Here is a 53,271-nt window from a genome sequence, read left to right as displayed (position 1 = left end):
ATGGCCGCGTGTCGCTGGCCAGCCGTCTTCTGCTGTGGCCCTACCGGGTTGCCGCCAACGTCAATGTGTGGGCATGGACGCGAAAGCTTCCGGCGCAGATCGTCATTGCCGACGGTGTTTGCCTTGGCCGTTTTCCGACCGCCGCCGAGGCCGACGCCTTCGGCACGGTGATCGACCTTGCCGGCGAATTGGAAAGGCCGCGTCGCGCCTCGATCCACTGGTTGAGCCTGCCCATGGTCGACCTTTTGCCGCCGTCTCGCGAGGCGCGTGCGCAAGCGGTGGCGGCGATCGAGACGGCGCAGAGCCAGGGCACGGTGCTGGTCTGCTGTGCGCTCGGCTTCCAACGCAGCGCCGCCGTCGTCGCCGAATGGCTGGTCGCCAGCGGCCGGGCCGCCACGCCGGATCAGGCGCGAGGCCAGCTCGCCGCCGCGGGCCGGCCTGTGCATCTTGGCATGGACGCGGCGACATGACCGCCTTTCGAGACAAGGCCGAGACGTTCGCCGCCGGGCTGATTGTGCAGGTGGCATGGCCGCTGCTGTTGATTGCTGCTGCCTCGCTGGCGGCGCCGGTCATCGGCCTGGCGGCTGCGCCGCAAACATCGTCGCTGTCCGCGGCGGCCTGGCTGATCGCCGCCGCGGGTGCCATAGCCACAATTATTCTCTCGGCCCTGCTTTTGTTCGACGCGCTGCTGTTCCGGCTGATGGCCAGCCACGCCAGCGAAGCAGGCGGCGGTGCGGCGATCGACGACGTGCTGGCGCGCATGCGGCTGAAACCCACGGCGGCCGGCGGCCGCTCGCTCGACCAGCGGATGGCCGGCACGCGCCGTCTGCTCGCCAAGCAGCGTATCGCATTTGGCCTGTTCGCGGCGGCCTCGGTCGTCGCGGCATTCTTTTGAGCCCGTCCATGACAAAGCTTCGCGTCAGCACCTATACCCTGCTGCAGACGGTGACCTCGGTCGGCCTGTCGGCACTGGCCTGGGTGGTCACCGGAGTGCGGCCGATCTGGAACGGCAGCCAGCCATCGGACCGGCAGCGTATCTACTTCGCCAACCATGCCAGCCACGGCGATTTCATCCTGCTGTCGGCCTGCCTCAGCGAGAAGGAGCGCGCCCGTACCCATGCGGTGGCGGCCGCCGATTATTGGAGCAAGACGCGGCTGCGCCGTTTCATTGCCGAGGACATGCTGTCTTCCGTGCTGATCCACCGGCAGTGGACGGATGAAACGCAGCACCCGATCTCGATCATGCTGTCGGTGCTCGACCAGGGCCATTCGCTGATCCTGTTCCCCGAAGGCACGCGCAACATGACCGACGAACCGCTGCTGCCGTTCCGCTCCGGCCTCTACAATCTGTCGATGGCGCGGCCCGATGTCGAACTCATCCCGTGCTGGATCGAGAACATGTCGCGGGTGCTGCCCAAGGGCCAATTCGTGCCGGTGCCGCTGCTTTGCCGTGTCGTCTTCGGCGCGCCGATCGCCATTCAACCGGGTGAGGAACGCCGCGCCTTTCTCGACCGCGCCCGCGAAACGCTGCTGGCGCTGAACCCCCGGCCGCAGCGAGACGATTGAGGACCAAGGCAAAATGCTGCCGATGATGCACGAAACCCTCATTCTGATTGTCGGCCTGCTGGCGGTGCTGATCAGTGCCAGCGTCGTCGCCGGCGTCTTGTCATGGCGCGCGCCAAAGCCGTTGTCGCCGACGCTGGTCAACCTAACCCAGCGCATCAATGCCTGGTGGGTGATGGTGGTGGCGATCACCGTCGCCTTCTTCTTCGGCCGCCCCGGCATGACCATCCTGTTCGCGCTGATTTCGTTCGCCGCGTTGCGCGAATTCGTGACGCTGACGCACAGCCGCCGCAGCGACCACTGGGTGCTGCTCGGCATGTTCGGCATCGTCATCCCGTTCCAGTACTGGTTGGTGTGGACCGCCTGGTACGGCCTGTTCACCATCTTCATCCCGGTCTACTGCTTCCTGCTGATGCCGGCGATCACCGCGCTGCACGGCGACACCGAACGTTTTCTCGAGCGCGTCTCGGCGCAGCAATGGGCGGTGATGATTTCGGTCTACTGCGTCAGCCACGTGCCGGCGCTGCTGACGCTCGAGGTGCCAGGCTTCGAAGGCCGCAACCTGTTGCTGATCGCTTTCCTGATCATCACCGTGCAAGGCAGCGACGTGCTGCAATATATTTTCGGCAAGCTGTTCGGCCGGCATCTCCTGGCGCCGACGGTCTCGCCGTCGAAGACTTGGGAGGGGCTGGTCGGCGGGCTGGCGGCATCGAGCCTGCTCGGCGCGCTGCTGTCGTTCCTGACGCCGTTCTCGCCGCTGCAGGCAGCCGGCGTCGCCTTCATCGCCTGCCTGATGGGCTTCCTTGGCGGGCTGGTCGCCTCCGCCATCAAGCGCGATCAAGGCGTCAAGGACTGGGGCCATCTGATCGAAGGCCATGGCGGCATGATGGACCGTGCCGACAGCCTGGTCTTCGCCGCCCCGGTCTTCTTCCATACGGTGCGCTATTTCTGGACTGTATGAAGGTTGGCGCCGTTTGCCGCGGCGGACGGTTCAGCGCGACCTTGCGAAGATAACCTGATCCGTTTCGTTATTACCACTTTCGTGAAAGCTGTAATAACCCGACCTGCCGCAGTCTTCGCCGCGCTCATTTTGCCGCGGCGAGCGGCTCTTTCTTGCGTGCTGGCGTCAGGCGGCGCATGCGGCGTTTGGCGGTGGTCTTCAGCGCCACCGGCGGAGCGCTGGACAACGCACCGAGCACCGCGCCTACCATGCCATGTGCGACGAAATCGGCGTTGATCTCGTTGGCCAATCTGGCATCTGCCTCCTGGTTGTCGCTGTCGGCTTCCGACCACAACACGATGCCCACTCGCAACCTTGGTTTGGCTCGTTTCAGCCGACGGACCAGGAACCGCCCGTGCTTGACGGAATCCCGGTTCAAAAATCCGACGACGACAGTATCGACGGCGTCGAGCTCAAGGCGGCGAATGCTCCCCGGTTCCATCTCGGCGAAGCTCGCTCTCAACACCGTAGCGCCCTGGACTTCGAGCACCTGCGCCAGCATGGCGGCAGCCGCGTCGTCGAGTTCGCCGCGCCCTCCGCCGCACAGCACCGACATGCCCGTGCCACCCGGCAGTTCGGTGTCTTCCTCGCCCTGAACCTCCCCCGGAACGTGCTTGTCCTCGCGTGAGCCGTTGTCCTCGGCCGCGGCCGTGTCGTCCGCTTCCGCCTCCTCCTGCGCGCTGTCGTCGAGGTTCGCCACCATCGTCAGCGCGCTGCCCGCGACCTGCTGTCTTTGCTCATCGCTCAACACACCACGCACCCGGTCCTGCTCGCCGAGCAGAAGTGCGGGAATCGCGACCTTGTCGTAGAACTCGACCAGATATTCTTCCTCCAGCATCTCCTCGGCATGGTCCGTCGCTTCCTCGGGATCGCCGGCCAACAGCCGCTGGTAAAGCCGGGCGTGCGGTTCGAGCACGGGTTCGTTGCCGAACAGAACGTCGAGGAATTCGAACTGCGGCACATGCCGGCCGAGCACGACGAGGCAGACCGTGAGCGGCGTCGACAGAACCAGGCCCAATGGCCCCCAAAGCCAGGTCCAGAAGATCGCCGCAACGATGATGGCCAATGGCGACAGCCCAGTGCGCGAGCCGTAGAGCCAAGGTTCGATCACGTTGCCGGTGATCAGTTCCACCACGACGAAAAGCCCTGCGGTCCATAGCACGAGCGACCAGCCGGGCGCCACGGCCAGCGCCAGGAACAGAGGCAACAGCGTCGCGATGACCGGGCCGATATAGGGAACGAAGCGCAGCGCCAGCGCCAGCAAGCCCCACAGCAATGGATTGGGTATGCCCAGCAGCCAAAGTCCGATGGCAATCGGGACGGCATAGACGATGTTCACGACCAGTTGCATGAGCAGATAGCGGCCGACGCGCTTGCCGGCATCCTGCAGCGCCTCGGTGGTTCGGTGCAGATCGCCGTAGCCGACGAGGCGTATGAAACGATCGCGCAGGTCCTCCCGCTCGAGCAGCATGAATATGACGACCACGACGATCAGTCCGGCCGATGCCAGCGGGCTCAGCAGCGGGCCGATCAGATTCTGGAGAACCTCGAGCGGTCGTTCGCGCGCGACGATTTCGACCGGGATCGGTTCCCGCGGAGGCTGATCGGCGGCGGGTTGTGCGGGTTCGGGTCTGTCGAGCTCCTGGCCGACGCGTTCGATCACCCGGCTCAATCTGGAAACGATGCCGCCGCCGACGCCGGTTTCCTTGAGCGACCGGACCTTGGTCAGGATATTCGCCTGGTAAAGCGGAATGTTCTGCGCCAGTTCACTGACCTGCGTGGCGACGATGAAGGAGAACAGAGCCAGCACCGTGAATGCGCCGAGCACACTGGCGATCACGGCAGGAAGACGCGGAATGCCGGCTCGCTTGAGTGCCGACACCATGGGCACGAGCGCAAAGGTAAGCAGCAGCGCGATTGCGATCGGCAGAAAGACCTCGCGCCCGAAATAGAGCGCCGCGACGGCCGTCACGACCGACGCTACGCTGGGCAACGATGTGCGCGGAAGCGCCCTGGCCGCGGAAACAATGCCCGCCCGCCGGGGCTCCGACAGGTGCGCGTCGTTTCGACGATTTGCCGCCACTTGATACCTCCGCCCCGCCGTCGCCATGATCGGGCATATTGAGCCGGCGTGCAACTTCGCAGCGTCTCACCCAGCTGGACGCCGATTGCCCTGGTCGGCAGCGCCGCAAATTCAGTCATGGTAGAATTTTTTGCATTAATGACGTCACGGGCAATCCTGTTCCATGTCTGCGCCAGAACGTGGAACTTTTGGATCAAAACACCGTTCCTTCGTAGATCGCTGATGGACAACCTCAAAGCAGCAGCTCAGGAGGAATGATCATGAACATCAAGACGCTTTGCATGGGCGCGATGGCGCTTTCGATGATGACCGGCGCAGCGCTTGCCGCCGGTGCCACTGGCACTTCGGCGCTCGACGATCCGCAGAAAATGAACCCCTTCTTCACCGACGCCGGCATGAAGACCATGAAGTCGGAAGCCGAATTCAAGGCGGCATGGATGGCCATGTCCACGAGCGACCGGGCCATGATGTTGAAGGAATGCAGCGACGCAGGCATTGCCACGATGCATGCCGACTTCTGCAAGATGGCCAACCAGCTCGGTGGCGCCAACAAGTGATCGTTGCCAATTGAAATAACGCCCCAAGCGAAAGGGCGGGCAGGTCTGTCACTGTGCGACCTTCCTGTCCGCACGGGCGGGCGCTCATCTATTTGAACTCGTGCCGGAATATCCGCGTAAAAGGCCACGACTTCGATTGCCGTGGCGCCATTGGCATGGCTTGGCCGGAGCGCATGTCGCGAAGCGGCAATGCCACTACCGCCCAGGGGGTCCCAGTCTGCTCACAATCCGGGTTTTCCGGTCGGCCGTCCGCCTGGCATTAGCGGCCGGCACGCTTGATTACCGGCACGCTGCCCCCGGCACGCTTGACCTCGCTGCCAACCGTGGGATAGGCCGGGTAATGAGCCAACCACCTCCGCATCGGAGTCCCACGAAAGACCTGCCATGACCGACGCGATCATAAGAGACAGCAATGGCACGGCGCTGCACGAGGGCGACTCCGTGACCCTGATCAAGGATCTCAAGGTCAAAGGCACGTCGGAGACGATCAAGCGCGGCACGCTGGTGAAGAATATTCGCCTCACCGGCAATCCCGGCGAGATCGAATGCAGCACCAGGCAGGTGAAGGGCCTGGTGCTGAAGACCGAGTTTTTGAAAAAGGCGTGATCGCCTCGGCATCCTTCGCTTCGCTTCCATATCAGTCGCTCTCGAATCGCTCATGTGAGTGAATCGCCCACGCGAGGAACTTGAGGAGCCGCGCCCTCCCCCTATGTTGCACTGCGTTAGATTTGTTGCATTGCAATATCGTCGCATCGGGTCGAGCCTCTGCGAGGTGGGCATTCCTTGCATGAGGTGATTGTGTCGGCATCATTTCGGCCTGACATCGAAGGGCTGCGCGCGCTGGCGGTGGCGGGTGTTATCGCCTTCCATTTTGGTCTGTCCGGCCTGCCCGGCGGCTTTGCCGGCGTCGACATCTTCTTCGTCATCTCCGGCTATCTGATCACCCGTCACCTGGTTACGGAAATCACCGAGACCGGGCGGCTGAACCTCTGGCGCTTCTACGCCCGGCGCGCCCGGCGCCTGTTGCCGGCGGCACTGTTCGTCATCCTCGCCACGATGTTTGCTGGTTATTTCATCCTGTCGCCGGAGGAACAGGCGCTTTATTCGAAAGGCGCCATGTTCGCCTCCGCCTATATGATCAACCTTTGGCTGATCCGCTGGTCGTTCGACTATTTCGCCGCCGACGCCACCAACAACCCGTTCATCCACTTCTGGTCGCTCTCGGTCGAGGAACAGTTCTATTTGGCATGGCCGGCGCTGCTTCTTGCCGCCGCTTGGCTGCGTCCCGGCAAGCGCGCCGCTATAATCGTCATCGGCGTCGCCGGCGCGGCCTCCTTCGCCGCCTGCGCCTGGCTGACGGACGTGTCGCAGCCCTGGGCCTTCTATTTCTCGCCGCTCAGGGCCTGGGAATTCGCCGCCGGCGGCCTCGCGACCATGGCGCCGGCAAAGATCTGGCGCGACCGGCCGCTGCTGGCCACACTCCAGGCAGGCCTCGGTCTGGCGCTGATCGCCTGGGCCTATCTGATGCTGGACGAAGACTCGCCGTTTCCCGGGGTGAATGCGCTGGCGCCTGTTGCCGGCACCGTGCTGCTGCTGCTCAGCGGCAGCGGCGGCCGCAATCTGCCGAGCGCCGTGCTGGCGCTGCCGCCCATGCAATGGTTGGGCCGGCTGTCCTATTCGCTCTATCTCTGGCACTGGCCGGTCATCGTCTATGCGGCGATGGTGGTTCCCGGTCTGTCCATCCTGGACCGCCTTGCCTGCGCGGCGCTGACGCTGTTTCTGTCGATGTTCACCTATCATTTCATCGAGAATCCGATCCGCCGCAACGGCTGGCTGATGGCCGGAGCAGCGCGGGCGCTGGTGCCCGCCGTCGCGCTGACCGGCGCCGGCGTGGTCGCGGCCTATGGCAATGCGCGCTTTGCCGAGCACAATCTCAGCCCCGAACAGCACGTCATCGCCGACAGCGCCGCGCAGCTCTCCACCGTGCGCGCGAGCAATGGCGGCTGCGTGCTCGATTTCGAGACCGTCAAGCCGAAGCCCTGCATGTTCGGCCGCAAGGATGCCCAGCGCTCGGTCGTGCTGTTCGGCGACTCGCATGCCGACCATTGGTCGACGCCGCTGATCAAGGCGGCCGAGAAGAACGATTTTCGTGTCGTCACCTTTCTCAAATCCTCCTGCCGGGCTTCGCGGGTCACGACCTGGAACTGGCGGCTGAAGCGCGACTACACCGAATGCGACCAGTGGCGCGAGCAGTCGGTCAAGGACATCATCGCGCTCCATCCGCAACTGGTGGTGATCTCGGAATTCTCGATCGGCAATGTGATGAAGGAATCGCCCGAGGAGTTGAAGCACGCCGATTGGCAAGCGCAGTGGCGGACGGGCCTCACCTGGACGCTTCAAGCCTTCAGCCAGGCCGGCATCAAGGTCGCGGTCATCAGGGACGTTCCCTACAATGCAAGCTACGCCGACAAATGCGTGGCGCGGGCGCTGTGGCGGGGCCAGACGCCCGCGACATGCGACACGCCGCGGATCATGGCGGCAAACGACGACATCGCCACCATCGAGCGCGATATCGTGCGCTCGACACCGAACGCTGCTTACATCGACATGACCGACCGCTTTTGCGACCAGACCACCTGCCATGTCTTCATCGACGGCAAACTAGCCTTCCGCGACCGCCACCACTTGGCGACGCCCTTCGCCGAAACGCTGGAACCGGCAGTGGAGCGGGCGCTGTTTTCGGATGTGATGGCGGCGGCTGTAAAGTAACGGCTCCGGAACTTATCGGATCACGACCCAGCCCCTCGGCAGGCAACCATGCGGGGTCAGCTAAGGATGAGACCAGCCAGTAAAACGGTGAGGATAAGCGATAGCGGAACTGCAAGAAGGCAGCACAGCTCGAAAGTATTGGCTGGCCAAGAAGTCATTGGGCGCTTTTCCATGTTGGCCTCCTCCCTCAACGGCCAGACCGAGACGGCAGTTCCGCTTAGATAGTGCTCATCCCCACCACTCATCATGCAATTGGCGCAACTCGTTCCGCTTCCTGGTCATCCATCGTGCACGCGCCAGATGTGTCGCCCACGCCCGGAAAGCCCTCTCCGGCTCCTGCTCCGGATCAATGTGCAGAACGATGCGGGCGACCTCACGCCAGTCGGTTCCTTCCGCCGAAGCGTCGAGCAGCCGGATATAAGTAAGCATGCGATCTTCGTCATAACCGGTCGGCACCGAAGACGTCGGCGCTGCGTTCGCGATATGAGAGTTTGGCGGCTTTGGCATTGCGACCTACCAGCAATGGCGCACCGTAGCAGCCTATAAAGAAGCCCGCGCCGTTTGATCGGAGGATGCGCCGATCGAGATTCGCCCCGACGGTCGGCAAATGGGGGGCCTCAGACGGAGTTCACCGCCCAGCTGGACTCACGCCTCACCACGTCGTGATCAGGTCGAGGCAATCTATCTATTTTAGTGGAACCTAATTTAGTCAACGCAATTATGCGTGCGTGAGAAAGCGTGAAATCCAGACCGTCACTGAAAGCCGGCTATCGCGGGATCAGTTGGCCGATGATCCAGTGATTGCAGTCGATTTGACGGAACGGATATTGCAGGCGGCCGACAACGACAGGATTGTCTGCCTCGTCGTGGCAACGGAGGAGTTGGAAACCGACCGCATCGAGAAAGCAGAGCCTAAGGAGACCAGGATTGCCGCAAGCTTCGTCCGGGACTTTGAGGTAATGCTGCTTGTTCTTTATGCGGCCTACGCCCTCGCTGTGCTGGGTGCGACCGCGTTCGTTTTGCTGGAATTGGGCCATGTTCTGTAGGCAGACGTCGGCAAAAGACGGGACTGACGCGCGATTGCCGCTGTTTGATGAGAGGAGCGGCCACGCTGCGTCGACGATCCGACCCCGGCGCAGCCAGCGGCGTTTTCGCGCCAGCAGGCGCTAAACTTCGGGCTCGTCCGTTCGTTACATCTTGCCAATCTATGGAACGAGGCTGCCCCTCGGGGGTTTTTCTATTAGAGGGACGTTAAAGAAGGAGGTAGCTATGAAGAAGCTCCTGCTTGCCTCGGTGATCGCCATCGCATCGGCGGCTTCCGTGATCGGCCCGGCGAATGCCGGCGGCAGCGTCACGATCGGCATCGGCAACGGCTATGACGACGACTATTATTATCGCCACCATCGGTATTCCGATTACGACGATGAGTACGTCCCCCGTTACCGCTATGATGTCTACGACGAGGACTACAGGCCGCGCTACCGGTACCACCACCGGCGCTGCCACACCGAAGTCATCAGGCACTGGCGTCATCACCACCGGATCATCGAAAGAATCCGTGTCTGCCGTCGTTGACGGATCGATCCGGCCGGTAGTGCCGGCCGGATCGGCGGGGCTCCTCATCTCGGCTTGCGCATCAGCATCATGCCGTAATGCACGGCCAATATGTCGAGCCCGATCTTGAGTAATTTCACCACCACGTCGCGCGGCTCGCCGGCCTGTTCGGCCAGGCTCTTGACCGTTGCGTCGGCACAGCAGACCTTTTGCACGATGCCGGCGATCTCCCAATGGACAAGCGCCCTGGTGGCCTCGGCATGGTCGCGGCCGGCGGACAGGATGTGTTCGGCGACGCCGCTGCCGGTGCGGCCGCCGTCGACGCGCTCGGCCCAGGCCATCGGCTTGGCGGTTGCCTCGGACGAGTTGCGGAAATCCTGGCGGTAGCGCATGCCCGCCTCGCGCTGCTGGCGCGACAGTGAGGTGAGGCCGCTCAGCGGGTCGACGTTGCGCACCCGCACGATGCCGCCGGTCGCTGTGTGGCCGTCATTGGAGACCTCATAGAGGCGCGCTCCCTCCTGCGTCCCCTTCGCCAGCCGCTTGCGGCCGAACCGGTCGTCCTTCAGTGCGAAATCATGGCCGATCTCCTTGCGGATGCGCACCTGCTCGGCCTCGCCTTTCGGCAATCTCGGTGGCCTGGCTTTGGCCTTTTGGGCGGTTTTGGTGCTCATCGGCTCGGTCCTCCTGGGTTTTGGTCGTCGGGCTCTGGCGAACTTCCAGCCTCATTGCAGCGAGCTCAAATCGCTTCGGCCGGCAGCGTGCGCAAGAAGCGCGCAGCGTGATAGGCGCAGTAGCTTTTCGATGGGTTCGTGCGCATTCCGCAGCACAGCATGTCCAAACCTGGCCGGCTGCCGGGGGCGTCGTTTTCCGCATCCTCCTGCAGCGTCGTATCGAGCGGCGCGCGGCAGCGCTCGAACAGGCAATCGACGAAGCGCATGGCGGCGAAATGCGGCTGGCGACCGCCGGCGGCGATCGGGCGCGGTGCCGGCATTTCGAGCGGCGCGCCATCGGTCCCGGTGATCCGAGCCGGACCCGGCTGCCAGGCCGGCGGCGCCAGCCTGGCCGACAGCCTTGCCGGGCGGCAGCGTGGCTCGGCCTTCGGGGCCGACTGCGCTTGATCAGCAGTGCTTGATGGCTCAGGCGCCGAATTTCCGAGCCGGCCGCCATACCAGCCCTTGGATTTCGCAAGGCCGATGGTGCGCAAACGGGCGGTGCGGTGGACGATGCCGATGATGGCTGCACGCGAGGCCGGGCGGCCGCGCAGCGCGGTCAACCGGGTGGCGATCTTCGCGGCCGACAGTCCGCTCATCAGCCAGTTCTCGATTTGTTCCAGTTCCGAGGCGGAATAGCGGGCGGCCATGATGTTTCATTCCCTGCAAAAATGGTTGTGTGCGGCGCCGGCTTCGCCGGCCTCAGGCTCGAAAGCCGGTCAGCCTTCGCGTGGTCTGCTGCGATCGAGCTTCATCTCGGCCGCCTGCCTTTGTTGCGCCGGACACTGCCTTGCCCGTCCGCTCGTCGAAGGCGATGACCGTGCCGTCTTCGCTGCGGATGCAGGAAACCGCGGCATCCGCATTGCCGGCCGGCAGGTAATTCGTGGCCGGAGCCGTGAGGGGAACGGCTCCGGCCGTTCCGGCCGCTTGCGCTGCCGGATCCGAGGCGCGAGCCTCGGGCATCGTCCCGGCCGGGGAGGAGGACAGCCGCGACGAAGGGGACAGGGTTGGCACATGCATGGCCCCGGCGATCGGTTGCGCTACCACCTCCAGGCGAGCGCTGCCGGCGCGCTGAACGGCGGATTCAAGGACCGAAAGCTGGCGAAGCGACTTGTGCATGCCTACATAAGAGCATAACTCAAATCATAATGCAAGCGATTCTTGCATAGACTAAACCGAATCTTACGCCACAGATGGAGCCATGGCGAAAACTGCACTGTCGATCAAGGTCGGAGCGGCGATCCGCCGGGCGCGCAAGCAGCGCGGCCTGGTGATGCGTCACATTGCCGAGCACAACGACACCGACGTCGCTGCCGTCGGCAATTGGGAGACCGGGCGCAACCTGCCCAAGACCGAGAACCTTTTGAAGACCGCCGCTTTCCTGCGCGTCGACCCGGTGGCACTCGGCAAGGGCGAGGTCGTTTTCCTCGATGATGCCGGACCGGTCGCCGATGCCGAGATCGTCACCGATCCCGGCCCCCTGCCCGCCGGGCCGATGGACATCCAGCTTCTCGGTACCGCCGTCGGCGGCGACGATGGCGACTTTACCTTCAACGGCCAGCCGGCCGGCTATGTCCAGCGGCCGCCGGGGATCCGACATCTGCGCAATGTGTTTGCGCTGCACGTGCTGAGCGATTCGATGGTGCCGCGCTACGAGCCCGGCGAGATGATCTATTGCGGCGGCCGCGAAGCGTTGCCCGGCGACCATGTGGTGATCGAGACCCTGCCCGAGGAGAACGAGCAAAACGGCAAGGCCTTCATCAAGAAGCTGGTCAAGCGCACCGCCGCCGAGCTGATCGTCGAGCAGTACAACCCGCCCAAGACGCTGTCCTTCAACCGCTACGCCATCAAGAACGTCTTCCGCGTCATCCCGCTCAAGGAATTGCTGGGGTATTGAGGCTTGTTGCCTTCTCCCCTTGTGGGAGAAGGTGGATCGGCGCACAGCGCGAGCCGGATGAGGTGTGCTGGAAGGAACGCGGCGGAGGAAATGTAGAAGCGATTTTTAAGCACTTACGCCATCAAGGTAGCGATCCGTCCAACACCCCTCATCCGACCGAGCTTCGCTCGGCCACCTTCTCCCACAAGGGGAGAAGGGAAGAGCAGCACGCCCGCCCCCTCAAGCCCGCCTCGACTGCAGCTCTCGACCGTTGAGCAGGCGCGCCTCGGCGCGGGTCCGCTGCCGGTCGTCGATGAAGGCGGCCTGGATCGAGACGGCGGCGCCCGGCAGGCCGTCGGCCCGGCAGGCCTTGCAGATCAGGCGCCCCGAAAGTGCGGCCAGCGGTGTCTCCGGCCTCACCCCATGCCGCTTGAGTTCGGCCGGTTTCCACCACCTGTTGCGGCCGCAATCGATGCACTCGACGGCAATCGAGACAACATCCGCGATCGTCGCTTCCCTGCCCGCTAATGCCATAGCCATCCCCATCATTGTTCCTGCTTTGTTCACATCATTATCGGTTTTCGGGGCGGAGTCGAGTCGGTTCCGCTTGCACCAACGTGAAAGTTTCACTTGTTCAGGTACTTGAGTTATGCTTCTATCTCGTGCAGCGCTGGAAATCGGCGCGAGCAACAGAACCGCGGCCGCTCCGTCGGCCGGCAAGCAAGGGAGTGACGATGGACCTCGCCCAGTTCGCCCAGGCCTGCGGTTATGCCGGCGACAGCCCGGCCATGCTTGCTGCCTTCGCAGCCATCCGCCAGGACGGCATCCGCACGGCGCGCCAGGGCCATGGCCAGCGCAAGTCGGCGATCGACCGGATGAAGCCGAGCCGCGCTTTGTTCCTGGCGGCGATCCGCCCGGCGCAGTCGGCCGAGGAGGCGATCGAGGACGCCGCCCGCTTCCTGTCGATGTTCCGCAACATGCCGCGCTGGCGACAGGAAAGGCGCACCGCCGACTTCGCCCGCGCCAGGCAGCAACGCCTCTTCGCCCGCTTCTTCCGCCGCTACGGCCATCGCCTCTGGGCGCTCGAGGCGGCGTAAGCCCGAGCGGAGCGCCCAGCCAGCCGATCAAAGCTGCTGGCTGCGAGCGAAAATGCGGCCGTAGCTGGCATCGTCGATCTCTGCGAAGTGGTGGGAGCGCAGGAAACGCTGCAGCCGGGGATTCGGTGTGGCGCATGTGGCGGCATGGACATTCCAACGGATCAGCTTGAATTGCCGATCGATGGCATAGGCCCGGACAAGCCTCCATAAGACGAGCAGGACGCCTTCGCCACCGCCGTCGATATGGGCAAAATTGACCAGAAGCGTGCCGCCATTGCGATTGAATTCGGCCAGGACGGTGGCGCTGCCCATGGCGAAGGAGATCGGCCGGCCGAAGGCCAGCAACGCATCCTGGTCCGCGCGCGACAGCGCCCTCAACGTCTCCAGGGAGACACCCTCGATTTCGATCCGCATTGAAGGGTTGACCCTCGCTAAGTTGCTCGCCTCGCCCATTGCCCTAGTCTGCTTGCCAGAAAGACAGCTGATAATCCTCCAGGTCTCTGGAGTCTGAAGCGAAAAACTCGACGACAAACCTTCGGTTCGCAAACTGCCATTGCAGTTTTGCCTCATAAATCTCCTTGAGAACCGAGCCGAGAAACACGAGTTTGTCGCGAGAGATGTCGGCGGCGCCGAAGGCGTGAATGTCGGCAATGTGCAGGTGGTTCATAACCGCTTCCACGGACTGTCGTGTGGCGTTGGGGTCTCGTTCAAAGCTTCGCAGGCCTTCCTCGCTAAACCCTTCCAACAAAACGTAGCGTTCGAACGTCACGAATTTCGGCCAGAAAATGGTGCTGTATCCCACAGCAAGCGCAAATCGGCCCTCGCACCCGACCCAGCTTTGTAGATCGATGCCGGACCCATTGTTCCAGGCTGCCAATTCAGCCTTCATGCTGGCTGGAACATCCATTTCGTAGCCTCCCGATCTCGCCTGTCATAGGTCTTTCAACGGCTGCTTTCCAGTAGACCGGCAAAGTTGCATCCCTTCACGCTTGTCGTCCCCAAATCCGCGCCGTATGTCTCCACGCGATGAGCGAGATCAAATTCCGTCGCGCGCAAGCGCCCGACCTGCCGGCAATTGTTGCAATGCTTGCCGACGACGTGCTCGGCGCGAACCGGGAAGACCCGTCCACGCCGCTCGCGCCATCCTACCTCGATGCCTTCAGCGCAATCGATACCGATCCCAACCAGTTGCTGGCCGTCGCCGTCAACGCCGGGCAAGTGGTCGGAACGCTGCAGCTCAGCTTCCTTCCAGGCATTTCGAGAAAAGGCGCCTGGCGCGGCCAGATCGAAGGCGTTCGCGTCGCCCGGCAATGGCGCTCTCGCGGCGTCGGCAAGCTGATGATCGAATGGGCGATTGAAACATGCCGTTCGCGCAATTGCAGCTTCGTCCAGCTCACCACGGACAAAGGTCGACGGGAGGCGCACGCTTTTTACGAGCGCCTCGGCTTCACCGCCAGTCATCTCGGCTACAAGATGGCGCTGTAGATCAGCATTTCATCGCATTCAGCGCCGACCGCTCATCTTCGCTACCTACTCTGGATGGAGCATTGACAAGCCGGCCTTTCGCCCTGCTCCATCCGCCCATGATTTACGACCGAACCTGGCTTGAGAAAACCTTTCGCGCAAAACCCCGGCAGAAGTTCCTGTTCTTCTGGGGCCATCAGCCGTCTAAGGACGGCCGCATAACCACGTCGTGCTTCAGCCAGTGGTGGCATGCGCCCTTTACCGTCGATGGCCTGAGCTATCCGACTGCCGAACACTGGATGATGGCCGAGAAGGCACGACTGTTCGGTGATGCTCCGACGGCAACACAAATCCTCAGGGCGGCGAGCCCCAAGCAGGCAAAGCAGCTTGGCCGCCAGGTGAGCGGCTTCGATGGCACCAAATGGGATGCAGACAAATATCGCATCGTGACTGAAGGGAGCTTTCAGAAGTTCCGTCAGAACGCGGCGCTGCGCGAATATCTGTTGTCGACGCATGACCGGGTGCTGGTCGAGGCGAGCCCTGTCGACCGGGTGTGGGGTATCGGCCTTGCGGCGGATGACGAGAGGGCGATAAACCCGCTGCTGTGGCGCGGCGAGAACCTGTTGGGATTCGCGCTGATGCAGGCCCGCGATCGGCTGTGCGGCTGAACATTGCCGTGCGCTCGTCAGCTGCGGCGGCCTCCGCGCTGCTTGACAATCCACCCATAATGTTCTCTTTATGTTCTCATAACAACTCGAGACAATGCGGCGTTCGAACCGCCGCGGGCGAATGGGCCGGATGGAAGCCAACATCCTCCACGCGGATCTGGATGCCTTCTATGCCTCGGTCGAACAATTGCTCGACCCGGCCTTGCGCGGCAAGCCGATTGCCGTCGGCGGCGGGGTAGTGCTTGCCGCATCCTATGAAGCCAAGGCGTTCGGCGTGCGCGGCGGTATGCCGGGACGGCGGGCGCGGGAACTCTGCCCGCAACTCATCTTCGTCGGCGGCCATTTCAAGGACTATCAGCGGCTGGGCGATGCGGCAATCAAGGTGCTCGGCGATTTCACGCCGGTGGTCGAGCGGATTTCGATCGACGAGGCCTTTGCCGACGTCGCCGGCTGCATCCATTTGTTCGGCTCGCCGGCCGAGATCGCCGGCAAGATCCGCCGCCGCGTGCGGGCCGAGGTCGGCCTGCCGATCTCGGTCGGCGTAGCCCGCACCAAGCATCTGGCCAAGATCGCCTCACAGGTCGCAAAACCGGACGGGCTGGTGGTGGTCGATCCGCGCCACGAGCTGGAGTTCCTGCACCACCTGCCGGTCGAGCTGATGTGGGGCGTCGGCCCGGTCACCAGGCAGCGGCTGGCCGGCATCGGCGTCAACACCATCGGCGAGCTGGCGAAGACCAATGGTGCGGCGCTTGAGCGCCTGCTCGGGCCGGCGGCGGGAGAGAAACTCAACGCGCTGGCGTGGAACCGCGACCCGCGCAGGCTCGAGACGCAGCGCCGGGCGCGCTCGGCGGGTGCGCAGTCGGCGCTTGGCCGAAAACCGGCCGAGGAGCAGGTCTTCCTGCCGGCTTTGCTGCATCTGGCCGACAGGGTCGCCACAAGATTGCGGGCGAAATCCCGGCCCGGCCGCACGGTGACGGTTCGCGTCCGCTTTGCCGATTTGCGCTCGGTGACGCGCTCGATCACGCTCGATCAGCCGATTTCGGCGACCGCCATGCTGGCCGAGATCGCCGAGGCGCTGGTGCGCAAGGTGCTCATCGACCATCCGCACGAAAAGACAATCTCGCTGCTGGCGATCGCCGTATCGCATCTGGAGCAGCATGCCGGCCTGCAACTGGAACTGCCGCTTGGGCTTGACGACGACCGCCGCCGCCCCGGCACCAGCAAGGGCGCGGCGCGCTGGACCGCGGACCGCGCCGTCGACAAGATCCGCGACCGCTTCGGCTGGGAGGCGGTCGGCTACGCCTCGGTCGCGCTCGGGCTACAGCGGTCGGTTCCCGACGCATTTCGGGAGCTGGCCGAGAAGGAATTGTGAGCCTCGATTACACTTTGGTTGCCAAGTCGCCGGAATGACGTTGAAGGCTGCGGACTTGTGAATTTATCTTCGGTCCAGTTGGTCGTGCACCGGTTTGGGTATCAGCCAGACAGGGTAGCACCCGCCCGCAAATGCTTCCGCACCTTCATTTCGAACGACAGGAGATCGGCATGGGACAGAACGCCGGATATTTCGCACTCATCGTTGCCGGACTGGTGACCAATGCAACGACGCTGGCCAAGCCGCTCAACCCAGACCGGGCGATTCCATCCCTGGGCGATATCAACTCGCCGCTGGCCAGCCCGCTATTCAAGCAGGTCAAGGCTGGGCCGCTGGAGATAAAGCTTGAGGAAACCACGCTTGCCGATGTCGAAAAAGCCTTCGGCGGAGCGATGCACGATGAAGGTGACGCCGGAGATTCACGCCACTGGCTTTGCTATGCCGGCCCCGACGCCGGCGGATCGCCGTCGATCTTCTGGTTCGTATCCGGCGAGATGGGTGGCTCCGACCACGGTGTCCTGTCCGTCGCCCTGCAGCCGAACCCGGAAGGCAAGGTGCCGGAAGGATGCGCCGGCGCGCCTGCCAGCCTGACAGCTATTGAACTCGATACGCCCGGCGTCGGAGCGCCGCTGAGCGACGTGGCCGCGAAATTTGGCGCCGCCAAGCCCGATCGTTACGGCCATTTCGGCTTCGCCGCCTCTTATCCTGCTTCGTCTCCCGACCAGAAGGACGCCACGGTCACGCAGACGCTCACCTACACAGCCGGGAACGGCAGGATAACCGGCGTGGCGGTGACGCAAGTCACCACCAACTAGGGTGTCCCCGCTCGGTTGGCGAATGGTTCACGTGTGAATGATCTGCCGCGCCCGAGCCAGGCGGCCTGGGTTGCTGGCCACCTCGTAATGCAGACTGGTTTGATGTGCCGCCCGGGCCCGCCCTCCTCCTGCAAATGCGACATTCGAGGCGGCCCTGGTCGTCAGACCAAAAGCGTTGCGCCGCCCCAAGCGATCAGGGCGGTGCCGGCCGCACGGCCAACCCACGGGCCGGCAGGAAACACCGGTTCGACGAGAACCCGCGAGGGTCCCGAAATGACCCAGAAGCGGGCGTTCGGCAGCGATCAGAGCAGCAACGATTTTGGCAGGACCGGAAATCTGCATGGAATGCTGCAATCATCATCATGTCCCGTCCAAGTTGTGGACAGTTCCTTCTCAAAGGCGCACTCTTAGCATGCGAAACGCGAGCTAGCGTTTCGTGCAACGCTTCACATGCTTGACTTGCGTCGGTGATTATCTGACCTACCCGGATACTTCCGGGTGGGCAGACCTCACATTGTGTCGCCTATCCGTGATCAGGCTACGGCCTAAGGCACGTTGCAGCCCGTTCCGGATCAACTGGGAGGTAAACAACATGCCTGATTTTCAGCGCAGAGAACTTCTTGTTCAAGGAAGCGCGGCTCTTGCCGCAATTGCTGCTCTCTATACCTCGCGCCGGGCTTACGCTTTTCCAACACGGCCGAACGAGGAAGTTATTCCATGGCTGGATCAGCCGACCGAAAATCCCGATCCGGCGGGTATCCAAAAGCAGCTTGTCTGGGAGGATTTGGATAGCTGGATAACGCCAAACGACAAGTTCTTCAGCATCTCGCATTTCAACCGACCAACGATCGACGAGAAGACATGGTCGATGGAGATCGGAGGCCTGGTTAAGAAACCCCTGGAGTTAACGCTCGCCGACATCAGGGCGCGACCGCGGCAGGAGGTCGTTTTCACAGTGGAATGCTCGGGCAACCATGGGTTTCCCTTTTTCACCGGCGGCATCGGCAATGCTCGCTGGGCAGGGACGCCGCTCGCCCCGATCCTCGAGGAAGCCGGCGTTCTGGAGAAGGGCATCGAGGTCGTCTTTTTCGGTACCGACACAGGCGAGATCCCGATACGCGACGTCAAGATGCAGCAGAACTTCGCTCGTAGCATGTCGCTCGCCGACGCGATGAACCCCGACAATCTCCTCTGCTATGAAATGAACGGGGCCGCCTTGCCGGCGCCCAATGGCTTCCCGGTACGGCTCATCGCGCCAGGCTGGTACGGCATCGCCAACGTCAAGTGGCTAAAGCGCATCGAGGTTCGCGATACGCGGTTCATGAGCCTTCTGATGGCCCGTGACTATGTCACCATCCGGGAGGAGGACCACAACGGCGAGACCGTATGGGCCGAGACGTCAGTCGGCCGAGCGCTGATAAAGTCCGCACCTGCGAAGGTTACCCGGAAAGATTCAGATTACCGCATCGTTGGGGCAGCCTGGGGGGCGCCGATCGACCGGGTCGAAGTGCAAATCGATCAAGGGCCTTGGACACCAGCGACCATTGACCACAGTGAGGAGGCCGAACACGCTTGGAAAATATGGTCCCTGGCTTGGGCAAATCCCTCTCCTGGAGAACACACGGTGACCTCGCGCGCGGTCAGCACCACAGGACAAATTCAACCGGCGATGGACGATCCCTTGATTGCCAAGAAACACACATACTGGGAGAGCAATGGCCAGGTGACGCGCCGCGTGCGTATCGGCTAGAGGATTTTGCCGCCAAATGGAGTCATTTGGCGTCCGCATAAATGCGGCAAAACAGATAGTTAGAGCGAGTTACCGGTTCTAAGAGAACCGGAACCGCTCTAAGAACTTGCTGCCATGTGGCAATTGCGTTTGGGTCAAACAGGAGGAGGCTGCCTGATCGCCATTTCGCACCATTTCCAGCGCACTCCTCACCCCTCCACGGCCCTGATCTCCGCGTCGACCAGACACCAGGGCGCATAGCGGAAATCGCGGATCTGGATGACCTGATCGTCCCTCCATTCGACCAGCATGAAGCCGCGCACAGCGCCGTCGGCCGCCTGCGGGTCGCGGATGAGGATCGCCGGCCGGCCGTCGACCACGCCGAGCGACAATGTCCAGTCGCTGATACGGTCGTAATTGCCGAAATAGGTCGAAACCTCGGCCCTGCCGCGCAGGCGGACGCGGTTGACGACGTCGAGCCGCACGTCCTCGGCGATCAGTGCCCGCACAGCGTCGAAGTCGCGCGCGTTGAACAGGTCGACATAGCGCCGCAGCCGGCGCTCGTCATCGGCGTCGAGCCTCGGCGCCAGCGCCTGTTCGGGCTGCAGCGCCAGCAGCTTGAGCTGCGCCCGCCCGCGATGCAGCGCGGCCTTGGTGGCGGCAAGCGTCGTGCCGGTCACCTCGCAGGTCTCGTGCAGGCTGAGGCCGAGCACGTCGACCAGGATCACAGCGCTGCGCTGCGGCACCGAAAGCTGCATGAAGGAGCGCAGGCTGGTCTGGGCGGCGAGCCGGCTGTCGGCGCTGCCGGAGGGATCCTCGATGACGCTCATGTCGGCCTCGGTCATGCGCGACCTTTCCCGATTGCGCCGCCGCAGATGATCCTGCGCGGCATTGTGGGCGATGCGAAACAGCCATTGCTCCGGCCGTTCGACCATCGCACCGCCGTCGATCGCCTGCAGCGCCTTGATCAGCACCTCCTGGACGATGTCCTCGCCATCGATCACCGAGCCGGCCATACGCGCGCAGTAGCGATGCAGCCTTGGCCGCAACCCGACGAGCATCGCCTCCAAAGTCGCCCTGTTCATTTTCGGCGTAGCGTCCCATTTCTGCGCGAGCGGCACGGCGGGCGCTACCCGGCTTTCTGATCCGCCAGCATACGGTAATTGCCGATGACTTTGACAGGCGATCGCATTGCCGGGGTCGAACGGCGTTGGGCGTGGTTTTCCGTAAACGCCTTGAAAGCCGCAAGCCCGGTCAGCGCCGACGAATTACCGTCCTGGCCGACGATGTGGACGAACGAGCCGTCGTCCAGCTCGAGCACGAGATAACGCACCGTCGGCGGTGCCGCCTCGCCAAGCGCTTCGAACACTTTTTCGACCAGCGCGCGGTTATCTTCCAGGTCGGCTTGCTTCACACCGTATCGAATGAGCGCGTAGTTCATCATCGTCTCCTGACTGGTTGGTATGAACGAAGGACGACCGGCTGCGCTGAAAAGATTCTCCTTGCCGAAGAATCTTTTCGGTTGCCCGCATCGTCTTTCCCGCGTGGGCGGCTGCGCGGCAGCCATCAAGCAGGAGAGACGATCATGCATATCCAGTTTGCCGAGCTTCCGGTGTTCGAGCAGGACCGCGCCAAGGCGTTCTACACCAGGCATCTCGCCTGCCAGGTCATGGCCGACCAGAAGATGGGTGATGGCGGCTGGCGCTGGATCGAGCTGGCATTTCCGCATGCCGTGACGAACCTGCATTTTGTCAGGCGCGCCGACGACGCACCCGGCGCGGAGCCGGTATTGGTGCTGGTCGACGAAAATGTCGGGGCAATGATCGCGGCCATGAAAGCGGGCGGCGTCGAGATCATCACCGAAGCGCATGAGGCGCCGTGGCAGCCGGGGCGAACGGTGGCGGAGTTTCGCGACAGCGAAGGCAACCGCATGGTCCTCGCCAGCCGATAAGGCACCGGAGCCCTCTGTCCGGCGGGGCGTCGTACCTAAGTCCTACCTCCGGCCGGACCATCGGCCGTACTTCCTTCGTATTATTATTTCGTGACCTCTGCGCGCCGGAACCTTCCCTTGCATCGGGCGTTCGGGCGCTGTATCGCGATGCCTCATATTTAGGCAGGCGGAGGAAATACGAATAGGGCGGGTGGCAAAACAAACATGGGCCGGGGAGGAGCATCTTACCATGTCGAACCGTAAAATCGGAATGTCCCACAGTTTGGGGCTGCGCGTCGCTGACCTCAAATCCAGAATGCAAAGTGCCCAGATTACCGAGCATGAGATCAAGACGTTTCAAAAGGTTGCCGCCATCATGGGCGGCGCCAAAGGCTCACTGCGCCTCGATGCGGACGATCTGATCGCCGCGTCTTTCCTTGTCGATCCCTTGGAAGATCTCCCGCTCTCCAGTTGAAGGCGCCGAACGCAGGTCGAAATCCTATCGGGTTTGAACCTGCGATTGCCGCCGGCGGAGCATCCGCCAGCCCAAGCCGCATGCGAGGATGACGTTGGCCAGCGCTAGACCAGAAAGCGCGGCCAACGTCCCGTGCGGGCCGAAGCGCTCCAGCAGCAATGCTCCGGCCGAGGGTGCCGCCGCCTGGGCTATCAGGCTCGGCATGGCGAGGCGGCCCATCAGTCTCGCGTAGCCGTTAGAGCCGAACAGCGCGAGCGGCAACGTCCCCCGCGCGATGGATTCCAGGCCGATGCCTGCGCCGTAGAAGCCCAGCGCCAGCGGGATGATTGGCATGCCGGCCCAGAGCGTCGAAACGCCGATCGCCACAAACGTAACCGAGGCAAACTTGGTGAAAATCGGATGGTGGTAGCGCGCGATCATCATCTCGATCGCGCGCGCCGCCACCTGTGATGGACCAACCAGCACGCCGAGCCCGACGGCTACGGCAAGCGCCATGCCGCTGCCTTGCAGGATTGTGAGCAGATGCACCGATAGTGTCGACGAGATCACCGCTGCGAGTGTCAGGGTCGCGGCCAGAACGATCATGATCGACGGATCGGCTTGGTTGTCGAGAATGGGTGCCGCCTTCTTCACTCCCGGTTTGACTGCCGGTTGCGGCGGCTCCCGGGGCAGGATCACCAGATAGAGCGGAAGCGCAATTGCCAGCTGAAAGGCGGCGTAAACCAGGCAGGTGCCGCGCCAGCCGACCTCCCCCAGCAGCAAGGCTGAGATCGGCCAGCAGATGGTGCTCGCAAGGCCGCCGAATAGCGTCAGCATGGTGATGGCGGAGCGCGCGCCGTGGCCGTAGTGGCGGCCAAGCGTTGCGAAAGCGGCATCGTAGAGCCCCGCCCCCATGCCCAGGCCGATGACCAGCCAGGCCGCGATATAGGCCGCAAGATTAGGGGCAAGAGCCAGCCCGATCTGGCCGAGCCCGATGCATCCGGCGCTGAACGCCAGAACGTTGCGGCCGCCATGCCGCTCGATCGACGACCCGACGCGCGGAGAGATCAATCCTGCCGTGAGCAAGCCGAGGGACAGGCCGCCGACAACCCATGCCAGCGGCCAGCCGGTATCGGAGGAGACTGCCGGCGCGATGACCGCGGGAAGATAGTAGGAAGAACCCCACGCCATGATCTGCGTCAGGCCAAGCGCGGTGATAATCGCGCCGCGGCTGCGCAGGATGGCCGGCGAAGGCGGCGAAAGACTCATGCCGCGACGCTGCAGCCACAGCCGCCTTTGCCGACCGCCTTCGCCTTGGCGTCGGCGACACAGCACGCATCCACCGCTGCCGGCGCCGGACCGCCGCAGCACCCCTTGTCGGCCACGCCGATCCGCGGCACCGTGCAGACGCCGGTCTCGGGCAGCACGAGCTGGACATTGTCGGCCGCCACCATGTCTCCGGCGATCGCCGCCGCGACTGAGCGGACCTGCTCATAACCGGTCAGCAGCAGGAAGGTCGGTGCGCGGCCATAGCTCTTGATGCCGACTGTGTAGAACCCTTGCTCTGGATGGCTGAGCTCACGGTGGCCGTGCGGCGGCACGTCGCCGCAGGAGTGCTCGTTGGGATCGATCAACGGTCCCAGTGCCTTGACGCTTTCCAGCCATGGATCGAGCTCGAGCCGAAGCTCACGGGTCAGCGACAGATCCGGGCGTTGTCCGGTCGCGGCGATGATACGGTCGACCGGACCCAGCGCCTGCAAGCCGTCCCTGGTCTGGCCTTCGACGACCAGCCGGCCGTTGGCATCGCGGATCGAAACAGCCGCAAAGCCCGTCACCAGCCTGACGCCGCCGCTCTCGGCGAGTTCGCGCACTTCGGCGCCGAGTTCGCCGCGTGCCGGCAATTGGTCGGCATCACCGCCACCGTAGATGCGCACCAGGTCGGTGCCGCGCGTTGTCCAGATGAAAGCGGTGCCGGCCTCCACATTTGCCAGGCTGGCGAGATCCAGCACCGCATTGGCGGCCGAATGGCCGGAGCCGACGACCAGCGTCGTCTTCCCCGCGTAAAGGCTGCGGTCGCGGCCGAGAATATCGGGGATGCCGTAGGCGATGCGGTCGGCAAACTCGGCTTCGCCTTCGGCATGAATTCCGCCGGCGCCGAGCGGGTTCGGCATCTGCCAGGTTCCCGAAGCATCGATGACGGCACGTGCGCTGTCGCGTCTTGTACCATCGGCAGTCTCGACCGCCAGCATGAACGGCCGGTTCTCGCGTCCCTTGCTCAGCACCTTGTCGGCGCCCCAGCGCGAAATGCCGACGACCCGGGCGCCGGTTTCGATCGACGGCGACAATTGCGGAAGCTTTGCAAGCGGCTCGAGATAATCCGCGACGAGGTCGTTTGCGGTCGGGAATGCCTCGGGCTCAGGCATCCGCCAGCCATGCGCCTCGAGCAGGTTTCTGGCCGCCTGATCGACGCAATAGCGCCAGGGCGTGAACACACGGACATGGCCCCAATCCCTGAGATTGGATGCAACCGCATTACCGGCTTCGTAGACTTTGACAGGAATGCCCCGCGCGATCAGGTGGACCGCTGCCGCCAGGCCGACCGGCCCGGCGCCGATCACCGCAACGGGGAGCTTTTCGATCATTCCCATATCTTCCATCCTTCCGGTAATTTCGAATTATGGTGCCAAAAAATCACGCCGCCGTCTTGGCCGTCGCTTCCGCCGATGCCGGCGCACAGGTGGCGTCGGCGCAGCATTCGTCCGCGAGGTATCCGATGAGCCCATTCATGGCGGGATAGTTGGCCCGGCAGATCAGCGTCGTCGCCTGCCGCTCCTGCGTCACCAGGCCGGTGTCGACCAGCCGCTTGAGGTGATGCGACAGCGTCGAGGCGGCGATGCCGAGCCTGTCCTGGATGCGCCCGACCGGAAGCCCCTCATCGCCCGCCCGGACCAGGGTGCGGTAGAGCTGCAACCGCGTCGGGTTGCCGAGGGCTTCAAGTTGCAAGGCTGCTTTTTCGAGTTTCATGGAAATAAGCTATTTCCAGAATCGCTGCACGTCAAGCGGATTTCGACAAAAATCGAAATAGGCCGATATCTAGACGACGCGCTTGCCGCTGGCGTCGATGACGACCTCGCCGTCCTCCTTGGTGAACGGGCCGATATCCGGATTGGGCAGGATATCGAGCACGGCTTCGGAGGGTCGGGCGAGCATGGTGCCGAGCGGCGTCACCACGATCGGCCGGTTGATCAGGATCGGATGCGCCAGCATGAAATCGAGGATCTCGTCGTCGCTCCACTTCGGGTCGCCCAGGCCAAGTTCGGCATAGGGCGTGCCCTTTTCGCGCAGCAATTGGCGCGGCGTCATGCCCATCGCTGCGATCAGCTCGACGAGCTTTTCGCGCGACGGCGGATTTTTCAGATATTCGACCACCTCAGGCTCCTCGCCGGACTGCCTGATCATGGCCAGCGTGTTGCGCGAGGTGCCGCAATCGGGGTTGTGATAGATGGTGATGGTCATTGCGCAGCTTTCATCTGTCCGGCTGGTTTCGGTTGGGCGAGCAGCCACCCTGCCAATGCCATGGCGAGCAACGCGCCCAAAAGTTCGGCGCCGATGAAGCCCGGCAGATCGGCGGGGCGGATCCCGGCAAAAGTGTTGGAGAACGCACGGGCGATGGCGACGGCCGGATTGGCGAAGGATGTCGATGCGGTGAACCAGTAGGCGGCGGTGATATAGAGCCCGACCAGCCAGGGGATCGAATCCGGACGGGAACGCAGGCCGGCGAGGATGGTGAAGACCAGCCCGAAGGCGGCGACCAGCTCCGCAATCCATTGCCCGCTTCCGGTCCGCACCGTCGCCGACACTTGCAGGATCGGCAATTCGAACATTGCATGCGCCAGGAATGTTCCAGCGATGCCGCCGGCAATCTGGGCGGCGACGTAAGCCAGCGCTGCGTTCGTTTCGATCTCGCGTCGAAGCGCGAATACCAGCGTCACCGCCGGGTTGAAGTGCGCTCCGGATATCGGCCCGAATATGGTGATGAGCACGACCAGGATCGCCCCGGTCGGCAAGGTGTTGCCGAGCAAGGTGAGTGCGACCTCGTTGGTCAGCTTATCGGCCATGATACCGGAACCGACCACGGTGGCGACCAGAAGAGCCGTGCCGAGGGCTTCGGCGGCAAGGCGGCGGGGAAGATTGCCGGAGCTCATCTAGCTAGCAGTTGCAGGTCACGGCCTGGATGACAGGCTGGCAAAGTTCCGGCGCGCCATTGCAGCAATCCTCCATGAGATAGGCCAGCAGATCGCGAAACCTGGTCATGTCGGCGAAGTAGCGCACGCTGCGGCCCTCCCGTTCGGTCCGCACCAGGCCGGCATGCGACAGTATCTTGAGATGAGCCGATACCGTATTCGGAAATGCGGCGAGCCGCGTGGCGATCTCGCCCGCCGGCACGCCGTCGGCTCCAGCCCGCACCAAAAGGCGAAAAACGTCCAGCCGGGTCTCCTGGCCGAGCGCGGCAAGTGCCGAAAGGGCGAGCGTCTTGTCCATATTTCCAGATTTCCAGAAATGGGGAATAGAGTCAACGCGCGAAGACTGTGTTGAGTAACGAAATCTCACCGAAGGCGGGGAAGTCCGTAGCGGCGGCAGCTAAGGCGACAGCTCGCGCAGGGCTGCGTTGGCGGCAACAAATTCGTAGGAGTTATTGGGGCAATCGCTGGCGGCGAGCCGATAGAGCCGCAAAGCTTCATCGCTGTGCCCCTGCAGTCGGCTCAGCTCGGCGCTGAACATGTTTGTCTCGCACAGGTTTCCGCGTTTCTTTATCGCATCAGGGTCGTCGGCTTCTGCAATTGTCGCGGCGAGAGTCTGCTCGCCAAGCAGCATTCGAACAGCCGGCGCCGGCCATCGCGTCATGTCGAGCTTCTTGGTCGCTTCCTGCAAATGCCCTGCTGCGCCATTGCGACGCTCGGCAAAATCGAGCCAGATCGCAACATACGCATCCTCTGGTTTGACTGTGGCGGCTTGCGCGAAATCGGCTTGGGCTTTCTCCATGGCACCGGAGTAGAAATGGACGATACCCCGGCCCAAATAGGCGTAGACAATCGTCGGATCGAGGCTGATTGCCTGGTCGTAATCTGCCGTTGCACGTACGTATTCGCCTTTTATTGACCAGACGAGACCTCTGCTGAGATAAGCATGGGCATATTTCGGATCGAGCCCAATTGCTTTGCCATAGTCCTCGAGGGCGCGGTCGTATTCGCCATTCTTGTCCCATATCCAGCCGCGCTTCCTGTAGGCACTGGCGTGTTTCGGGTCGAGCAGGATTGCCTGATCGAAGTCGGCAATCGCGCGGTCGTCATCGCCTTTGTGTGCCCAAGCCGTACCTCGATCGTCGTAAGCATTGGGGTCTTTCGAATCGAGGCCGATCGCCTGGTCAAAGTCGGCGATGGCGCGGTCATAGTCGCCTTTGTCAGCCCAAACGTTGCCTCTGTTGTAGAAGGCACTGGCGCGTTCCGGATCGAGACTGATCGCCTGGTCGGCGTCGGCGATGGCGCGGTCGTAGTCGCCCTTATATTTCCAGGCCCGGCTTCGATTGCCATAGGCACTGGCGTCTTTCGGGTCGAGGCTTATCGCTTGGTCGTAGTCGGCGATCGCACGATTGTAATCGCCTTTGATTGTCCAAGTCAGGCCTCTATCGAGGTAGGCACGGGCGTTCTTCGGATTGAGGCTGATTTCCTGGTCGTAGTCGGCAATGGCGTAATCAGAATCGCCTCTGAGTGACCAGGCCATGCCTCGATGATGATGGACTCCGGCGACATTCGGATCGAGGCTGATCGCCTGTCCGAAATCGGAAATGGCATGGTCATAGTCGCCCTTGAGTAGCCAGGCCATGCCCCGATTATCGTAGGCGCTGGCTTCCTTCGGATCGAGGCTGATCGCCTGGTCATAATCGGCGATCGCACGGTCGTAGTCCCGCTTCCTTTTCCACACGAGACCTCGGTTGTTATAAGTTCGGCCATCGCGGGGATCGAGGCTGATCGCTTGGCCGAAATCGGCGATAGCGCGGTCGTTGTCGCCCTTGCGTGCCCAGGCCAGGCCCCGGTCGCCATAAGCTCCGGCATTCCGGGGCTCGAGGCTGATGGCCTGATCGTAGTCGACAATAGCTCGGTCGTTGTCGCCTTTGTCGAGCCAGGCAGAGCCTCGGATGCGGTATGCATCGCTCTTCGGGTCGAGGTTAATCGCCTGGTCGAAATCGGCGATAGCGCGATCAGCGTCGCTCTTGAGTGCCCAGGTGATGCCTCGGTAGTAATAAGCACTGGCATCTTCCGGATCGAGGCTGATCGCCTTATCGAAATCGGCAATGGCGCGATCATAATCATTCTGCCTCGCCCAGGCGACGCCGCGCTTGAAATAGGCCGTCAAACGGCTGCTGGCGGGCTCTGTCACATCCTCTATCATGAGTGTACAAGCGGCAATTCGCCGAGCCGTATCGGCCTCGTCGTCCCCGACACAATCGCTGCTGGCAGCCAAAGCTGGGCCGCTCAGGGCAAACAAGACCATGAGCCCACGCAGCAGCGACCGACAAAAAGACCTATGCCATTTTCGAATCATCGGCTCATGGATCATGTCGTTTATTTGCATCGCAGTGCGCTTGATCAAGAAGGCCTTGATCTTTGCAACCCAACACTGCAACCATTCTTGGGTCAAGGTGAGACTTGATTTTTTTGACCTTTGCCAAACCGACACCCGCCCGTGACATTCGGCGGAGACAGCGGCGGCTCGCCTGGTCCAAATCAGCCAGGCACTGTGGCGGCGACCGCATCAGCGCGACCAAGGCCGGCAACCGCTTTTCTGACCCGCTGCAGATACGCCTGGCGTCCGGCGGCCGAGACGCTGTCCATCCGGTAGAGCGCCAGGAATTTGGTCCGGCATAGTGGATGGCAGACGGAGCGGAAGCCGCGCAGCAGGGTCCGCCGGCCGGGCTGTCCCATGATCCACGACATCAGCGGCGTGGCGCCACATGTGGTCATTGCCATCACCCGGCGTATGTGCCGCAATTTGGGCCGCGGGCCGCGTCGTGCCGTCGGCATCTCGAAAGCGAAGCCCGGCACCAGTACACGCTCCAGCCAGCCTTTCAGCATCGCCGGAAGGCCATACCACCAGGTCGGATAGATGAAGACGACCGCCTCCGCCCAGAGCAGCTCCTGCGCATGTTCGTGCACCGGTTGCAGGTTCGCCGCCTTGTCGTGGTAACCGCGCCATTCCTGCGTGCGCATGACCGGATCGAAGCCGGTCGCATAGAGGTCGAGCAGGTGGACCTGGTGGCCGCTTTCGGCAAGCGTCTCCAGCACCGTGTCGCGCACCGCGCCGCTGAAGCTGTCGGCGCAGGGATGGCAATGGACGACGAGGACCTTCATCTGGCGCTCAGACCTGTCGGTCGCGAGAGGATCGCGGGGGTGCATGCAAGCGTCGCATGCAAACAAGCCACCCGCAGACGTAGTCGATCAGCTGTTTTCATGCGAAGCCCCGCAGCCCCCATATCAAGACGCAACACCTCCGGTCGCGTCAAGGCCCGTTCATGCGCAGACGTGGGCTTGCTGGGGCCAAAACCCTAACGGTGGATTCGGTTTTTCGATCAGCATTGTTCCAGAAAGCCGGCGCCCTAGCTTCAGGGCGGGTCCAAAGCGTCAGGAGAAAAAGATGCAGACAGGAAAACTGAGCGGCAAGATCGCCTTGGTGACTGGCGCCTCTTCCGGCATCGGCGAGGCCACCGCCCTGGCACTGGCGGCAGAGGGCGCCACGCTGGCGATTGCCGCGCGGCGCGCCGAGCGCCTGGACGACCTGGCGAGGCGGATCCGTGAGACCGGCAGCGCGGCACTGCCGATGACGGTCGACGTCACCGACGAGGCGCAGGCCTCGGCCATGGTCGAACGGGTCGCGCGTGAATACGGCCGGCTCGACATGCTGCTCGCCATTGCCGGCGTTGGCGTCGCGGCGCCGTTCCGCAACACGACGCCGGAAGAGTACCGCCGGATGGTCGACGTCAACATTCTCGGGCTGCTCTATCCGATCCATGCCGCACTGCCCACGATGCAACGGCAAGGCGCCGGCCACATCGTCGTGGTCTCGTCCGGCACCGGCCGTTACATCCACCCTTCGGTGGTCTATTCCGGCACCAAGCACGCGGTGAGCGCGATGGCGGAATCGCTGCGTCGCGAGATCGGCAAAGACGGCATCCGTGTCACCTGCATCGAGCCTGGCGCCGTCAAGACCGAGTTCACCCAGAATATGCGCGCCGATGTGCGCCAGGCGGTCGAGCAAAGGCTGGGCGACATGGAGCAACTGGAAAGCGAGGACATCGCCGCCGCCATCCTTTATGCGGTGACGCAGCCGCCAAGGGTCAACGTCAACATCCTGACGCTCTATCCGACCGAGCAGGCGTGAGGGCCGCAAAGGTGGTACCCTGCGCCGCCCCCGCAGCCCTGCAGCATCATCCGCCGATCATCAGCGTGAACACAAGCTGCCGCAACTTGCCGCCCGGGCCGAATTCGACCCGGTCGAAATCGCGGCTCGCCTGCCGTTGTGCCTGCGAGATTCCGGCGAGCCGTCTCGTCACTTCGATCCTGATCTTGCTGCAGCCGCGGTCATCGGCGACGGTCAGGCCGATGGTGGCCGCCTCGATCTTGTGCACCATGTCGACGATGCTGGCGCCATGCACCTTCTCGTGAGCTGCGAGGCCGGCTGCGAAAACCTCCCAGTTCTTCTGGATTGCGCCCGGCAGCTGCGCGGCCGGCTTCGGCAAGGTGTAGGTGATGATCAGCTTCGGCCGCGCCGACACCAGCACGCAGGCGTCGCCTTGCGGCTGGTAGTCCCTCACCCAGGTCAGCTTGAAATTGGTATGCGCGATGACGCGGCGTTCGCCGAGCAGCGGCCCGCGCCCGCCGATCGAGGCGTAGAGCTCCGGCCCGGATTGCCCTGAGATGGCATAGGTCTCGACCTTCTCGACCGCCTGCCAGCCGGCATGCGCCGGCGATGTCGGCAGGAAGGCGAGCAGCAGGCAAAGGCGAATGGCTGTTTTCATGCAAGTCCTCGCAGCCGCTGCGCACGACGCAAACGATATGCAGTTCCCTTCCGTGGACATAGCCGGCGGCCGGCTATAGTGGGATGCTCGTATACAAGAATCCACAGGCAACATCATGTCGCCGCGACCGAACATTGCCCGGCAACGCCCTGCCCCCGGGGCCCAGCCTCCCGGCGTCAGCCTCTGTCGTGCACTGTCGAAGCTTGGCCTGTGCTCGCGCAAGCAGGCCGAGCTTCTGGTTGCCGAGGGGCGCGTGCGGGTCGCCGGCAAGATCGTGCGCAACGGCTCGATGCGTGTCGATCCAGGCCGCGATCGCATCGAGGTCGACGGCCGCCGCGTCGCCGCCGAGCGCAAGGTCTATCTGATGCTCAACAAGCCGCGCGGGCTGGTCACCACTCGCGACGACCCGCAGGACCGCGGCACCGTCTATGATTGCCTGGCAGGCCTCGACCTGCCTTTCGTCTCGCCGGTCGGCCGCCTCGACAAGGCCAGCGAAGGCCTGCTGTTGATGACCAACGATACCCGCTTCGCGCAGCGCCTGCTCGATCCCGCCTCGCATGTCGCCAAGACCTATCACGTGCAGATCGGCGCGCTGCCCGACGAGGCCATGCTGGCGCGGTTGCGCGCCGGCGCGACGGTCGACGGCGAATTGCTGACGGCCCGGTCCATCGAGCTGCTGCGCGGCGGCACCAGCACCGCCTGGCTGGAAATCGTGCTCGACGAGGGCCGCAACCGCCATATCCGCCGGCTGCTCGCCGCCCACGATATCGAGGTGCTGCGCCTGGTACGGATCGCGATCGGATCTCTGCAACTCGGCGACCTTGCCAAGGGCAAGGTACGCCATCTGACTGCCGAAGAGCTGGCGCTGCTTCAGGCCTAGCCGGCTGGCGGCGACTCGATTGTCAGGCAGCTGCCCGCCAAAGCTGTTCCCTGTCGGATACAGCATCAATTGCCCGCAAGAGAACCGACACCGCGGTGTCCAGGCTGCTTTCCTCGGCCTCCGGTTCGACAAGCCCTGTCCAGGGATCGAGGTTAGCGGGATCACGCTCTATCTTCGCAACCAACGTCTCGCGCGGTTCAAATTGAAATGTAAGGGGCTCATCAGTTGTCATTGTCGGAAGAAGCCTTGGCTTTGCCGCACTGGGCCAGCACCTTGCCGATGGCGGCGGATGAGCCGGCAAGCGGAAAGCTGTTCTCGCCATATTTGCCCGAGGCGACCGTGACCTCGCCCTTGGAGCGCAGCAGGGCCAACAGCGGGTCGGTGCTGCTCAATTCCACGGTGAAGGTGTTGTACATTTCTTCGAGTTGAAGCGTCTTGGTCACCGCCTTGCCGCCGGCCTTGAACGCGAACGAAGCGATGCCGGGTTCCAGTTGCGGACCGCTGTCGCCCAAATCATAGCTCAGCGTCGGCTTGCCGAAACAGGCCAGCGTCAGCTGGGCGCCGCCATTCGATCCGCCGCAGACCGACGCCATCAGCACTTTGCCGCCCTCCTCTTCCTCCAGTTTCGCCGTCCAGCCGCACGGCGCGGCAAACGCCGGCTGCGCCGCTTGCAGGACGACCTGAGCGGCGACGCAACCCGCCACGACGAATTTCGCCAATCCGCTTCGCATGATCTTCCCTTCCCAAGTCATCGAACCATCGTCGGCCACGTGGCATCAAGGACTATACAAAACAAATTGTCCCGTGGCATTACCGGCGACACCAGGGCGCTGTAGCAATTCAGGCGATTGATTTTCGATCGAGTGGAAGCGGCACCAGCACCGCCTGGCTGGAGATCGTGCTCGACGAGGGCGGCAACCGCCACATCCGCCGGCTGCTCGCCACCCACGATATCGAGGTGCTGCGCCTGGTACGGATCGCGATCGGATCTCTGCAACTCGGCGACCTTGCCAAGGGCAAGGCACGCCATCTGAGCGCCGAAGAGCTGGCGCTGCTTCAGGCCTGAGCGACCAGGCACTGGAGGCCCCTTGAACCGAAGCGGCAATTGACATTTGCATCTCTGTTTCATATTTTCCATTTGTGAAACTGAAATGCGCCGATGCAGTCAAAGTGTCAGGGCTGACACGCATGGGCGAAGCTGGCTTGGAAGCCGGAGAGAAAACATGGCTACTGCGTTGCGGGCGGTTCCCAGATTCCTGGACGAATTGGGTACGTTTGGCGGCCTCAAGGGAACCGATATTGCAAACATCACCGACGTGTCCAAGGCCACGGTTTCGAGGTGGAAGGCCGGCGACATCAAGCCCCAGCCGCGCAGCGAGCTCATTCTGTCGGACCTGCACTATATCGTCGGCCGACTGCAGGAATTCTACGAGCCAAGCGATATCCGCACCTGGCTTTACGCTCGCCACCCGCAATTGAACGGTGAAAGGGCGATAGATCTCATTCACGACGACCGCGCCCTCGACGTGCTCAAAGTCATCGACCGGCTTGATAACGAGGTCTTTCTGTAATTGGCGATCGCCGGGCGGATGAGACGAGACAGTCGGCTCATCGATGCTATCGAGGAAATGGTTCCGGTCGAATACTCCGGGACGGTTTGGCGTGTGGTGCGCCAGGGCCGCAGCCCGATCCAGTGCTCGAGCTCCGGCGGCCGTTGGGACGATGGAACGTTCGACGTGCTCTACACCTCGCAAGAGCGCGAAGGTGCCTTGAGCGAGATGAGATTCCACCTGACGCGGGGGCAGCCAGTGATCCCTTCGCGCGTCAGATACAATCTCTTCGAGATCGATCTTGCTTTGGACCGGACGCTCAGACTGCTCGACCTGGCAGCCTTGCAGACCCTTGGCCTCGACACCGCGCGCTACGGGCAGCTTTCGTATCAGGAAAAGCACGCCGAATATCCGAGGTCGCAAGACATCGGCGAGGCCGCGCATTTCCTCGATTATGACGGTCTGATCGTGCCCAGCGCGCGATATGATTGCCTGAACGTCGTCGCGTTTTGTGATCGGCTGCCGGCCGGAGCGATGACGATCAGAACCGATCACGGGGAAATTGCCTGGGCTAGCGGCGGCCCCGCTGCCATCCATCCCCCGCACGGGTGATGCGGCCAACGGAAGTGGCGCGCTAACATTGCCTCCAAGTGCAGAGGTCTAACGCGCAAGGGAGGATCCATGCGTATGCTCCGACTGATACCGACGCTGCTGGCGCTGCTGGCCGTCTTGCCATTGAACGCTGAAGCGACCACGAAGAAGTACCCTAAGGGCCACGGCACGAATTGCGCCGAGAAGGACCAGGCGTGCCAGAAGAAATGCCAGGCTGTGCCGATCGACTACAACAGCGTCAAATCCATCCAGGGGCGCAACGAATGTCTGAATAATTGCACCATCGGCTACGATCAGTGTCTCGGGGCACCCGCCCGAATCCAGGAACAGACAATCCAGGAGGACGCCGCGCAATAGAAGCCCGCCAGAGATGGCTCCAATGCGCAAAACATAGGTGTGATCGAATGACGGCGACAGCCCGCCGGTCGCCTTCATGTGCGGCCGCCGACTTCGTCGACATGGCGCAGCATGTCGTCGGGATCTTCATAGACGCGGAACGTGCCCGATTGGCGGAGCTTCTACGGTGCCGTAGCCGCCGCTGAGCAGGCCGACATCCAGTAGGACCGTGCGATGCGTCACCCGCCGCGCGCCGCGTCATGGATTTCGGCAAAATCCAGCCCATATTCCTAGATGTGGAGCTTTGAGCGTGAAACTCGCGCGTGCGGTCCTGCTTGCCGCGGCTTTCGTGGCTGTTGCGGCCGTTTGTCCCTCTTCCGCAACCGGAGAGGCGGACGGCCGGGAGAAAATTGTGTTGCGCGTCGAGATAGACGGCGCCATCGGTCCGGCGAGTGCCAGGCAGCTCGAGGAAGCACTGGCGGTGGCCGCGGACCGAAATGCCCAGGCTCTCATCCTGCAGATGGACACGCCCGGCGGGCTGGTCACCAGCATGCGCGAGATGATCGCCGGCATTCTCGCCTCGCCGGTTCCCGTCATCGGCTATGTCGCGCCCGCCGGCGGGCACGCGGCGAGCGCCGGAACCTACATCCTCTACGCCACCCATCTGGCGGCGATGGCGCCCGGCACCAATCTGGGCGCGGCAACGCCGATCGAGATGGGCGGGCCGCTGCCATCGTTTCCCGGCGGCAAGAACGATGGCCCGGAGGCGGACAAGGACAAGAAGAACGCACCCGCGGGCGATGCGATGATCGCCAAGGCGACGAACGATGCCGTTGCCCTGATCCGCAGCCTGGCTGAATTGCGCGGGCGCAATGCCGAATGGGGAGAAAAGGCCGTGCGCGAGGCGGCCAGCCTGTCGGCCGGCGCGGCGCTGCAGCAGCATGTCATCGACTTCGTCGCCCGCGACACCACCGAACTGCTTCAACTGGCCGACGGCCGGACAGTCGAGATCGTCGGCAAAAAAGAGGCAATGGCGACGAAAGGACTGCCGGTCGAAACGCTCGAGCCAGGCTGGCTCATCCGGCTTCTCGCCGTGATCACGGACCCGAACATCGCCGTCATCCTGATGCTGGTCGGCGTCTATGGCCTCGTCTTCGAATTCACGAGCCCGGGCGCGGTCGCGCCCGGCGTGATCGGCACGATTTGCCTTCTGCTCGGACTCTATGCGCTCAATCTCCTGCCGATCAGCTATGCCGGCCTTGCCTTGATGCTGCTTGGCATCATCTTCCTGGTCGTCGAAGCCTTGAACCCGACTGTGGTCCTTGGGCTGGGAGGCGTGGCTGCGTTTCTGCTGGGCGCTGCAATGTTGCTCAGGATCGAGGGGCCCGGCTTCGAGATGTCGTGGGCCGTTATCGGCACCGCCGCCGTCCTGACGCTCGGCCTGGCGCTGTTGACCGGCAGCTATCTGTGGGCGGCCCGCAAGAACGTTCCGCGTGTTGGCGCACAGGCCATGCAGGGGCTGCCGGCGGAGGTCCTCGACTGGCAGGGCAGCGAGGGCCACGTGCTCGCCCGGGGCGAGCGCTGGCGGGCAAAAGCCGACGAACCGCTTGCAGTGGGCGACAGCGTCGAGGTGGCCGATGTCAGGGATCTTGTGCTGACGATACGGCGCCGCAATGTGAGAAGCGATGGAGCAAGGCAATGATCATCGGTTATGTGGCCTATCTGGCAGCAGCGCTCGTCGTGGTCATGTTCCTATCCGCGGCCATTCGCATCCTGCGGGAATATGAGCGCGGCGTGGTCTTCACGCTCGGCCGCTTCACCGGGGTCAAGGGCCCCGGCCTTATCATCCTCATCCCCTTCGTGCAGCAGATGGTGAAGGTCGACCTGCGAGTGGTGGTCCAGGACGTCCCGCCGCAGGACGTGATCTCGCGCGACAACGTCTCGGTGAAGGTCAACGCGGTGCTGTATTTTCGTATCGTCGACGCCGAGCGGGCGGTGATCCAGGTTGAAGACTTCATGACCGCCACCAACCAGCTGGCACAGACCACGTTGCGGTCGGTGCTCGGCAAGCATGAGCTCGATGAAATGCTGGCCGAACGTGACAAGCTCAACAGCGATATCCAGGAGATTCTCGACCAGCGCACCGATGCCTGGGGCATCAAGGTCTCCGATGTCGAGATCAAGCATGTCGACCTCAACGAGAACATGGTCCGCGCCATCGCCAAGCAGGCCGAGGCGGAACGGCTGCGGCGTGCGAAAGTGATCAATGCCGACGGCGAACAGCAGGCGGCGGCAAAGCTCGTCGAGGCCGGCAAGATGCTGGCCGAAGCACCGCAGGCCATGCAGCTACGCTATTTCGAGGCTCTCCATGACATCGCCGGTGAGCGCTCGTCGACGGTCGTGTTTCCGGTGCCGATGGATCTGCTCGGTCATTTCATCAAGCAGGGTGGTGGAGGCGGAGGCGGCTGAGCGCGTAATCTCCCCCCTCGAGGGGGAGATGGCCGCGAAGCGGCCAGAGGGGGTCGTCTCACATAGATCGCCGACGCCTTCCTCTACGAGAGACGGCGCTGACGCTCCACGCGCCGCGACCCACCCTCACCTCCGCCACGGCGGGACCGGCGCAAAGCGTTTGCCGATCCAGTCGGCGAAGGCACGTGTCTTGGCGGCTTGCCCCTTGGCCGAAGGCATGACGACATAGACGGCGCCCTCGTCGGCAAGCGTCCAGTCCTCCAGCACTGGCACCAGCCGGCCGTCGGCGAGCTCGCGTCCGACCAGCCAATCCGTGCTCATCATCAGTCCGACGCCTTGCACGGCGGCTTCGACCAGCACCTCGGCGTCGTCGGTGACCAGCGGCCCGGAGACCTCGATACTGACGCGCCGGCCCGAACTGTCGGTCATCTCCCAGGCCGGAAAGGTCTGGAAACCTGAGAAGCCCAGGCAACTGTGTTCCAGCAGTGCTTCAGGTTCAGTCGGCGTGCCCCGGCGGGCGAGGTAGGACGGCGCGGCGCACAGCAGCCGCCGCCGTGTCGCGACCTTGCGCGCCACCAGCCGCGAATCCTCCAGCGCGCCGAGACGGACGGCGACATCGAAATTCTCGGCGACGAGATCGACGAAACGGTTGGAGAACTCGGCCTCGATACGGACTTCGGGAAATTCGGTGAGAAACTGTGGCAGCAGCGGGCCGATCCACATGCGCCCGAACGAGCCGGGCAGCGCCAGCCGCAGCACGCCGCGCGGCCCGCCGCCGGCATGCGCCGACGCGACAGCCTCGGCCTCGTCGACCGCAGCCAGAATGGTGCGGACGCGGACGAGAAATTCCGAACCCGCCTCGGTCAGCGACACGCTTCGTGTCGTCCGGTGCAGCAGGCGCACGCCCAACCGCTCTTCCAGCGAGGCAAGGCGCCGCGACAGGATCGTCGCGTCGCGACCGATGCGAGCAGCCGCCTTGGTGAAGGAGCGTGCTTCGGCGATTGCCGCGAAGGCGGCCATTTCGACCAATGCTGCCGGTTCGTGCGATTGCTGCATCAGGCGCAGAGCTCATATGTAAAAGCCAAGGATTATATGCCAATAGCGCAGCAGCTAGTTTCACTCAATCCCGGCCCGTCAATCGGCCATCAACCGGAGTGAGACATGAAAGCGATCGAACTGACTGCCCCGAGACTGGACGCGTTTCGCGCGGCCACCGTTCCCACGCCTGAACCGCAGCGCGGCGAAGTGCTGATCCGCCTGCGCGCCGCAAGCCTCAATTTTGTCGATGTCGCGATAGCGAGCGGCAACTATCCAGGTCCGAGCTTTCCGCTCATTCCCGTCGTCGACGGCGCCGGCGAGATCGTCGGCATCGGCGAGGGCGTGTCGAGGCTCGCCATCAACGACCGCGTCATCGCCCATGCAAAACCGCGCTGGATCGGCGGCCGTCCGCGGCCTTATGAGACCAGAGAGATGCGCGGGCTGACACTGCCCGGCTCGCTCGCCGAATATGTCGCGCTGCCGGCCAATGCCGTTGTGCCGATGCCGGCGCATCTGTCCTTCGAAGCGGCAGCGACGCTGCCGATCGCCGGCACCACCGCGTGGAATGCGCTTCGCGCCGCCGATGTCGGGCCGGGGTCGGTCGTCGTCCTGCTCGGTACCGGCGGTGTCTCGATCCTGACCCTGCAGCTGGCCAAGGCAGCCGGCGCCACGGTCATCATCACCTCGTCGTCGGACGAAAAGCTGGCGCGCGCCAAGGCCTTGGGTGCGGATCATCTCATTAATTATCGTGAGACGCCGGACTGGGACGCCAAGGTGCTCGAGTTGACCGACGGGCTCGGCGCCGATCTGATCGTCGAAACCGCCGGCGCGGCTACCTTCGCCCGCTCCATCAATGCCGCGGCGCCCGGCGGCACGGTGTTCGCCATCGGCTTCGTCACCGGCGCCGAGGCCACCACGAACCTGCTGCCGATCATCATCAAGGCACTCAAGGTTGTGGGCAACAACACCGGTTCGGTATCCGACCTGTGCGACGCGGCGCGCGCCATCGGCGCCGCCCGTATCGATCCGGTCATCGACACGGTCTACAGCCAGCACCAGGCGACCGAGGCCTACGCCCACATGGCGGCCGGCGGCCGGCATTTCGGCAAGCTCGCGTTCAGTCTGTCGTGGTGAGCCTGAAAAAGGCAGAGCGTTGAAGCTGCCGATCTCCCCTCTCGTGGGGAGATCGGTCGTCACCTCGGCTTTCGCCAATCGCCAATGCGCCGACAGTCCCGACCTCCGCCTAAATCAGCTTCTCCAGCGTGATCGGCAGGTCCCGCACCCTTTTCCCGGTGGCGTGGAATACCGCGTTGGCGATCGCCGGCGCCACGCCGACAATGCCCAGCTCGCCGACCCCCTTGCCGCCAAGCGCCGAGGAATGCGGATCGGGAATACCGACCGAGATCACCTCGATGTCGGGAATGTCGGCATTGGTGGCGATGAGATAGTCGGCGAGATTGTTGTTGACGATGCGGCCGTGGCGGCGGTCGACGATGCCCTCCTCGAGCAGCGCCTGGCCGATGCCCATGATGATGCCGCCCTTCCATTGGCTTTCGGCGAGCTTGGGGTTGTAGAGCCGGCCCGAATCCAGCGCCGACACCACGCGGGAGACGCGAACCGTGCCAAAGTCCTCGTCGACGCGGACTTCGATGAAATGCGCGCACCAGCTGTGGCGGGAATAGTCGCCCTCGGTGTGCGGCAGCGCCATGGCTATGGTGGTGTAGTTCTTGTAGCGGTCCTCGACCGTCGAATTGGCCGGCATGGTGTCGCCCTTCGCCTCGATATGCTCGCGCCCGACGCTGCTGAGCAGTTCGGCGATGGAAACTTCAGGGCCGTTGCCGCGCGGTGAAGCGACGCGGCCATTGGCGACGACGAGCGTGTTGGCCTGCAGTGCATGGAACGGCGAAGCCGGATCGCTGATGGCGAGCCCGATCAGTTGGTCGAGCGCGGCACTCGCCGCCTTGTGGACGGCGCCGGTCATCACCCCGGCCAGCCGCGAACCGCCGGTGACGCCGGCACGGGCATAGCGGGAATCGCCAAGCTTGACGACGACGTTTTCCGCCGGCACGCCCACCACCTCGGCGGCGGTCTGCGCCAGGATCGTGTAGGTGCCCTGCCCCATGTCGATCGATGAGCTTTCGACCTCGACCGAGCCGTCGGCGAGAATGCGCACGACCGCCTCGCCATAGGCGCGCCGCACCGGGTAGGTGCCTGCCGCGACACCCCAGCCGATCAGCTGGTTGCCGTCGCGCATCGAACGCGGCCGGGGGTTCCGCTTCGACCAGCCAAAGGCTTCGGCGCCGGCCGCGAAGGCCTCACGCAGTTGCCGTGTCGACCACGGCTTCTTCGCATGCGGATCCTGCTCGGCATAGTTCCTGAGACGGATTTCCAGCGGGTCGATACCGACCTCGTAGGCGAGCTCGTCGATGGCGCTTTCGATGCCGAAGGCGCTCGGGTTCTCGCCCGGCGCGCGCAATGCCCCCGGCACCACCGTGTTGACCCGCACGACGTTCTGCCGCGACGAGAAATTCGGCGTCGCGTACATGACCGAGGTGACCGAGCCGAGCGGCTCGACCCACATGCCGTCGACCGAGGTCTCGTTGACGCCGCGATGCACGATCGACTGGATCTGACCCTCCGCGTTGGCGCCGAGCGCCACCGTCTGGCGGGTCGCCGCCCGTCCGCCATAGGCGGTGAAGGTCTGCGGCCTGGTGACCGCCAGCTTCACCGGCCGTCCCAGCATTTTGGCGGCAACTGCCGCTACAGCGCCGTAGCCATAGGCAAACGCCTTGGAGCCGAAGCCGCCACCAATATAGGGCGAGACCAGTCGTACATTCTCGAACGGCACGCCGAACCATTCGGCATAGGTCCGGGCCATGCCGTCGAGCCATTGGCTCGGCTCCCAGACCGTCAGCTGGTCGCCCTGCCACTTTGCGATCAGGCCATGCGGCTCCATCGGCGCCTGGTATTCGCGCGGCGTGTTGTAGGCGTTGCAGATCCTGACCGGAGCCGAGGCGAACGCTGTCTCCGCCTCGCCCCATTCCTTGGTCATCGCATCGACCGGGATGCCGTCGCCGGCCTTTGGGTCGCTGAGGTCGACGATCGCCGGCGCCTCGTCATAGGCGATCTTGACCAGCGTCGCGGCGGCGACCGCCTGCTCGAAACTCTCGGCCACCACCGCCGCGACATGCTGGCCGCTGAAGGTGATGTCGCGCGCCAGCGGGCAATAGGCGACGTCCGGCGGCGGCGTGCCCAGCCAGTCCGTTGCGGTTCTCAGCGGCAGGATGTTGTCGGGCGTCAGCACCAGCAGCACGCCGGGCGACGCCTTGGCCGCGGTCGTGTCGATCGAACGCACCCGGCCGGCGGCAATGGTGCTCTCGACCAGCACCGCATGGGTGAGCCCCTCGAGCTGCTGCTCGACGGCGTATTTGGCGGCACCGGTGATCTTGGCCGGGCCGTCGACGCGCGACAGCCGGCCGCCGACCTGGTCGGCGAGGACGGCACCGTCCGAAGCGTCGCCGCGTTTGGCATCGCCTGGTCTTGTTCTCAACTCGTGAACGGTCATGCCGTTTCTCCCATTTTGAGGATGGCGCGGGCGACGACGCGCGGCGCCAGTTCGATCTTGTAGTGGTTGGCGCCATGGTCGACGGTGCCCTCGACGGCGAGCAGGCTGGCTTGCCTGACGACCTCCGGCTCGAGCACTTTGCCTTTCAGCGCCTCTTCGACGGCAAGGGCGCGCCATGGCTTGGTGGCGACACCGCCAAGCGCGACGCGCAGATCGCGGATCGTCCTTCCGTCGGCCTCGAATTCGATGCCGACCGCGGCACTTGCCGCGGCGAATTCATAGGACTGGCGGTCGCGGACCTTGAGATAGGTCGAGCGGCGGGCGGCCGCCGAAGCGGGAATGCCGATCGCGGTGATCATCTCGCCGGGCTCGATCGCATGTTCCCTTTCGGGCGTGCTGCCCGGCAACAGGAAAAAATCATCGACAGCGATCTGACGGTCGCCGAGATGGACGATCGCGTCGAAGGCGACGAGTGCAACCGCCAGGTCGCCGGGATAGGTGGCGACGCAGGCCTCGCTGGTGCCGAGCACGGCATGGCCGCGGGTGACGCCGCCAATCGCCGAGCAGCCGCTGCCGGGCGAGCGCTTGTTGCAAGCGGGGAAATTCGCCGGATCGCGGAAATAGGGGCAGCGTGTACGCTGCATCAGATTGCCGCCGATCGTCGCCATGTTGCGCAGCTGCGCCGATGCCGCCTGCCACAGCGCCTCCGAAACGGCAGGGAACCGGCTCTTGATACCGGCATGGTCGGCGACGGTGCTCATCCTGGCCAGCGCCCCGATCGTGGCGCCCCGGTCATCAACGGCAATCGTGTCCAGTCCCTTGAGATGGGTGATGTCGACCACGGTCTCGGGTTCGGCAACGCCGCATTTCGCGAGATCGACAAGCGTCGTGCCGCCGGCCAGAAGCATGGCGCCGGGAAGTGCTGCTGCCTCACGGGCTGCATCGACGGAGCCGGCGCGGAGATACGAAAAGTCCCTCATGACGCGGCCTCCATGGCCGCCTGGCGCACGGCGGCGACGATATGCGGATAGGCGCCGCAGCGGCAGAGATTGCCGGCCATGTATTCGCGGATCTCCTCATCCGAGCCGGCATGGCCTTCGCGAATGCAGGCGACCGCCGACATGATCTGGCCCGGCGTGCAATAGCCGCACTGGAAGGCATCCTGTTCGAGGAAGGCGGCCTGCACCGCATGCAGCGTGCCATCCTCCCCGGCAAGCCCTTCGATGGTGGTGATGTCCCTGCTTTCAGCCTGAGTGGCAAGCGTCAGGCAGGCCAGCACGCGCTGGCCGTCGATATGAACGGTGCAGGCGCCGCACTGGCCCTGGTCGCAGCCCTTCTTGGTGCCGGTCAGGCCGAGATGGTCGCGCAAGGCGTCGAGCAGGGTAACGCGCGGTTCGACCTCCAGCTCATGTCGATGTCCGTTGATTCGAAGTTGGATTGGAGTTCGGGTTTTGCTTGTCATGGGGCGTCTGGCTCCAGTTGCTTGACGCGGGAGGGGATGATCTGGTGCCCGGCCGGCGAGCGGCAAGGTCAGCTTATGGCTAGGTGAAGGCTATCTTCCCCTTGGGGGAAGTGCCTGGCAGGGCAGAGGGGGTCGGTTCGACTTGGCGCGAGCTCCGGGAGGGCTGCGGCTTGGGAGGTCGAAAGACGTGACATACCCGATCCCGTGATTACATGAGAAAGGCGCTCCACAATCGGAGGCGCCTCCGCTTATTACCTAAGGGCCTGCCCTGCCCTGTTCAAGCCCCGGATCGAAATTGATCGAAATTGGAGAAAATTGGCAGGGCAGCCGGCCGTCATGCCTGGAGACAAAAAAGCACCACCGGCCCAAGCCGGTGGTGCTCTCTGAACTGTCTGTAGGGGCAGGACAGTCCAATGATCCTGAGGGGATCGTGCTCAACGTGGGCTCATTTTTGCCCCACGGCATCGGCCGAACAGATGAGGAGTGCCGGCCGCGAGGAAATATTCTCCGTCGTCATCCACCGGCCGTGCACCGGAGGCGGGCAAGATGCCTCGCCTGCCGGAACGCCGGCCCAGACTCGATCCTGTGATTATATTTACTTGCGATTATATTTGTCGGAGACGTAACGAAGGTGGAAGCGTCTGCGTTCTTGAAACGGGGCCTGCCTGTTCGGTTATGCTTCGGATCAACACTGGAGAAAAAATTGGCCGCGGAGCCGCCCGTCATTTCTGGAGACAAAACCGAAGCCGCCGTTGCAAAACCGCTGCGCGCCGACGCGCAGCGCAACCGCGATGCGCTGGTCGAGGTCGCGGCAAAAGCCTTTGCCGCGCAAGGCGTCGATGCCTCGCTGGAGGAGATTGCGCGCCAGGCCGGCGTCGGCATCGGCACGCTCTACCGGCATTTCCCAACCCGCGAGCACCTGGTCGAGGTGGTTTATCGGCGCGAAGTGGAAGGACTGTGCCAGGCGGCCGACGAACTCGCCCGCGATCATGCGCCCGACATGGCGCTCGAACAATGGATGCAGCGCTTCGTCGACTACATCGCCACCAAGCGCGGGCTGTCGACAAGCCTGCGCATCCTGCTCACGACCAACTCAACCCTGTTCTCCGACGTTTCCGGCAGGGTGACGCTCGCCTTGCGGCGGCTGATCGATGCCGCGGTCGCCGACGGCTCGATCCGCGGCGATGTCGATGCCTCCGACGTGCTGCATGCGCTGGGCGGCATCTATTCGGCCCCGGACACCAAGGACTGGCGCGACCGCTCGCGCCGATTGGTGTCGCTGCTGATGGATGGGCTGCGGTTTGGAGCGGCCAAATCCGGCCCATCCAAGGAATGACGAATGCAGTGACTGTCCTTACTTCAGCGAGATGCTCATACCGCTGAGATCGGCATTGACTTGCAGGCCTACCTGCCTGCCTGTGAGTTCGAGTTGGGCACCCTTGTCATTGGTCATGACGATCACCTGGGCTCCTTTGCCGAGCGCGCCGCCACCGCCCGCTGCACCGTACACCCCCGTCACATCCCGGGCGCGGCGTATGTGGCGCACGGTACCTTTGAAATAGGTCTTGGAGGCGCCGAAGGCGAGGCCGCCCGAGATGCCGCCGACCGAGATGGGATATCGGCGACCATGGAAGGTCAGTGTGCCCTCGCCTCCGGAGCCGCCGATGAAAAAGGCCGCCTTGTAGACGGCGAAGCGGATCGTACCGCTGTCGGCATGCGCGACGCTGGCAAAGCTAACTGCCGCCGCAGCAATGACGGCAACTGCGACTGAACGAAATCTGGACGAAATCTTCATGATGAGAACTCCTCAAGATCGCCGCATGCCCAGCCGGCCGGGCACGTCGGCGTCGTATCAAAGTCATAGCTGAACAGTCTCGCCCTTCATTGGTTCCAAGCACGCGGCCTGAATTCCGGCCGCGAGAAGACCGCCACGAAACGAGGGCGGATGGCGAGCATAGTCCTGGCTGTAAGAAACAGTGGCCGACCAGCGGGGATCTGTCGCCGGCGTTCCTAGGAAACGTATGTGTATTGAAGCGGAATGGTATTAGTCTGCGCCCGTCTGGGGTTTCGGGGAGCGCGGCAAAGGAATGGACTTCAACTCACGGCATGGCTACCTGCTGATCGGCGGTCTGATCCTGGTCGGTGCCGGGCTCCTGGTCGTTTCGCTGATCGTCAATCTTCGCGTGGCGCACAGTGTGCGTGACGACGTACGCCATCGTGAAAAGCTGCTGGAATATTATCGCAATATCTTTTCGCAGCTGGGCGTGATCCTGATCGGGATTGGCGTGTCCCTGTTCATCTTCTTTTTTCAGCAGAATTATCAGGACCAGCGCAAACGCGAAACGGAGCTCCAGCAGGTTCTCGCCAAACTGGCGGCGCGTGTTGCCCGCGGCAGCGCTGTCGTGGAGGCCCTCGGCGAATTCGATGCGCTGCTGGATGATGGCGGCGCCTATGTCAGTCCGGAACTCGGCGGAAACAATGCCGCCGTCAGCGCCCACGGAACGGCGCTCGCCAAGCAGGTTTCGCAGATCCTTCTGGTCGAGCGCGACGTCGATGTTCAGGGGTTCGATATCCTGAATCTGTCACGCGATTTCGAAGCATCGTTCGTCGTCAACGAGCTCAACCCAACGCTATGGTTCAACATCGTCCGGGACGAGAGCGATATCAAATATGCCACTACCCAGATCGCCCTGGATTACAAGGACCTGCAGGATGCGATCGGCGGCGGGCCGATCGAGGTTGCGATCGCCAATCCCGAAAAGGAGCGGAAGATCAAGCAGGAGGTGCTCGACGTCTTTTATGATGCCGACCTCCTGCGCCAGCGCAGCAGGCGGTTTCTCGGCCGCGCGTGCTGGCTTTTCAGCAACGGGCGCGGCTTCGTCAAGCTTGCACCGGCCAATGAAATCGAAGCCGATGCCAGATCGCACCAGGAATGGCTCGACCGGTCGAAACCCTTCCTGACGCAGTTGAAGTCGGGAAGCGGCGATTGCTTCAAATTGCTCCAGTTCGGCCCGGCGTCTTTGAGTTGAGCGCGGCGTCGTGAGTTGAGAACGCGCCGGCGGCACGGTTCAATTTGAGTCCGGCGGCCTGGGAGCAAAACTCGATCAACTGGCTGCCGCCAAATGGCCGAGATGGATGGAAAGCGGACCTACTCGGCATTCGCATTGCGACTGAACACCTCGGCAGGAACTCGCAACTCCTCGGATTGTACGGCGGCAGGATACCCTGGAGCGGAAAATTTGATGCAGACGTCGCGCTTGTCCCTCTTGAGGTCGTAGGCGCCGAACTCTGCAAGGAAGGTGTCGCTGTATCGGATGCCGGATTCAGGATGTCGTGCCACGAGATAGATGTCGTATTGTTGGCGCTGACGAGTTTCAAACGGCCCGAATGCGATGACTTTCGAGTCCTTTTGGCCGGAGGCAGGGCATAGCCGTGCGAGCAGATAGACGTGCTCTCTGCTCGACCTTTCCAAATATTGTGTGATGTCGATGGTAGATGACACCTGCACCTTGAAATACTCTCCGTATGGAAGCTGCTTGCCAAGACTGGTCGGGGGTCTTCCTTCCACCACGCCTTGGTATTTCAACGAGCCGAGTCCCGCGCAACCAGAGAGGGACAGAGCTATGACGGCATAGAGAGCACATACCCTCAACATCATGGAACTTTCACAACCTTCGCGCACGACAGTTCCGGCTGACGTTTGCCGGAATTACTGGATGTCCGCAATGGGGTCGAACTCGGTCGTTCGGATTGGTTGGGTGCTGACCCCTAGTCCCCCACGCGCTGCAGCGTACCGAGATGATTGTCGTTGAGAAAATCAACGGTCATGGCCGACGCCTTGCCGTCGGGGCCGAGGGCAAAGCTGACGGCCGAGGGCCTGTCCGGCATCTCGGCATCGGGGAAGGTCACGAAGAGGTCGCGGTCGAAATGCTTCAGCGAATAGGACCGCGCGCCGGCGGGCCCGACCTTGAGGACAAGAGTGTCTCCTTCGCCCGACACAATAGCTTCGCCGAAGAAGTCGTTGAAGTAACGGCCTTCATAGGCACTGGCCGGCTCGGCCGGACTTGCTGGAGAGGGTGACGCGGCATAGGTAGCCTTGGCCGCCGCAATCACCGGGCCGAACATGCTCGCATAGATATTATTCCATGCCTTTACCTTATCCTTCCCCAGCGTTCCGTCGAAAACGAGATCGGCGAAGCTGTCGGACAGCCCCTCCGGCACGCCTGTCGGAAAGGCGTTGGCGACGACGACGATGCCAAGCTTCTCCTCGGGGAAGAGCATCACCAGGCTGCGTGCGCCGGCGCTGAAGGCGCCCGCGTGACCCCAGATCAGCCCGTGCCGGCCGAATTCGATATTCCAGCCGAGGCCGTAGAAGGCCTCGCCTCCGGAGACGGGATTCTTGCCGCGAGCCGTCAAGGGAATATGTGTCTGGTCCAGCGCATCGGCGGCAATGAGTCTCTTGCCGGCATAGACCCCGTTGCCGAGCACAAGGCGCATCCATTGCGAGAGGTCGCGTGCGGTGGAACTGACGCCGCCTGCTGGCGCCTGCGCATCCGGATAGCGCTGGACTTTCGCGGTCCAGGCGCCATCGATTTTGGCGTGAAGCTCGGCGCGGTTGGCGTGCTTGATGAAGTCCGAATGACGGGAGCTGGTCGAGGCCATTCCAAGCGGACGATAGAGCTTCTCTTCGGCGACCTTTTCCCATGATTTACCCGTCGGCTTCGCGGCCGCGACGGCACCCTCGGTCAGTCCGAAATTGCTGTAGGAATAACCCGCACGAAAGCTCGATGACGGCGACACGAACCGCAGCCGGCGCAGGATCTCCGCGCGGTCATAGCCGATGTCCTCGAGGTCGTCGCCGGCGGTGCCGGGAAGCCCGCCGCGGTGCGCAAACAGGTCGCGGACCGTGAGTTCGCTGGTCGGATAGGGCTGAGCGAGCCGGAAAGCCGGATCGAGGTCGGCGATCTTGGAATCCCACGAAGCGATCCCGTCGCTGACCAGCGCCGCCACGACGGTGGCGGAGACCGGCTTGGAGAGCGAGGCAATCTGGAAGACCGTGTCAGCATCGACGATCTCCGGTTTTCCGGCTTCGCGATGCCCGAACCCCTTGAGGAAGATCACCTCGTCGCCGTGCACGACGCCGATGGCCAGACCGGGCACGCTACCATCCGCGACGACGCCTTCGGCCAGCAATTCGAGCTTCGCAATGGCCGCGGCGATCCTGTCGGGTGGGATGGTATCGGCCGACGCCGCTTTCGGCGAAAGCGTAATGAGGGCGATGAAGGCCAACATCCTCCACCGGAGGTGATTCCGGTTTGTGAACAGCCGCATGCTCAGCCCCTCCGCTTCACCGGCGTGCACTATTGCAGGCCGACGCAGCGAAGGCCAGCCTCACGCTCGACCCGCGATCCTTTGACGGATATCCGCTTCACACCAGTCGAAATTCAGACAGCCGCGCCTGAGCTACGAAGCAGCGCGCAGGCGAAGGCGCCGCCTGCTGGCGCGGGCCTTCTCCGCCACCGCGGCGGTGATCTCGACCACGCCGTCTTCACGCGGTCTGGCGTTGGTGGCCTTGTGGAGCCGCTCATAGGGCAACAGTTCCTTGACCCGGGCTTGAAGCGACGCGACTTCGGCTCGCAGATCCTCGCATTCCTGCCGCTGGACGTCGAACTGTATCTGTTCGGATGCCTGCTGCAGGGAAAGCTGCGAAAAATTCGCGCTGACCGCGGAAAGGTTCATCTTGTCGTGTTCGCTCTCCTTCGTGAGAGCGGACAATTTTTGCTCGACAATTTGCTTTTCGGCCACCGCGTCGCTCGCTTGAGCCTTGAGCCTGGCGATCTCGGTGACGGCTTCGCTGTTGTGGTTGGAGGCGGCTTCCAGCCGCGATCGAAGGTCCTCGATTTCAGAACGCAAGCCGGTCATCTCCGCGACACTGCGTGCAAGCTCGGCTTCCCTGTCACCGTCCCTGAGGCGGGCCGCTTCCGTTATTTCCGACAGCTTCGTCTGCGCCATATCGAGCGATTTCTGCAGCCGCATTTCCTCTTTCTCGCTCTTGCCAAGCGCGGCCAGCAGTTCGGAAACCTGCGCGGCGTCATTGGCATGGACGGTCGAGAGTTCGTCCAGCCTGTGCCGCGCCTCGGCCTCCCGTTTCAGCGCCTTGTCGAGATCGATCGACAGACTGACATGCTTCTCCCGCAGCATCTCGTTCTCGCGCGAGCGTCTGTTGGCCTCGACCGCTCTGGCCGAGAGCGTTTTGACAAGCTCGCCGAACTCGGCCTCGCGTTTTGCGCTCGCATTGCCTGCCACGACGAGTTCCAGCCTTGCCGCAGCCAGCGCGCCGCGAAGTGCTTCCTTGTCCTCGACCAGGCTCGCCTCGTGCTGCTGCAGGGCCTCGATAGCGCTGTCGCGCTCGCGCTGCTTTCTGGTTGCATCGTGGAGCTGTTCGGACAGCACTCTTTGCTGCGCGGTCAGGCCGGTATTTGCCAGCTCCAATTCGTTGGCGCGAAGAATGTCGCCGTGGAGCAGTTTTAGAAATTCGCCCGTCAGATGATGCGAGGTCGCGATCTCCGACAGTTTCGCATTGATCTCCCCCAGATACTCCTGCGCGTCGTGAAAGAGCCCATCGACCGCACTTAAGGCAGCCAGCCGGGTTTGCGTATGGGGGGACAGCCGTCGTGCGGTCTCGAAGGCGTCCGCATTGGCCTCGAGCTGCGAGTTGTCATCCGTTGCCGGGAGATTCTCATCCGATACAGTTTCATCCGGCACAGTGACGTCGTTCAGCGGCGACTGATCGTCCACATTGAGACATTCGCTAAACGCATCCGCCAAATCGGTTTCGAGCTCCTTGAACGCTCTCTCCACAGTCTCGGCACGCTTGATCAAACCTTTGAAATTCATGATCGAATATCCCTCTCGTGCAGCGCCGTTAAGGAGCGGATTTTCAACACTTGACCCTCGCCTCCCCCGAATGCGGGCTCATCTCCTGACGTGCGCTCTGGCCGACGCACGCTAGGGACAGGCTTGGCCACTGTCCTCGTGTGTTTGAATGACGCAAAGCCGTGTTCTGCCGCGCTCCATACCCGAGGCGTTGGCACCGCTCGAAAAATGCCCACTCATTTTCACCCGAAACGGATATGAAGCGGCGCAAGCATGAGGATCGCCTGGTGGCTGTTGTAAGGATCGGCCGAGCGCCTCGGTGCTCTGCAGCAGCTACAAGTCACACTTGGACGAGGCGCGTTACGGCAGGAAGGCCTGACCTAATAAATGATTGTGTTGAATACGTTTCGCTGATTAGCTGCTGTGCATTGACCAGGGACAAGACCGATAAATGTTGTCCCGGGAGGACCGCGATGCCGGTGCTTGAGGTTTGCCACGTCTCCAAGAATTTCGGGGCTATCCAGGCCCTGACTGACGTCAGCTTCCAGGTGGAGCGAGGCGAAGTCGTTGGTCTGATGGGGGACAACGGCGCCGGCAAGTCGACGATAGTCAAGACTGTGGCCGGGAATTTTCCTCCGAGCGACGGCGAAATTGTAGTCGAGGGCGAGGTGTGCCACTTCCACCAGCCCGTGCAGGCCCGCGCCAAGGGGATCGAAGTTGTTTATCAGGACCTGGCGCTCGCCGATAATCTGACGGCCGCGCAGAACGTCTTTCTGGGGCGCGAGATCAAGAAAGGCTTCTGGCCGATCAGGATTCTTGACAAGCAGGCGATGATCGATCGCTCGGCAGCGCTGTTCAAGGAACTCAAATCGGAAACCCGGCCGCGCGACCTCGTCAGGAAGATGTCGGGTGGGCAGCGCCAGGCGGTCGCCATCGCGCGGACCCGGCTTTCAAATGCCAAGCTGGTGCTGATGGACGAACCAACGGCCGCCATCTCCGTGCGCCAGGTGGCGGAAGTACTCGAACTGATCCGACGCCTCAAAGCACAAGGAGTCGGCGTCATGCTGATCAGTCACCGAATGCCTGACGTGTTCGCCGTGGCAGATCGCATTATCGTCCTCAGGCGGGGCTCGAAAGTTGCCGACAAGCCAGCCGACAAAACATCGCCCGAGGAAATCACTGGACTGATAACGGGGGCCATCCGTGGCGAATAGTGTTCAGGAGTCAGTTGGCGTTCAGGGCTCAGTCGAAGAACATGGCCGGCCGGTAATGTCGGATTTCGTCCCGACCAAGGAAAAAACAGTTCTCCAACGTGTGATTTCAAGTCAGCCCTTCTGGGTGATGATCGCGCTCATCGCGCTCGTCATGTTGATGACTGCGATGGAGCCGAGCTTCGGCACGTCTGAAAACGTCGCCAATGTGACGCGCAATTTCGCACCTTTCGGCATCATGGCACTTGGCATGACGATCGTCATCATCACCGGCGGTATCGATCTGTCGGTCGGCTCCGTCATGGGTCTCGTGGTCATCGTCGCCGGCCTGTTCCTCACCTGGCATTATCCCTGGTACGTCGCCTTCGCCATGGGCCTTTTCTCCGGTCTGGCCTGTGGCGCGGTCAACGGATTCTTTGTCGCCTATGTCGGGATGCCGTCCTTTGTGGTCACCCTCGGTATGCTGTCCGTCGCGCGCTCGCTGGCGGTCGTATTCTCGGCCAACCAGATGCTCTACCAGTTCGGGCCCGATGCTCCGATCGTGAAGGCAATCGGTCAGTGGAAATGGCCGCGGCATGGTCCGAACGACTGGGCACCGCATTGGATACCAGAACTGTCGTCACAATTCTGGACCATGGTGATCTTGGCCCTGATTCTCGGCTTCGTATTCAACTTCACAGCCTGGGCCCGGCATCTCTTCGCCATCGGCGGCAATGAGGAGGCGGCACGGCTCACCGGCGTTCCGGTCAACTGGATTAAATTCCAGGCCTATGTCTTCTCGGCTTTCACCGCCGCGCTCGCCTCGCTCCTGCTCCTCGGCTATAACGGCTCGGCCATCAATGCCATGGGCCAGGGCTACGAGCTGCGCGTTATCGCCGCGACAGTCATTGGCGGCGCCAGCCTCATGGGCGGCGCCGGCACGGCCTTCGGTGCGATCATCGGTTCGGCCTTCCTCGAGGTGATCAGGAATGCGCTGCTGATGGCCGGCATCGATTCAAATTGGCAAGGTGCCTTCGTCGGCGCCTTCATCGTTCTTGCGGTTCTTTTGGGCATGCAAACCGGCGGCAAATCGATTCTCGCCGCGTCGCTGGCAGTCTTGATGCCCAAAAAACGCCGCTAGAAACCCGCCGGCGGGAGGCTTGCGGGACATCACACCAAGGAGGAGAACGTCACATGAAAAAACATCTGCTCACGGCCGCCGTCGCGCTTGGCGCAATGGTGCTCGCCGTTTCCGGCGCCCAGGCGAAATACACCTTCGCCCTGGTGCCGAAGAACATGAACAATCCTTTCTTCGACCAGGCACGCGACGGCTGCAAGAAAGCCGAGGCCGAATCCAATGGCGCCGTGGAGTGCATGTATATCGGCCCCGGCGAGCATGGTGGTGGCGACGAGCAGGTGCAGATCGTGCAGGACCTCGTGGCCAAGAAGGTGGACGGCATCGCCGTGTCGCCATCGAACGCCGCGGCGATGGCGGTTGCGCTGCAGGCCGCCAAGGAAGCCGGCATCCCGGTCCTCACCTGGGATTCCGACCTCCTGCCCGAGAACAAAGATCTTCGCGTCGCCTATATCGGCACGCACAATTATGAGATCGGCGAGAACCTCGCCAAGCTTGTCATGCAGATCAAGCCCAAAGGCGGCACGATCTGCATCCAGTCCGGCGGCGCCGCGGCGGCCAACCACAACGAGCGCATGCAGGGCATTCGCGATACACTTTCGGGCACCAAATCGGCGGCCTCGCCCGGGGATCGGCTGACGGGCCAGAACGGCTGGACTGAAATCGAAGGCTGTCCGCTCTACACCAACGATGATTTCCCGCTTTCGGTGCAACAGTTCGAGGATATCATGGCGAAAAACCCGAACCTCGACGCATTCGTCCCGACCGGTGGCTTCCCGCAGTTCATTCCCGATGCCAACCGCGCCGCGGTCGCACCGTACAAGGACAAGATCGCCTCGAAAGCCCTGGCCCTTGTCGTTGCTGACACGCTTCCGGTACAGATCGACCAGATGAAGGAAGGTTTCTCCCTTGGCCAGGTCGGCCAGCGGCCGTTCGAGATGGGCTACAAGACGATGATGGCGCTGAAGGAAATGAAGGAGGGCAAGGCTCCGCCGGCCGACCCGACCTACACAGGCCTCGATGTCTGCACTCCGGAGACAGCCGACACTTGCGTCGCCAAATAGTGCTTTTGGGCGGGAGGAAACTCCCGCCCTTTTCATAGGGGATCTCAATGCCGGAATTGTTCTCGCTCAAGGGCCGTGTCGCATTGGTCACGGGTGCCTCGCGTGGTCTTGGTTTTGCCATGGCCAAGGCACTTGCGGAAAACGGCGCGACGGTGATCGTCAATGCGCGCGACATGGCCGCCCTTTCCGCGGCCGCCGAAAGGATCGGTGCAGAAGCCCTGCCGTTCGATGTCACCGACGCGGCGATCTCAAGGGCGTCGCTCGAAGGAATCGTCGAACGCCACGGCCGCCTCGATATTCTGGTCAACAACGCCGGCATCCAGCATCGGAAACCGCTGGTCGAATGGCAGGACGAGGATTTCAACCATGTGGTTGCCGTC

General features: G+C 63.1%; 61 protein-coding genes and 2 pseudogenes (2 of these 63 running past the window's edge). 33 read left to right on the top strand and 30 right to left on the bottom strand.

The window, feature by feature from the left end; all coding sequences use genetic code 11:
* The 4 genes in view from NKI24_RS05290 to NKI24_RS05275 are tightly spaced (at most 22 nt apart) and all read left to right on the top strand, a layout consistent with a single transcriptional unit that may run on beyond the window.
* Positions 1 to 470: the end of a phosphatase PAP2/dual specificity phosphatase family protein gene (locus NKI24_RS05290; protein ID WP_352743759.1), read on the top strand. Its footprint begins 874 nt before the window's first position; the window shows 470 of its 1,344 coding nt (coding positions 875-1,344); its start codon lies off the left edge, out of view; it ends in the stop codon at positions 468 to 470.
* Entirely contained in the window at positions 467 to 895 is a 429-nt protein-coding gene (locus NKI24_RS05285; protein ID WP_352743757.1) for a hypothetical protein, read from the top strand. The genes NKI24_RS05290 and NKI24_RS05285 overlap by 4 nt, the downstream gene beginning before the upstream one ends.
* A gap of 8 nt (positions 896 to 903) precedes the next feature.
* Entirely contained in the window at positions 904 to 1,566 is a 663-nt protein-coding gene (locus NKI24_RS05280) for a lysophospholipid acyltransferase family protein (protein ID WP_031211476.1), read from the top strand.
* A 22-nt stretch (positions 1,567 to 1,588) separates the two neighbouring features.
* On the top strand, positions 1,589 to 2,524 hold the full coding sequence (locus NKI24_RS05275; protein ID WP_023675663.1) for a phosphatidate cytidylyltransferase: 936 nt from the start codon (positions 1,589 to 1,591) through the stop codon (positions 2,522 to 2,524).
* A 124-nt stretch (positions 2,525 to 2,648) separates the two neighbouring features.
* Here the strand turns inward: NKI24_RS05275 and NKI24_RS05270 are convergent, their stop codons facing one another.
* Positions 2,649 to 4,646: an AI-2E family transporter gene (locus NKI24_RS05270; protein ID WP_352743755.1), complete on the bottom strand. Its 1,998-nt coding sequence runs from the start codon at positions 4,644 to 4,646 to the stop codon at positions 2,649 to 2,651.
* A gap of 260 nt (positions 4,647 to 4,906) precedes the next feature.
* Here NKI24_RS05270 and NKI24_RS05265 point away from each other — a divergent pair, with 260 nt between their 5' ends.
* From NKI24_RS05265 to NKI24_RS05255, 3 genes are all read left to right on the top strand, one after another.
* Complete coding sequence (locus NKI24_RS05265; RefSeq protein ID WP_023675661.1) at positions 4,907 to 5,203, top strand: hypothetical protein; 297 nt, start codon at positions 4,907 to 4,909, stop codon at positions 5,201 to 5,203.
* A gap of 384 nt (positions 5,204 to 5,587) precedes the next feature.
* Complete coding sequence (locus tag NKI24_RS05260) at positions 5,588 to 5,809, top strand: alkylphosphonate utilization protein (protein ID WP_023675660.1); 222 nt, start codon at positions 5,588 to 5,590, stop codon at positions 5,807 to 5,809.
* Positions 5,810 to 6,001: 192 nt separating this feature from the next.
* Complete coding sequence (locus tag NKI24_RS05255) at positions 6,002 to 7,972, top strand: acyltransferase family protein (RefSeq protein WP_352743753.1); 1,971 nt, start codon at positions 6,002 to 6,004, stop codon at positions 7,970 to 7,972.
* 228 nt (positions 7,973 to 8,200) lie between these two features.
* On the opposite strand, the gene NKI24_RS05250 is transcribed toward NKI24_RS05255, so the two are convergent.
* Positions 8,201 to 8,479: a hypothetical protein gene (locus NKI24_RS05250; protein ID WP_352453505.1), complete on the bottom strand. Its 279-nt coding sequence runs from the start codon at positions 8,477 to 8,479 to the stop codon at positions 8,201 to 8,203.
* 221 nt (positions 8,480 to 8,700) lie between these two features.
* Between NKI24_RS05250 and NKI24_RS05245 the strand changes: the two genes are divergently transcribed.
* Together NKI24_RS05245 and NKI24_RS05240 are read left to right on the top strand one after the other, a co-directional pair.
* Entirely contained in the window at positions 8,701 to 9,018 is a 318-nt protein-coding gene (locus NKI24_RS05245; protein WP_352453504.1) for a hypothetical protein, read from the top strand.
* A gap of 223 nt (positions 9,019 to 9,241) precedes the next feature.
* Positions 9,242 to 9,547, top strand: coding sequence for a hypothetical protein (locus NKI24_RS05240; protein WP_352453503.1), 306 nt, complete (start codon positions 9,242 to 9,244; stop codon positions 9,545 to 9,547).
* A 44-nt stretch (positions 9,548 to 9,591) separates the two neighbouring features.
* On the opposite strand, the gene NKI24_RS05235 is transcribed toward NKI24_RS05240, so the two are convergent.
* The 3 genes from NKI24_RS05235 to NKI24_RS05225 all read right to left on the bottom strand — a co-directional run bounded on the left by NKI24_RS05235 (position 9,592) and on the right by NKI24_RS05225 (position 11,355).
* Complete coding sequence (locus tag NKI24_RS05235; RefSeq protein ID WP_352453502.1) at positions 9,592 to 10,197, bottom strand: DUF6456 domain-containing protein; 606 nt, start codon at positions 10,195 to 10,197, stop codon at positions 9,592 to 9,594.
* Positions 10,198 to 10,262: 65 nt separating this feature from the next.
* Complete coding sequence (locus NKI24_RS05230) at positions 10,263 to 10,886, bottom strand: high mobility group family protein (protein WP_352743749.1); 624 nt, start codon at positions 10,884 to 10,886, stop codon at positions 10,263 to 10,265.
* Between the two features lie 52 nt (positions 10,887 to 10,938).
* Positions 10,939 to 11,355 carry a hypothetical protein gene (locus NKI24_RS05225; RefSeq protein WP_352743747.1) on the bottom strand — a complete coding sequence of 139 codons (417 nt, stop codon included), beginning with the start codon at positions 11,353 to 11,355 and terminating at the stop codon, positions 10,939 to 10,941.
* Positions 11,356 to 11,437: 82 nt separating this feature from the next.
* On the opposite strand from NKI24_RS05225, the gene NKI24_RS05220 reads away from it, so the two are divergent.
* Positions 11,438 to 12,133, top strand: coding sequence for an XRE family transcriptional regulator (locus NKI24_RS05220; RefSeq protein ID WP_352579488.1), 696 nt, complete (start codon positions 11,438 to 11,440; stop codon positions 12,131 to 12,133).
* 219 nt (positions 12,134 to 12,352) lie between these two features.
* Here NKI24_RS05220 and NKI24_RS05215 read toward each other — a convergent pair whose 3' ends face one another.
* Positions 12,353 to 12,652, bottom strand: coding sequence for a hypothetical protein (locus NKI24_RS05215; protein ID WP_352638087.1), 300 nt, complete (start codon positions 12,650 to 12,652; stop codon positions 12,353 to 12,355).
* A gap of 194 nt (positions 12,653 to 12,846) precedes the next feature.
* Here NKI24_RS05215 and NKI24_RS05210 point away from each other — a divergent pair, with 194 nt between their 5' ends.
* Complete coding sequence (locus tag NKI24_RS05210) at positions 12,847 to 13,209, top strand: hypothetical protein (RefSeq protein ID WP_352743745.1); 363 nt, start codon at positions 12,847 to 12,849, stop codon at positions 13,207 to 13,209.
* 27 nt (positions 13,210 to 13,236) lie between these two features.
* On the opposite strand, the gene NKI24_RS05205 is transcribed toward NKI24_RS05210, so the two are convergent.
* Positions 13,237 to 13,623, bottom strand: a complete 387-nt coding sequence (locus tag NKI24_RS05205; RefSeq protein WP_051406100.1) for a hypothetical protein — start codon at positions 13,621 to 13,623, stop codon at positions 13,237 to 13,239.
* A gap of 43 nt (positions 13,624 to 13,666) precedes the next feature.
* Positions 13,667 to 14,116: a hypothetical protein gene (locus NKI24_RS05200; RefSeq protein ID WP_352743743.1), complete on the bottom strand. Its 450-nt coding sequence runs from the start codon at positions 14,114 to 14,116 to the stop codon at positions 13,667 to 13,669.
* A gap of 119 nt (positions 14,117 to 14,235) precedes the next feature.
* On the opposite strand from NKI24_RS05200, the gene NKI24_RS05195 reads away from it, so the two are divergent.
* The 5 genes from NKI24_RS05195 to NKI24_RS05175 all read left to right on the top strand — a co-directional run bounded on the left by NKI24_RS05195 (position 14,236) and on the right by NKI24_RS05175 (position 19,278).
* Positions 14,236 to 14,694 (top strand): GNAT family N-acetyltransferase, encoded by a 459-nt coding sequence (locus tag NKI24_RS05195; protein WP_352453497.1) that lies wholly within the window; start codon positions 14,236 to 14,238, stop codon positions 14,692 to 14,694.
* Positions 14,695 to 14,792: 98 nt separating this feature from the next.
* Positions 14,793 to 15,341 carry a riboflavin biosynthesis intermediates N-glycosidase gene (gene ybiA / locus NKI24_RS05190; protein ID WP_352743741.1) on the top strand — a complete coding sequence of 183 codons (549 nt, stop codon included), beginning with the start codon at positions 14,793 to 14,795 and terminating at the stop codon, positions 15,339 to 15,341.
* A 130-nt stretch (positions 15,342 to 15,471) separates the two neighbouring features.
* Positions 15,472 to 16,713 carry a DNA polymerase IV gene (gene dinB / locus NKI24_RS05185; RefSeq protein ID WP_352743739.1) on the top strand — a complete coding sequence of 414 codons (1,242 nt, stop codon included), beginning with the start codon at positions 15,472 to 15,474 and terminating at the stop codon, positions 16,711 to 16,713.
* Positions 16,714 to 16,883: 170 nt separating this feature from the next.
* The gene (locus NKI24_RS05180; protein ID WP_352453494.1) at positions 16,884 to 17,528 is read left to right on the top strand and encodes a hypothetical protein; all 645 of its coding nucleotides are present in this window, start codon (positions 16,884 to 16,886) and stop codon (positions 17,526 to 17,528) included.
* Between the two features lie 592 nt (positions 17,529 to 18,120).
* Positions 18,121 to 19,278, top strand: coding sequence for a sulfite oxidase (locus tag NKI24_RS05175; RefSeq protein WP_352453493.1), 1,158 nt, complete (start codon positions 18,121 to 18,123; stop codon positions 19,276 to 19,278).
* A gap of 188 nt (positions 19,279 to 19,466) precedes the next feature.
* Here NKI24_RS05175 and NKI24_RS05170 read toward each other — a convergent pair whose 3' ends face one another.
* A complete protein-coding gene (locus NKI24_RS05170) occupies positions 19,467 to 20,342 on the bottom strand; it encodes a sigma-70 family RNA polymerase sigma factor (RefSeq protein WP_352451417.1) in 876 nt (291 codons plus the stop codon).
* 44 nt (positions 20,343 to 20,386) lie between these two features.
* Entirely contained in the window at positions 20,387 to 20,848 is a 462-nt protein-coding gene (locus NKI24_RS05165; RefSeq protein WP_352743736.1) for a hypothetical protein, read from the bottom strand.
* Here NKI24_RS05165 and NKI24_RS05160 point away from each other — a divergent pair.
* Both NKI24_RS05160 and NKI24_RS05155 read left to right on the top strand, forming a co-directional pair.
* Positions 20,843 to 21,208, top strand: a complete 366-nt coding sequence (locus NKI24_RS05160) for a VOC family protein (protein ID WP_023680367.1) — start codon at positions 20,843 to 20,845, stop codon at positions 21,206 to 21,208. The genes NKI24_RS05165 and NKI24_RS05160 overlap by 6 nt on opposite strands.
* Positions 21,209 to 21,437: 229 nt before the next feature.
* Positions 21,438 to 21,662, top strand: coding sequence for a hypothetical protein (locus NKI24_RS05155; protein WP_031213090.1), 225 nt, complete (start codon positions 21,438 to 21,440; stop codon positions 21,660 to 21,662).
* A gap of 24 nt (positions 21,663 to 21,686) precedes the next feature.
* Here the strand turns inward: NKI24_RS05155 and NKI24_RS05150 are convergent, their stop codons facing one another.
* The 8 genes from NKI24_RS05150 to NKI24_RS05115 all read right to left on the bottom strand — a co-directional run bounded on the left by NKI24_RS05150 (position 21,687) and on the right by NKI24_RS05115 (position 29,050).
* On the bottom strand, positions 21,687 to 22,910 hold the full coding sequence (locus NKI24_RS05150; RefSeq protein WP_352451419.1) for an MFS transporter: 1,224 nt from the start codon (positions 22,908 to 22,910) through the stop codon (positions 21,687 to 21,689).
* Positions 22,907 to 24,283: an NAD(P)-binding domain-containing protein gene (locus NKI24_RS05145; RefSeq protein ID WP_352451420.1), complete on the bottom strand. Its 1,377-nt coding sequence runs from the start codon at positions 24,281 to 24,283 to the stop codon at positions 22,907 to 22,909. Before NKI24_RS05145 ends, NKI24_RS05150 begins: the two co-directional genes overlap by 4 nt.
* Before the next feature lie 49 nt (positions 24,284 to 24,332).
* The gene (locus NKI24_RS05140; RefSeq protein ID WP_352451421.1) at positions 24,333 to 24,665 is read right to left on the bottom strand and encodes an ArsR/SmtB family transcription factor; all 333 of its coding nucleotides are present in this window, start codon (positions 24,663 to 24,665) and stop codon (positions 24,333 to 24,335) included.
* A 69-nt stretch (positions 24,666 to 24,734) separates the two neighbouring features.
* A complete protein-coding gene (arsC, locus tag NKI24_RS05135) occupies positions 24,735 to 25,157 on the bottom strand; it encodes an arsenate reductase (glutaredoxin) (RefSeq protein ID WP_352743733.1) in 423 nt (140 codons plus the stop codon).
* Complete coding sequence (locus NKI24_RS05130) at positions 25,154 to 25,846, bottom strand: aquaporin (RefSeq protein WP_352451423.1); 693 nt, start codon at positions 25,844 to 25,846, stop codon at positions 25,154 to 25,156. The genes arsC and NKI24_RS05130 overlap by 4 nt, the downstream gene beginning before the upstream one ends.
* 4 nt (positions 25,847 to 25,850) lie before the next feature.
* Positions 25,851 to 26,183 (bottom strand): ArsR/SmtB family transcription factor, encoded by a 333-nt coding sequence (locus NKI24_RS05125; protein ID WP_352451424.1) that lies wholly within the window; start codon positions 26,181 to 26,183, stop codon positions 25,851 to 25,853.
* Positions 26,184 to 26,282: 99 nt separating this feature from the next.
* Positions 26,283 to 28,292: a tetratricopeptide repeat protein gene (locus NKI24_RS05120; protein WP_352451425.1), complete on the bottom strand. Its 2,010-nt coding sequence runs from the start codon at positions 28,290 to 28,292 to the stop codon at positions 26,283 to 26,285.
* Positions 28,293 to 28,426: 134 nt separating this feature from the next.
* On the bottom strand, positions 28,427 to 29,050 hold the full coding sequence (locus NKI24_RS05115) for an NAD(P)H-dependent oxidoreductase (RefSeq protein WP_352451426.1): 624 nt from the start codon (positions 29,048 to 29,050) through the stop codon (positions 28,427 to 28,429).
* A 283-nt stretch (positions 29,051 to 29,333) separates the two neighbouring features.
* On the opposite strand from NKI24_RS05115, the gene NKI24_RS05110 reads away from it, so the two are divergent.
* Positions 29,334 to 30,077, top strand: a complete 744-nt coding sequence (locus tag NKI24_RS05110) for an SDR family oxidoreductase (RefSeq protein WP_352743728.1) — start codon at positions 29,334 to 29,336, stop codon at positions 30,075 to 30,077.
* A 46-nt stretch (positions 30,078 to 30,123) separates the two neighbouring features.
* On the opposite strand, the gene NKI24_RS05105 is transcribed toward NKI24_RS05110, so the two are convergent.
* Entirely contained in the window at positions 30,124 to 30,714 is a 591-nt protein-coding gene (locus NKI24_RS05105) for a DUF922 domain-containing Zn-dependent protease (RefSeq protein WP_352451428.1), read from the bottom strand.
* Between the two features lie 115 nt (positions 30,715 to 30,829).
* On the opposite strand from NKI24_RS05105, the gene NKI24_RS05100 reads away from it, so the two are divergent.
* The gene (locus NKI24_RS05100) at positions 30,830 to 31,594 is read left to right on the top strand and encodes a pseudouridine synthase (RefSeq protein ID WP_352451429.1); all 765 of its coding nucleotides are present in this window, start codon (positions 30,830 to 30,832) and stop codon (positions 31,592 to 31,594) included.
* A 22-nt stretch (positions 31,595 to 31,616) separates the two neighbouring features.
* Here NKI24_RS05100 and NKI24_RS05095 read toward each other — a convergent pair whose 3' ends face one another.
* Together NKI24_RS05095 and NKI24_RS05090 are read right to left on the bottom strand one after the other, a co-directional pair.
* Positions 31,617 to 31,826, bottom strand: coding sequence for a hypothetical protein (locus tag NKI24_RS05095; protein ID WP_352743726.1), 210 nt, complete (start codon positions 31,824 to 31,826; stop codon positions 31,617 to 31,619).
* The gene (locus tag NKI24_RS05090) at positions 31,816 to 32,325 is read right to left on the bottom strand and encodes a hypothetical protein (protein ID WP_245274855.1); all 510 of its coding nucleotides are present in this window, start codon (positions 32,323 to 32,325) and stop codon (positions 31,816 to 31,818) included. The genes NKI24_RS05095 and NKI24_RS05090 overlap by 11 nt, the downstream gene beginning before the upstream one ends.
* Positions 32,326 to 32,465: 140 nt before the next feature.
* Here NKI24_RS05090 and NKI24_RS05085 point away from each other — a divergent pair.
* From NKI24_RS05085 to NKI24_RS05070, 4 genes and pseudogenes are all read left to right on the top strand, one after another.
* Positions 32,466 to 32,660 (top strand): annotated as a pseudogene (locus NKI24_RS05085) (pseudouridine synthase); the annotation flags it as partial.
* Positions 32,661 to 32,817: 157 nt separating this feature from the next.
* Positions 32,818 to 33,165, top strand: a complete 348-nt coding sequence (locus NKI24_RS05080; protein ID WP_352743725.1) for a hypothetical protein — start codon at positions 32,818 to 32,820, stop codon at positions 33,163 to 33,165.
* Positions 33,166 to 33,183: 18 nt separating this feature from the next.
* Complete coding sequence (locus NKI24_RS05075; protein WP_352451431.1) at positions 33,184 to 33,756, top strand: RES family NAD+ phosphorylase; 573 nt, start codon at positions 33,184 to 33,186, stop codon at positions 33,754 to 33,756.
* Positions 33,757 to 33,825: 69 nt separating this feature from the next.
* On the top strand, positions 33,826 to 34,113 hold the full coding sequence (locus NKI24_RS05070) for a hypothetical protein (RefSeq protein ID WP_352472174.1): 288 nt from the start codon (positions 33,826 to 33,828) through the stop codon (positions 34,111 to 34,113).
* A 74-nt stretch (positions 34,114 to 34,187) separates the two neighbouring features.
* Here NKI24_RS05070 and NKI24_RS05065 read toward each other — a convergent pair.
* Positions 34,188 to 34,314: pseudogene (locus tag NKI24_RS05065) on the bottom strand (HAD family hydrolase); the annotation flags it as partial.
* 88 nt (positions 34,315 to 34,402) lie between these two features.
* Between NKI24_RS05065 and NKI24_RS05060 the strand changes: the two are divergent.
* Together NKI24_RS05060 and NKI24_RS05055 are read left to right on the top strand one after the other, a co-directional pair.
* Entirely contained in the window at positions 34,403 to 35,794 is a 1,392-nt protein-coding gene (locus NKI24_RS05060; protein ID WP_352451433.1) for an NfeD family protein, read from the top strand.
* Positions 35,791 to 36,561 (top strand): slipin family protein, encoded by a 771-nt coding sequence (locus NKI24_RS05055; RefSeq protein WP_023680344.1) that lies wholly within the window; start codon positions 35,791 to 35,793, stop codon positions 36,559 to 36,561. The genes NKI24_RS05060 and NKI24_RS05055 overlap by 4 nt, the downstream gene beginning before the upstream one ends.
* A 126-nt stretch (positions 36,562 to 36,687) precedes the next feature.
* On the opposite strand, the gene NKI24_RS05050 is transcribed toward NKI24_RS05055, so the two are convergent.
* Complete coding sequence (locus tag NKI24_RS05050; RefSeq protein WP_352451434.1) at positions 36,688 to 37,617, bottom strand: LysR family transcriptional regulator; 930 nt, start codon at positions 37,615 to 37,617, stop codon at positions 36,688 to 36,690.
* Positions 37,618 to 37,722: 105 nt separating this feature from the next.
* Between NKI24_RS05050 and NKI24_RS05045 the strand changes: the two genes are divergently transcribed.
* The gene (locus tag NKI24_RS05045) at positions 37,723 to 38,733 is read left to right on the top strand and encodes a zinc-dependent alcohol dehydrogenase family protein (RefSeq protein WP_352743720.1); all 1,011 of its coding nucleotides are present in this window, start codon (positions 37,723 to 37,725) and stop codon (positions 38,731 to 38,733) included.
* Positions 38,734 to 38,842: 109 nt separating this feature from the next.
* Here the strand turns inward: NKI24_RS05045 and NKI24_RS05040 are convergent, their stop codons facing one another.
* The 3 genes from NKI24_RS05040 to NKI24_RS05030 are packed head-to-tail and all read right to left on the bottom strand — an operon-like array spanning position 38,843 to position 42,626.
* The gene (locus NKI24_RS05040; RefSeq protein WP_352451436.1) at positions 38,843 to 41,164 is read right to left on the bottom strand and encodes a xanthine dehydrogenase family protein molybdopterin-binding subunit; all 2,322 of its coding nucleotides are present in this window, start codon (positions 41,162 to 41,164) and stop codon (positions 38,843 to 38,845) included.
* Entirely contained in the window at positions 41,161 to 42,144 is a 984-nt protein-coding gene (locus NKI24_RS05035; RefSeq protein WP_352706351.1) for an FAD binding domain-containing protein, read from the bottom strand. The genes NKI24_RS05040 and NKI24_RS05035 overlap by 4 nt, the downstream gene beginning before the upstream one ends.
* Positions 42,141 to 42,626, bottom strand: coding sequence for a (2Fe-2S)-binding protein (locus NKI24_RS05030; protein WP_352451438.1), 486 nt, complete (start codon positions 42,624 to 42,626; stop codon positions 42,141 to 42,143). Before NKI24_RS05030 ends, NKI24_RS05035 begins: the two co-directional genes overlap by 4 nt.
* A gap of 703 nt (positions 42,627 to 43,329) precedes the next feature.
* Between NKI24_RS05030 and NKI24_RS05025 the strand changes: the two genes are divergently transcribed.
* Complete coding sequence (locus NKI24_RS05025) at positions 43,330 to 43,962, top strand: TetR/AcrR family transcriptional regulator (RefSeq protein WP_023677324.1); 633 nt, start codon at positions 43,330 to 43,332, stop codon at positions 43,960 to 43,962.
* 18 nt (positions 43,963 to 43,980) lie between these two features.
* Here NKI24_RS05025 and NKI24_RS05020 read toward each other — a convergent pair whose 3' ends face one another.
* Positions 43,981 to 44,421 (bottom strand): lipid-binding SYLF domain-containing protein, encoded by a 441-nt coding sequence (locus NKI24_RS05020; protein ID WP_352451439.1) that lies wholly within the window; start codon positions 44,419 to 44,421, stop codon positions 43,981 to 43,983.
* 292 nt (positions 44,422 to 44,713) lie between these two features.
* Between NKI24_RS05020 and NKI24_RS05015 the strand changes: the two genes are divergently transcribed.
* Entirely contained in the window at positions 44,714 to 45,655 is a 942-nt protein-coding gene (locus NKI24_RS05015; RefSeq protein WP_352451440.1) for a hypothetical protein, read from the top strand.
* 119 nt (positions 45,656 to 45,774) lie between these two features.
* Here NKI24_RS05015 and NKI24_RS05010 read toward each other — a convergent pair whose 3' ends face one another.
* From NKI24_RS05010 to NKI24_RS05000, 3 genes are all read right to left on the bottom strand, one after another.
* Positions 45,775 to 46,212: a hypothetical protein gene (locus tag NKI24_RS05010; protein ID WP_352451441.1), complete on the bottom strand. Its 438-nt coding sequence runs from the start codon at positions 46,210 to 46,212 to the stop codon at positions 45,775 to 45,777.
* A 182-nt stretch (positions 46,213 to 46,394) separates the two neighbouring features.
* Entirely contained in the window at positions 46,395 to 47,957 is a 1,563-nt protein-coding gene (locus NKI24_RS05005; protein ID WP_352743716.1) for a serine hydrolase, read from the bottom strand.
* A 132-nt stretch (positions 47,958 to 48,089) separates the two neighbouring features.
* On the bottom strand, positions 48,090 to 49,523 hold the full coding sequence (locus NKI24_RS05000) for a coiled-coil domain-containing protein (protein ID WP_352743714.1): 1,434 nt from the start codon (positions 49,521 to 49,523) through the stop codon (positions 48,090 to 48,092).
* Between the two features lie 452 nt (positions 49,524 to 49,975).
* On the opposite strand from NKI24_RS05000, the gene NKI24_RS04995 reads away from it, so the two are divergent.
* The 4 genes in view from NKI24_RS04995 to NKI24_RS04980 are tightly spaced (at most 55 nt apart) and all read left to right on the top strand, a layout consistent with a single transcriptional unit that may run on beyond the window.
* On the top strand, positions 49,976 to 50,716 hold the full coding sequence (locus NKI24_RS04995) for an ATP-binding cassette domain-containing protein (RefSeq protein WP_352451444.1): 741 nt from the start codon (positions 49,976 to 49,978) through the stop codon (positions 50,714 to 50,716).
* 55 nt (positions 50,717 to 50,771) lie between these two features.
* On the top strand, positions 50,772 to 51,833 hold the full coding sequence (locus tag NKI24_RS04990) for an ABC transporter permease (RefSeq protein ID WP_352451445.1): 1,062 nt from the start codon (positions 50,772 to 50,774) through the stop codon (positions 51,831 to 51,833).
* Positions 51,834 to 51,886: 53 nt separating this feature from the next.
* The gene (locus NKI24_RS04985; RefSeq protein ID WP_023677316.1) at positions 51,887 to 52,891 is read left to right on the top strand and encodes a sugar-binding protein; all 1,005 of its coding nucleotides are present in this window, start codon (positions 51,887 to 51,889) and stop codon (positions 52,889 to 52,891) included.
* A 47-nt stretch (positions 52,892 to 52,938) separates the two neighbouring features.
* Positions 52,939 to 53,271 carry the 5' end (the start) of a glucose 1-dehydrogenase gene (locus NKI24_RS04980; RefSeq protein ID WP_352743711.1) on the top strand. 417 nt of this gene lie beyond the right edge of the window, so 333 of the gene's 750 nt are visible here — the first part of the coding sequence; its start codon is at positions 52,939 to 52,941; the stop codon falls past the right edge of the window.

It is taken from the genome of Mesorhizobium sp. M0701, assembly GCF_040320365.1.
Taxonomy (GTDB): Bacteria; Pseudomonadota; Alphaproteobacteria; order Rhizobiales; family Rhizobiaceae; genus Mesorhizobium.
The sequence above is the reverse complement of the archived record's forward strand: the minus strand, read 5'-3'. Positions and strand labels throughout refer to the sequence as shown.

Bases quoted from the DNA above. Each gene is read 5' to 3' on its own strand.
- NKI24_RS05100 (WP_352451429.1), top strand. From the start codon at position 30,830: ATGTCGCCGCGACCGAACATTGCCCGGCAACGCCCTGCCCCCGGGGCC.
- NKI24_RS05285 (WP_352743757.1), top strand. From the start codon at position 467: ATGACCGCCTTTCGAGACAAGGCCGAGACGTTCGCCGCCGGGCTGATT.
- NKI24_RS05265 (WP_023675661.1), top strand. From the start codon at position 4,907: ATGAACATCAAGACGCTTTGCATGGGCGCGATGGCGCTTTCGATGATG.
- NKI24_RS05180 (WP_352453494.1), top strand. From the start codon at position 16,884: ATGGGACAGAACGCCGGATATTTCGCACTCATCGTTGCCGGACTGGTG.
- NKI24_RS04985 (WP_023677316.1), top strand. From the start codon at position 51,887: ATGAAAAAACATCTGCTCACGGCCGCCGTCGCGCTTGGCGCAATGGTG.
- NKI24_RS05095 (WP_352743726.1), bottom strand. From the start codon at position 31,826: ATGACAACTGATGAGCCCCTTACATTTCAATTTGAACCGCGCGAGACG.
- NKI24_RS05210 (WP_352743745.1), top strand. From the start codon at position 12,847: ATGGACCTCGCCCAGTTCGCCCAGGCCTGCGGTTATGCCGGCGACAGC.
- NKI24_RS05070 (WP_352472174.1), top strand. From the start codon at position 33,826: ATGCGTATGCTCCGACTGATACCGACGCTGCTGGCGCTGCTGGCCGTC.
- NKI24_RS05250 (WP_352453505.1), bottom strand. From the start codon at position 8,479: ATGCCAAAGCCGCCAAACTCTCATATCGCGAACGCAGCGCCGACGTCT.
- NKI24_RS05130 (WP_352451423.1), bottom strand. From the start codon at position 25,846: ATGAGCTCCGGCAATCTTCCCCGCCGCCTTGCCGCCGAAGCCCTCGGC.
- NKI24_RS05195 (WP_352453497.1), top strand. From the start codon at position 14,236: ATGAGCGAGATCAAATTCCGTCGCGCGCAAGCGCCCGACCTGCCGGCA.
- NKI24_RS05145 (WP_352451420.1), bottom strand. From the start codon at position 24,283: ATGATCGAAAAGCTCCCCGTTGCGGTGATCGGCGCCGGGCCGGTCGGC.
- NKI24_RS05235 (WP_352453502.1), bottom strand. From the start codon at position 10,197: ATGAGCACCAAAACCGCCCAAAAGGCCAAAGCCAGGCCACCGAGATTG.
- NKI24_RS05005 (WP_352743716.1), bottom strand. From the start codon at position 47,957: ATGCGGCTGTTCACAAACCGGAATCACCTCCGGTGGAGGATGTTGGCC.
- NKI24_RS05205 (WP_051406100.1), bottom strand. From the start codon at position 13,623: ATGCGGATCGAAATCGAGGGTGTCTCCCTGGAGACGTTGAGGGCGCTG.
- NKI24_RS05045 (WP_352743720.1), top strand. From the start codon at position 37,723: ATGAAAGCGATCGAACTGACTGCCCCGAGACTGGACGCGTTTCGCGCG.
- NKI24_RS05090 (WP_245274855.1), bottom strand. From the start codon at position 32,325: ATGCGAAGCGGATTGGCGAAATTCGTCGTGGCGGGTTGCGTCGCCGCT.
- NKI24_RS05215 (WP_352638087.1), bottom strand. From the start codon at position 12,652: ATGGCTATGGCATTAGCGGGCAGGGAAGCGACGATCGCGGATGTTGTC.
- NKI24_RS05125 (WP_352451424.1), bottom strand. From the start codon at position 26,183: ATGGACAAGACGCTCGCCCTTTCGGCACTTGCCGCGCTCGGCCAGGAG.
- NKI24_RS05115 (WP_352451426.1), bottom strand. From the start codon at position 29,050: ATGAAGGTCCTCGTCGTCCATTGCCATCCCTGCGCCGACAGCTTCAGC.
- arsC (WP_352743733.1), bottom strand. From the start codon at position 25,157: ATGACCATCACCATCTATCACAACCCCGATTGCGGCACCTCGCGCAAC.
- NKI24_RS05050 (WP_352451434.1), bottom strand. From the start codon at position 37,617: ATGCAGCAATCGCACGAACCGGCAGCATTGGTCGAAATGGCCGCCTTC.
- NKI24_RS05220 (WP_352579488.1), top strand. From the start codon at position 11,438: ATGGCGAAAACTGCACTGTCGATCAAGGTCGGAGCGGCGATCCGCCGG.
- NKI24_RS05230 (WP_352743749.1), bottom strand. From the start codon at position 10,886: ATGGCCGCCCGCTATTCCGCCTCGGAACTGGAACAAATCGAGAACTGG.
- NKI24_RS05175 (WP_352453493.1), top strand. From the start codon at position 18,121: ATGCCTGATTTTCAGCGCAGAGAACTTCTTGTTCAAGGAAGCGCGGCT.
- ybiA (WP_352743741.1), top strand. From the start codon at position 14,793: ATGATTTACGACCGAACCTGGCTTGAGAAAACCTTTCGCGCAAAACCC.
- NKI24_RS05200 (WP_352743743.1), bottom strand. From the start codon at position 14,116: ATGGATGTTCCAGCCAGCATGAAGGCTGAATTGGCAGCCTGGAACAAT.
- NKI24_RS05155 (WP_031213090.1), top strand. From the start codon at position 21,438: ATGTCGAACCGTAAAATCGGAATGTCCCACAGTTTGGGGCTGCGCGTC.
- NKI24_RS05000 (WP_352743714.1), bottom strand. From the start codon at position 49,523: ATGAATTTCAAAGGTTTGATCAAGCGTGCCGAGACTGTGGAGAGAGCG.
- NKI24_RS05275 (WP_023675663.1), top strand. From the start codon at position 1,589: ATGATGCACGAAACCCTCATTCTGATTGTCGGCCTGCTGGCGGTGCTG.
- NKI24_RS05020 (WP_352451439.1), bottom strand. From the start codon at position 44,421: ATGAAGATTTCGTCCAGATTTCGTTCAGTCGCAGTTGCCGTCATTGCT.
- NKI24_RS04995 (WP_352451444.1), top strand. From the start codon at position 49,976: ATGCCGGTGCTTGAGGTTTGCCACGTCTCCAAGAATTTCGGGGCTATC.
- NKI24_RS05225 (WP_352743747.1), bottom strand. From the start codon at position 11,355: ATGCACAAGTCGCTTCGCCAGCTTTCGGTCCTTGAATCCGCCGTTCAG.
- NKI24_RS05280 (WP_031211476.1), top strand. From the start codon at position 904: ATGACAAAGCTTCGCGTCAGCACCTATACCCTGCTGCAGACGGTGACC.
- NKI24_RS04990 (WP_352451445.1), top strand. From the start codon at position 50,772: ATGTCGGATTTCGTCCCGACCAAGGAAAAAACAGTTCTCCAACGTGTG.
- NKI24_RS05260 (WP_023675660.1), top strand. From the start codon at position 5,588: ATGACCGACGCGATCATAAGAGACAGCAATGGCACGGCGCTGCACGAG.
- NKI24_RS05055 (WP_023680344.1), top strand. From the start codon at position 35,791: ATGATCATCGGTTATGTGGCCTATCTGGCAGCAGCGCTCGTCGTGGTC.
- dinB (WP_352743739.1), top strand. From the start codon at position 15,472: ATGGAAGCCAACATCCTCCACGCGGATCTGGATGCCTTCTATGCCTCG.
- NKI24_RS05110 (WP_352743728.1), top strand. From the start codon at position 29,334: ATGCAGACAGGAAAACTGAGCGGCAAGATCGCCTTGGTGACTGGCGCC.
- NKI24_RS05015 (WP_352451440.1), top strand. From the start codon at position 44,714: ATGGACTTCAACTCACGGCATGGCTACCTGCTGATCGGCGGTCTGATC.
- NKI24_RS05150 (WP_352451419.1), bottom strand. From the start codon at position 22,910: ATGAGTCTTTCGCCGCCTTCGCCGGCCATCCTGCGCAGCCGCGGCGCG.
- NKI24_RS05075 (WP_352451431.1), top strand. From the start codon at position 33,184: ATGAGACGAGACAGTCGGCTCATCGATGCTATCGAGGAAATGGTTCCG.
- NKI24_RS05140 (WP_352451421.1), bottom strand. From the start codon at position 24,665: ATGAAACTCGAAAAAGCAGCCTTGCAACTTGAAGCCCTCGGCAACCCG.
- NKI24_RS05080 (WP_352743725.1), top strand. From the start codon at position 32,818: ATGGCTACTGCGTTGCGGGCGGTTCCCAGATTCCTGGACGAATTGGGT.
- NKI24_RS05040 (WP_352451436.1), bottom strand. From the start codon at position 41,164: ATGACCGTTCACGAGTTGAGAACAAGACCAGGCGATGCCAAACGCGGC.
- NKI24_RS05105 (WP_352451428.1), bottom strand. From the start codon at position 30,714: ATGAAAACAGCCATTCGCCTTTGCCTGCTGCTCGCCTTCCTGCCGACA.
- NKI24_RS05030 (WP_352451438.1), bottom strand. From the start codon at position 42,626: ATGACAAGCAAAACCCGAACTCCAATCCAACTTCGAATCAACGGACAT.
- NKI24_RS05160 (WP_023680367.1), top strand. From the start codon at position 20,843: ATGCATATCCAGTTTGCCGAGCTTCCGGTGTTCGAGCAGGACCGCGCC.
- NKI24_RS05035 (WP_352706351.1), bottom strand. From the start codon at position 42,144: ATGAGGGACTTTTCGTATCTCCGCGCCGGCTCCGTCGATGCAGCCCGT.
- NKI24_RS05170 (WP_352451417.1), bottom strand. From the start codon at position 20,342: ATGAACAGGGCGACTTTGGAGGCGATGCTCGTCGGGTTGCGGCCAAGG.
- NKI24_RS05165 (WP_352743736.1), bottom strand. From the start codon at position 20,848: ATGCATGATCGTCTCTCCTGCTTGATGGCTGCCGCGCAGCCGCCCACG.
- NKI24_RS05240 (WP_352453503.1), top strand. From the start codon at position 9,242: ATGAAGAAGCTCCTGCTTGCCTCGGTGATCGCCATCGCATCGGCGGCT.